General features: G+C 39.9%; 53 protein-coding genes, 1 other RNA gene and 2 pseudogenes (1 of these 56 running past the window's edge). 25 read left to right on the top strand and 31 right to left on the bottom strand.

Features of this window, described 5'->3' with window-relative positions; genetic code table 11:
• On the top strand, positions 1-641 hold the 3' portion of the coding sequence (locus tag FTV11_RS09585; protein ID WP_257222551.1) for an alpha/beta hydrolase-fold protein. Its footprint begins 514 nt before the window's first position; 641 of the gene's 1,155 nt are visible here — the last part of the coding sequence; its start codon lies beyond the left edge, outside the window; it ends in the stop codon at positions 639-641.
• A 64-nt stretch (positions 642-705) separates the two neighbouring features.
• Here FTV11_RS09585 and FTV11_RS09580 read toward each other — a convergent pair whose 3' ends face one another.
• The 5 genes from FTV11_RS09580 to FTV11_RS09560 form a co-directional block, all read right to left on the bottom strand.
• Entirely contained in the window at positions 706-1,752 is a 1,047-nt protein-coding gene (locus FTV11_RS09580) for a fatty acid desaturase (RefSeq protein WP_180073903.1), read from the bottom strand.
• A gap of 293 nt (positions 1,753-2,045) precedes the next feature.
• Positions 2,046-2,789 carry an SDR family oxidoreductase gene (locus FTV11_RS09575; RefSeq protein WP_078193819.1) on the bottom strand — a complete coding sequence of 248 codons (744 nt, stop codon included), beginning with the start codon at positions 2,787-2,789 and terminating at the stop codon, positions 2,046-2,048.
• A gap of 19 nt (positions 2,790-2,808) precedes the next feature.
• On the bottom strand, positions 2,809-3,507 hold the full coding sequence (locus FTV11_RS09570) for a histidine phosphatase family protein (RefSeq protein ID WP_180073902.1): 699 nt from the start codon (positions 3,505-3,507) through the stop codon (positions 2,809-2,811).
• Entirely contained in the window at positions 3,504-4,625 is a 1,122-nt protein-coding gene (locus FTV11_RS09565; protein ID WP_180073901.1) for a phosphotransferase family protein, read from the bottom strand. Before FTV11_RS09565 ends, FTV11_RS09570 begins: the two co-directional genes overlap by 4 nt.
• A 110-nt stretch (positions 4,626-4,735) precedes the next feature.
• Positions 4,736-5,977, bottom strand: a complete 1,242-nt coding sequence (locus tag FTV11_RS09560) for an acyl-CoA dehydrogenase family protein (protein WP_180073900.1) — start codon at positions 5,975-5,977, stop codon at positions 4,736-4,738.
• Positions 5,978-6,070: 93 nt separating this feature from the next.
• Here FTV11_RS09560 and FTV11_RS09555 point away from each other — a divergent pair, with 93 nt between their 5' ends.
• The 5 genes from FTV11_RS09555 (at position 6,071) to FTV11_RS09535 (ending at position 10,501) form a co-directional block, all read left to right on the top strand.
• Positions 6,071-6,988, top strand: coding sequence for a LysR family transcriptional regulator (locus FTV11_RS09555; protein WP_180073899.1), 918 nt, complete (start codon positions 6,071-6,073; stop codon positions 6,986-6,988).
• A 216-nt stretch (positions 6,989-7,204) separates the two neighbouring features.
• The gene (locus FTV11_RS09550) at positions 7,205-7,759 is read left to right on the top strand and encodes a thermonuclease family protein (RefSeq protein WP_078193824.1); all 555 of its coding nucleotides are present in this window, start codon (positions 7,205-7,207) and stop codon (positions 7,757-7,759) included.
• Positions 7,760-7,898: 139 nt separating this feature from the next.
• Complete coding sequence (locus FTV11_RS09545) at positions 7,899-8,681, top strand: DUF805 domain-containing protein (protein ID WP_180073898.1); 783 nt, start codon at positions 7,899-7,901, stop codon at positions 8,679-8,681.
• A 190-nt stretch (positions 8,682-8,871) separates the two neighbouring features.
• Positions 8,872-9,318: a MarR family winged helix-turn-helix transcriptional regulator gene (locus tag FTV11_RS09540; RefSeq protein WP_180073897.1), complete on the top strand. Its 447-nt coding sequence runs from the start codon at positions 8,872-8,874 to the stop codon at positions 9,316-9,318.
• Entirely contained in the window at positions 9,302-10,501 is a 1,200-nt protein-coding gene (locus FTV11_RS09535; protein WP_373685415.1) for an MFS transporter, read from the top strand. The genes FTV11_RS09540 and FTV11_RS09535 overlap by 17 nt, the downstream gene beginning before the upstream one ends.
• 7 nt (positions 10,502-10,508) lie before the next feature.
• On the opposite strand, the gene FTV11_RS09530 is transcribed toward FTV11_RS09535, so the two are convergent.
• Complete coding sequence (locus FTV11_RS09530) at positions 10,509-11,495, bottom strand: GlxA family transcriptional regulator (protein WP_180073895.1); 987 nt, start codon at positions 11,493-11,495, stop codon at positions 10,509-10,511.
• Positions 11,496-11,617: 122 nt separating this feature from the next.
• On the opposite strand from FTV11_RS09530, the gene FTV11_RS09525 reads away from it, so the two are divergent.
• Positions 11,618-13,405: an acyl-CoA dehydrogenase gene (locus FTV11_RS09525; RefSeq protein ID WP_180073894.1), complete on the top strand. Its 1,788-nt coding sequence runs from the start codon at positions 11,618-11,620 to the stop codon at positions 13,403-13,405.
• A gap of 153 nt (positions 13,406-13,558) precedes the next feature.
• On the opposite strand, the pseudogene FTV11_RS09520 reads toward FTV11_RS09525, so the two are convergent.
• The 6 genes and pseudogenes from FTV11_RS09520 to FTV11_RS09495 all read right to left on the bottom strand — a co-directional run.
• A pseudogene (locus FTV11_RS09520) lies at positions 13,559-13,993 on the bottom strand (nitroreductase family protein); the annotation flags it as partial.
• 42 nt (positions 13,994-14,035) lie between these two features.
• Positions 14,036-15,874, bottom strand: coding sequence for an ATP-binding protein (locus FTV11_RS09515; protein WP_257222166.1), 1,839 nt, complete (start codon positions 15,872-15,874; stop codon positions 14,036-14,038).
• A 53-nt stretch (positions 15,875-15,927) separates the two neighbouring features.
• Entirely contained in the window at positions 15,928-16,611 is a 684-nt protein-coding gene (locus FTV11_RS09510; RefSeq protein ID WP_078188703.1) for a response regulator transcription factor, read from the bottom strand.
• A gap of 226 nt (positions 16,612-16,837) precedes the next feature.
• On the bottom strand, positions 16,838-17,617 hold the full coding sequence (locus FTV11_RS09505) for a glutathione S-transferase N-terminal domain-containing protein (RefSeq protein ID WP_180073893.1): 780 nt from the start codon (positions 17,615-17,617) through the stop codon (positions 16,838-16,840).
• A gap of 143 nt (positions 17,618-17,760) precedes the next feature.
• Entirely contained in the window at positions 17,761-18,273 is a 513-nt protein-coding gene (gene rraA, locus FTV11_RS09500; protein WP_180034795.1) for a ribonuclease E activity regulator RraA, read from the bottom strand.
• Between the two features lie 10 nt (positions 18,274-18,283).
• Positions 18,284-18,949 carry an NAD(P)H-binding protein gene (locus tag FTV11_RS09495; RefSeq protein WP_180063658.1) on the bottom strand — a complete coding sequence of 222 codons (666 nt, stop codon included), beginning with the start codon at positions 18,947-18,949 and terminating at the stop codon, positions 18,284-18,286.
• Positions 18,950-19,164: 215 nt separating this feature from the next.
• Between FTV11_RS09495 and rpsT the strand changes: the two genes are divergently transcribed.
• Positions 19,165-19,431 (top strand): 30S ribosomal protein S20, encoded by a 267-nt coding sequence (gene rpsT / locus FTV11_RS09490; RefSeq protein ID WP_078188707.1) that lies wholly within the window; start codon positions 19,165-19,167, stop codon positions 19,429-19,431.
• A 104-nt stretch (positions 19,432-19,535) separates the two neighbouring features.
• Here rpsT and FTV11_RS09485 read toward each other — a convergent pair whose 3' ends face one another.
• Positions 19,536-22,130: a M66 family metalloprotease gene (locus FTV11_RS09485; protein WP_180073892.1), complete on the bottom strand. Its 2,595-nt coding sequence runs from the start codon at positions 22,128-22,130 to the stop codon at positions 19,536-19,538.
• A 444-nt stretch (positions 22,131-22,574) separates the two neighbouring features.
• Between FTV11_RS09485 and FTV11_RS09480 the strand changes: the two genes are divergently transcribed.
• Positions 22,575-23,018, top strand: a complete 444-nt coding sequence (locus FTV11_RS09480) for a hypothetical protein (RefSeq protein ID WP_180066534.1) — start codon at positions 22,575-22,577, stop codon at positions 23,016-23,018.
• A gap of 88 nt (positions 23,019-23,106) precedes the next feature.
• Here FTV11_RS09480 and FTV11_RS09475 read toward each other — a convergent pair whose 3' ends face one another.
• Both FTV11_RS09475 and FTV11_RS09470 read right to left on the bottom strand, forming a co-directional pair.
• On the bottom strand, positions 23,107-23,850 hold the full coding sequence (locus FTV11_RS09475; RefSeq protein WP_078188709.1) for a histidine phosphatase family protein: 744 nt from the start codon (positions 23,848-23,850) through the stop codon (positions 23,107-23,109).
• 69 nt (positions 23,851-23,919) lie between these two features.
• A complete protein-coding gene (locus FTV11_RS09470; protein ID WP_180073891.1) occupies positions 23,920-24,771 on the bottom strand; it encodes a 3'(2'),5'-bisphosphate nucleotidase CysQ in 852 nt (283 codons plus the stop codon).
• Positions 24,772-24,784: 13 nt separating this feature from the next.
• Here FTV11_RS09470 and FTV11_RS09465 point away from each other — a divergent pair, with 13 nt between their 5' ends.
• The 4 genes from FTV11_RS09465 to FTV11_RS09450 all read left to right on the top strand — a co-directional run bounded on the left by FTV11_RS09465 (position 24,785) and on the right by FTV11_RS09450 (position 27,833).
• Positions 24,785-25,486 carry an HAD-IA family hydrolase gene (locus FTV11_RS09465; protein ID WP_180073890.1) on the top strand — a complete coding sequence of 234 codons (702 nt, stop codon included), beginning with the start codon at positions 24,785-24,787 and terminating at the stop codon, positions 25,484-25,486.
• Complete coding sequence (locus FTV11_RS09460; RefSeq protein ID WP_168377604.1) at positions 25,479-25,919, top strand: RNA-binding S4 domain-containing protein; 441 nt, start codon at positions 25,479-25,481, stop codon at positions 25,917-25,919. The genes FTV11_RS09465 and FTV11_RS09460 overlap by 8 nt, the downstream gene beginning before the upstream one ends.
• A gap of 145 nt (positions 25,920-26,064) precedes the next feature.
• The gene (gene recA / locus FTV11_RS09455) at positions 26,065-27,108 is read left to right on the top strand and encodes a recombinase RecA (RefSeq protein ID WP_180054430.1); all 1,044 of its coding nucleotides are present in this window, start codon (positions 26,065-26,067) and stop codon (positions 27,106-27,108) included.
• 80 nt (positions 27,109-27,188) lie between these two features.
• The gene (locus tag FTV11_RS09450; protein ID WP_180004627.1) at positions 27,189-27,833 is read left to right on the top strand and encodes a regulatory protein RecX; all 645 of its coding nucleotides are present in this window, start codon (positions 27,189-27,191) and stop codon (positions 27,831-27,833) included.
• Positions 27,834-27,941: 108 nt separating this feature from the next.
• Here the strand turns inward: FTV11_RS09450 and ffs are convergent.
• An RNA gene (ffs, locus tag FTV11_RS09445) (signal recognition particle sRNA small type) lies at positions 27,942-28,038 on the bottom strand.
• A gap of 291 nt (positions 28,039-28,329) precedes the next feature.
• Between ffs and FTV11_RS09440 the strand changes: the two are divergent.
• Positions 28,330-29,203: pseudogene (locus tag FTV11_RS09440) on the top strand (YbgF trimerization domain-containing protein).
• A 48-nt stretch (positions 29,204-29,251) separates the two neighbouring features.
• Here the strand turns inward: FTV11_RS09440 and lpxA are convergent.
• The 12 genes from lpxA to rimO all read right to left on the bottom strand — a co-directional run bounded on the left by lpxA (position 29,252) and on the right by rimO (position 41,622).
• A complete protein-coding gene (lpxA, locus tag FTV11_RS09435) occupies positions 29,252-30,040 on the bottom strand; it encodes an acyl-ACP--UDP-N-acetylglucosamine O-acyltransferase (RefSeq protein ID WP_168377606.1) in 789 nt (262 codons plus the stop codon).
• A complete protein-coding gene (gene fabZ / locus FTV11_RS09430) occupies positions 30,037-30,522 on the bottom strand; it encodes a 3-hydroxyacyl-ACP dehydratase FabZ (RefSeq protein ID WP_171263789.1) in 486 nt (161 codons plus the stop codon). Before fabZ ends, lpxA begins: the two co-directional genes overlap by 4 nt.
• A 5-nt stretch (positions 30,523-30,527) precedes the next feature.
• On the bottom strand, positions 30,528-31,598 hold the full coding sequence (gene lpxD, locus FTV11_RS09425) for a UDP-3-O-(3-hydroxymyristoyl)glucosamine N-acyltransferase (protein WP_180007772.1): 1,071 nt from the start codon (positions 31,596-31,598) through the stop codon (positions 30,528-30,530).
• Between the two features lie 3 nt (positions 31,599-31,601).
• Positions 31,602-32,102, bottom strand: a complete 501-nt coding sequence (locus FTV11_RS09420) for an OmpH family outer membrane protein (RefSeq protein WP_180007771.1) — start codon at positions 32,100-32,102, stop codon at positions 31,602-31,604.
• A gap of 41 nt (positions 32,103-32,143) precedes the next feature.
• Positions 32,144-34,687 carry an outer membrane protein assembly factor BamA gene (gene bamA, locus FTV11_RS09415; protein WP_180007770.1) on the bottom strand — a complete coding sequence of 848 codons (2,544 nt, stop codon included), beginning with the start codon at positions 34,685-34,687 and terminating at the stop codon, positions 32,144-32,146.
• 40 nt (positions 34,688-34,727) lie between these two features.
• Positions 34,728-36,083, bottom strand: coding sequence for an RIP metalloprotease RseP (gene rseP, locus FTV11_RS09410; RefSeq protein WP_180073889.1), 1,356 nt, complete (start codon positions 36,081-36,083; stop codon positions 34,728-34,730).
• A gap of 3 nt (positions 36,084-36,086) precedes the next feature.
• Positions 36,087-37,283, bottom strand: a complete 1,197-nt coding sequence (gene ispC, locus FTV11_RS09405; protein ID WP_180027017.1) for a 1-deoxy-D-xylulose-5-phosphate reductoisomerase — start codon at positions 37,281-37,283, stop codon at positions 36,087-36,089.
• On the bottom strand, positions 37,284-38,108 hold the full coding sequence (locus FTV11_RS09400; RefSeq protein WP_078193533.1) for a CDP-archaeol synthase: 825 nt from the start codon (positions 38,106-38,108) through the stop codon (positions 37,284-37,286).
• Positions 38,109-38,864 (bottom strand): polyprenyl diphosphate synthase, encoded by a 756-nt coding sequence (gene uppS / locus FTV11_RS09395; protein WP_180041113.1) that lies wholly within the window; start codon positions 38,862-38,864, stop codon positions 38,109-38,111. It lies immediately after the preceding gene.
• A 6-nt stretch (positions 38,865-38,870) separates the two neighbouring features.
• Positions 38,871-39,425 (bottom strand): ribosome recycling factor, encoded by a 555-nt coding sequence (gene frr, locus FTV11_RS09390; protein ID WP_078188724.1) that lies wholly within the window; start codon positions 39,423-39,425, stop codon positions 38,871-38,873.
• 79 nt (positions 39,426-39,504) lie between these two features.
• Positions 39,505-40,233 (bottom strand): UMP kinase, encoded by a 729-nt coding sequence (pyrH, locus tag FTV11_RS09385; RefSeq protein ID WP_078193535.1) that lies wholly within the window; start codon positions 40,231-40,233, stop codon positions 39,505-39,507.
• Positions 40,234-40,278: 45 nt separating this feature from the next.
• A complete protein-coding gene (gene rimO, locus FTV11_RS09380; protein ID WP_111883759.1) occupies positions 40,279-41,622 on the bottom strand; it encodes a 30S ribosomal protein S12 methylthiotransferase RimO in 1,344 nt (447 codons plus the stop codon).
• Between the two features lie 352 nt (positions 41,623-41,974).
• Here rimO and glnL point away from each other — a divergent pair, with 352 nt between their 5' ends.
• Together glnL and glnG are read left to right on the top strand one after the other, a co-directional pair.
• The gene (gene glnL, locus FTV11_RS09375; RefSeq protein ID WP_078188727.1) at positions 41,975-43,081 is read left to right on the top strand and encodes a nitrogen regulation protein NR(II); all 1,107 of its coding nucleotides are present in this window, start codon (positions 41,975-41,977) and stop codon (positions 43,079-43,081) included.
• Entirely contained in the window at positions 43,071-44,546 is a 1,476-nt protein-coding gene (gene glnG, locus FTV11_RS09370; RefSeq protein ID WP_078188728.1) for a nitrogen regulation protein NR(I), read from the top strand. Before glnL ends, glnG begins: the two co-directional genes overlap by 11 nt.
• A 70-nt stretch (positions 44,547-44,616) precedes the next feature.
• Here glnG and FTV11_RS09365 read toward each other — a convergent pair whose 3' ends face one another.
• The 3 genes from FTV11_RS09365 to mnmG all read right to left on the bottom strand — a co-directional run bounded on the left by FTV11_RS09365 (position 44,617) and on the right by mnmG (position 48,486).
• Entirely contained in the window at positions 44,617-44,943 is a 327-nt protein-coding gene (locus tag FTV11_RS09365; protein ID WP_078193710.1) for a hypothetical protein, read from the bottom strand.
• 114 nt (positions 44,944-45,057) lie between these two features.
• Positions 45,058-46,263: a 3-(3-hydroxy-phenyl)propionate transporter MhpT gene (gene mhpT, locus FTV11_RS09360; protein WP_180010134.1), complete on the bottom strand. Its 1,206-nt coding sequence runs from the start codon at positions 46,261-46,263 to the stop codon at positions 45,058-45,060.
• A gap of 342 nt (positions 46,264-46,605) precedes the next feature.
• Positions 46,606-48,486, bottom strand: coding sequence for a tRNA uridine-5-carboxymethylaminomethyl(34) synthesis enzyme MnmG (gene mnmG / locus FTV11_RS09355; protein ID WP_180073888.1), 1,881 nt, complete (start codon positions 48,484-48,486; stop codon positions 46,606-46,608).
• 253 nt (positions 48,487-48,739) lie between these two features.
• Between mnmG and FTV11_RS09350 the strand changes: the two genes are divergently transcribed.
• From FTV11_RS09350 to FTV11_RS09310, 9 genes are all read left to right on the top strand, one after another.
• Entirely contained in the window at positions 48,740-49,090 is a 351-nt protein-coding gene (locus FTV11_RS09350) for a hypothetical protein (protein ID WP_078188731.1), read from the top strand.
• Between the two features lie 147 nt (positions 49,091-49,237).
• On the top strand, positions 49,238-50,116 hold the full coding sequence (locus tag FTV11_RS09345) for a bile acid:sodium symporter family protein (RefSeq protein WP_180003878.1): 879 nt from the start codon (positions 49,238-49,240) through the stop codon (positions 50,114-50,116).
• Positions 50,117-50,191: 75 nt separating this feature from the next.
• Positions 50,192-51,079, top strand: a complete 888-nt coding sequence (locus FTV11_RS09340) for a bile acid:sodium symporter family protein (protein ID WP_180003877.1) — start codon at positions 50,192-50,194, stop codon at positions 51,077-51,079.
• 126 nt (positions 51,080-51,205) lie between these two features.
• Complete coding sequence (gene prmA / locus FTV11_RS09335; protein WP_180073887.1) at positions 51,206-52,108, top strand: 50S ribosomal protein L11 methyltransferase; 903 nt, start codon at positions 51,206-51,208, stop codon at positions 52,106-52,108.
• 18 nt (positions 52,109-52,126) lie between these two features.
• Positions 52,127-53,011, top strand: a complete 885-nt coding sequence (locus FTV11_RS09330; RefSeq protein ID WP_180054446.1) for a DUF3426 domain-containing protein — start codon at positions 52,127-52,129, stop codon at positions 53,009-53,011.
• A 392-nt stretch (positions 53,012-53,403) separates the two neighbouring features.
• Entirely contained in the window at positions 53,404-53,673 is a 270-nt protein-coding gene (gene fis, locus FTV11_RS09325) for a DNA-binding transcriptional regulator Fis (protein ID WP_001086304.1), read from the top strand.
• Between the two features lie 95 nt (positions 53,674-53,768).
• Positions 53,769-55,343, top strand: coding sequence for a bifunctional phosphoribosylaminoimidazolecarboxamide formyltransferase/IMP cyclohydrolase (gene purH / locus FTV11_RS09320; protein WP_180027013.1), 1,575 nt, complete (start codon positions 53,769-53,771; stop codon positions 55,341-55,343).
• A 132-nt stretch (positions 55,344-55,475) separates the two neighbouring features.
• Positions 55,476-56,759: a phosphoribosylamine--glycine ligase gene (gene purD / locus FTV11_RS09315; protein ID WP_078193712.1), complete on the top strand. Its 1,284-nt coding sequence runs from the start codon at positions 55,476-55,478 to the stop codon at positions 56,757-56,759.
• An 86-nt stretch (positions 56,760-56,845) separates the two neighbouring features.
• The gene (locus tag FTV11_RS09310) at positions 56,846-57,637 is read left to right on the top strand and encodes a TIGR02391 family protein (RefSeq protein WP_180073886.1); all 792 of its coding nucleotides are present in this window, start codon (positions 56,846-56,848) and stop codon (positions 57,635-57,637) included.
• Positions 57,638-57,671: the final 34 nt, after the last annotated feature.

The raw sequence follows: 57,671 nt of genomic DNA, 5'->3' as shown, positions 1-57,671 counted from the left end.
AGAAAAATCAAAGCTATATCACCGCTATATTTTTTGATGCTCAGCAATATAACGAGTTGCTGAATGTGCCAAAGGCATTAGATATATTAGTTGAGCAAGGTCAGTTACCGCCAATTCAAGCCATTTTTGTTTCTCCACCGAACGATCAGGAACGACCTAAAGAATTAACACCAAATATAAAATTTTCAGCATTTTTTAGTGCTGAACTGATGCCTTGGATTCAAAAAAATGCACCTGCAAAAGTCGATTCGAAGAAAACGGTACTACTTGGGTCAAGTCTTGGCGGTTTAAGTTCAGCTTATTTAGCCTTAGAAAATCCAAATCAAATTAGTCATGTCGTACCGTTATCTGGGTCATTTTGGTGGCAAAATGCGCCGACAGACCTCCCAAATGGCATGAGTAAAATCATTCGTGATAAAACCTCACAACCTAAACAGCATTGGTTTATTACTGCCAATAGTTATGAAAGCTCACGCAATAATAATGAACTGAGTATTTTAGAGACTTCACCTATTGTTGCAGCCGATTTAAAAAATAAAGGTCATGATGTGCATTACCAATCATATATCGGCGGACATTCCTACGCGGTATGGCAAGTTGCCTTGCAAGATGCGCTCAAGCATTTTTTTGCACACAAGTAATTTATAAAAGTTTCGATCATAAAAAAGCCCTCAATTGAGGGCTTTTTTTGAAGCTAGTACTGATTTAATTCCAGCGATTTATGCGTTTAAAGGTTCCAAAATCATTGAAACGTACACCAACCTCACGCATGACTTGGTGTGCAGTTTTTGCGGTTAGATGACGAATATAAAACGGCTCTTTGACCACAAAATGGTGAATGGCATGGGTCGAACCGAAGTTAAAGCAAAACAATTGCATTGGGAACAACCACCACGGATTTAACACCTGAGTTTGTTTAATGACATCGCGTGGGTCAATATCACCATAATAATGCATATTTGAGCTGATAAATTGTAAGCAAAAAGAGCGTATAAAGTTCGGGATAATCCAAACCACAGCTAGAAAATTAATCGTTGGAATTAACTTCACTAAATTAACTGACCAACTAATACTTTGCCCTAACATTGGAGCAATACCATTCACCACATGATAAATGACAAATACATACCAAATGCCGTAATAAACAAAACTTAAAGGGAAAAATCCAGTCAGTTGAGAGAAGAATGCAGTTTTACGTTCTTTTTCAGGTTGTTTTTCAATGAATGTCCTAATCATCTTGAACATTTGAAATGGGCGCAAATACACCGTCATCAATTGATCGCTAATGACCAATATTCGGCGTAATCCCCAAGGCATGCCATTACTGATGCCCCGTTCTTCCAAGTCATATTCTGAACCTGAATACTTATGGTGGTTGAGGTGCAAACGACGACGTGCCCAAGGACTAATGGTATTGGGACGTGCTAACCAAACCAAGGCCAACATGAGATGGTGAGCCCACGGCGTCTTTTTAAAATACATATAATGAATCAGGTCATGTTCTAATTCATGTGTCAGTGACGCAAACATCGCCACCAAAATCACACAAGCCCATGCCGGTAAAATGCTAACAGCAAACGCCCAAGCTGAAACCAACATTCCCAGTAGCGCAAAAATAAGGATGGAAGCGCCTATAAAGTTTTGATGTTTTAAAATGGGATACTGCTGACGTAAGTCTTCACCAGCTTTCGTTACGACAGTTCTGACTTTGTTAATTCGCTGTTGATCTGTCATATCGGAAGACATAGACATAGTACAAACCTAAAAATTAAAGAACAGTTGTACATTAAAGCAAATTAAAAAAAAGGAAATCGCTATTTTGAGAACAAATCATCGTCTGTTCAAATATTCAACATTTTATTTATTTTCAATATCTTATTTATAAATAATCTGAGTAATTACTCCAATTTTTCTTTGCAAAATCGGCTGCTTTTAATGTCTTTTGATCACAGGTTTTATGTATTCCTTTTAACCTACAGAGGAAGGTGAAGATCATTTGAGAATAAAAAAGCCCCAAAATTGGAGCTTTATTATTGAATAAAGGTTTAACCCAATTTATTCACAATTTTCAACGGCAATACTTTCATTGCAAGACCTAAAGGCAACCAGGGCCATTGTGGTACATAAGCTTTAACCGGTGCTTTCTCAATGGCTTTTGCTAAAAGATGTGAACCAGTTTTTTCATCGACTTCAAATGGCAGTTTTTTCGCACCTTCATTGATCTCTGTACGAATATAACCAGGGAAAATAGTCGTCACTTTAATTGGGGTATCAATCAGTTCTGCACGAATACCTTCAGCTAGAGCAGCAACACCTGCTTTACTTGCACCATAAGCCGTTAAATGTTTAGGCATACCACGCATAGCACTCATCGACGAAATCACCACCAAATGCCCTGCATTTTGGCTACGGAAAATTTCAACCGCAGCTTCGCATTGCGCCAAAGCAGAGATAAAGTTAGTTTCAACTGTGGCGCGGTTAATTTCAAAATTACCTTTACCAATACGACGACCTTCACCGACACCTGCGTTGACAATAACACGGTCAATACTGCCAAAATCTGCTTTAAAGGCACGGAACACTTCAAACACTTGATCGTAATTTGTGACATCGAGGGTTTTCGCAATCACTTTGATGCCATATTGGCTTTCCAGTTCATTTTTTAGCGTTTCTAGACGCTCTAAACGACGTGCGCAAATGGCTAAGTTGTAGCCTTTTTGTGCAAACTCGCGTGCCATTCCTGCACCAATCCCTGAGCTTGCACCTGTAATTAAAATTGTTTTAGCCATGATAATTCCTTTGTTTATCTTAGATCCAAGTTAATAAATTTGGATCAACTGCTTTTATAAAATGATGTTCATTTAAACTGAGTAATTGCGGTTCATTTCCGACTAAACGCAGTGTTGTCATACTGGTATTGGCAATGGCCCAATTGAGTGCAAATGTTTTTTCTGGACTCAGCCCTAAAATTTTGCCCGCTGCAACAGAGATAACACCACCTGAACTAAACACAACAGCATAGCGCGGTTTGGTTTCAGCCAGTTGATTGCATAACTTTTCTAGAGCAGTTTCGACTCGACTTTTAAAATGTGGCCAAGATTCATCATATTCATGATGAAATTCTCCACCTGTCCAACGCTCAATGGCGCCTTCAAAAATTTTCGATAAATAAGCACGTGGGTTTTCATGCTTAGATACATCTTCTTTTAATAAATGCGGTTGGTTAAATCGAGGTTCATATTGAGCAAAAACTTGCTGATGATTAAATTCATTCCACGCGTTATCTGTATCAACTTGTGCTTCTGGAAAGCATTCAGCCAATGCAAGATTGGCTGTTTGTTGATGACGTTGCATGGAGCCTGCAACCACATAAGGACTTTCTTTTAAAATACGGTCGAAATACTGTCCCAGCACCTTAGCCTGTAGCTCACCATTGGGAGAAAGCTTGTCATAGCTTTCTGCACCAAAAGAAGCCTGACCGTGCCGAATTAAATATATCGTGGTCATTTCCCTAAAATATCCTTCATTTTTTCAATATATTTTTGTGCCACGTCATTGGCTTCAAGTTTTTGCAAACCGATGAGTTTCAAGGCACGAATATGTAAAGCATGGATCACAATCCAAAAATCTTTGAATGCCGGATTATTGGTTTGCTTGTGGTAAAAGCGGTAATAAATTTGCTGTGCAATTACAGCTAAACGGAAAATGCCGAACACTTCATAAAAGGTCCAATTGTCCGTTTGAAGACCAGTTTTATCCAAATAATATTCAACGACTTCTTTACGGCTAAACATGCCTTTTAGGTTGGTCGGCTGACGGCGTGTCGCTTTAAAAATTGCGTTATCGCCACTTTCAACCCAATACGCCAAAGCAGAACCTAAGTCCATCAATGGATCACCCAGTGTTGCCATTTCCCAATCCAATACGCCAATCACTTGGGTTGGGTCATTTGGATCTAATATCACGTTATCAAAACGCCAATCGTTATGAATTACACAGGTTTTAGAGTCAGCAGGAATATTGTCTTTGAGCCAATTACGGACATATTTAAACGAAGGAACATTTAAGGTTTTGGCTTTTTCATAGCGTGCGTCCCAACCTTCCACTTGACGACGACAGTACCCGTCGCCCTTGCCTATTTTTTCTAAAGCTGTGCCTTCATAAGGCACTTGATGCAGTTCAATTAACTTATCGATGACGTTGGTACACAACGCTCGAACTTGAGTTTCATCAAAATTGATTTCTTTGGGTAAGTTTGCACGTGGAATGATACCTTCTACGCGCTTCATCACGTAGAAATCACAGCCAATCACTGATTCATCCTGACATAGCGCCACCATTTCAGGGAGCACAGGATAAAATTCAGATAATGCCTTCTGTACATTATATTCACGTGCCATATCATGTGCAGACTTGGCTTTGGTGCCTTTCGGTGGACGACGTAAAATTAAATCAGCATTGTCGTATTTTAAGCGATAAGTCCAATTTGATGCACCGCCTGAATATTGAGTGACTTCTACAGGCCCTTCTATTTCAACGCCATGTTCAATCAACCAATTTCCTACAGCACGTACATCCAGTTCTTCACCCTCACGAACTGAACCGCCTACATCGATCACTGACATGCTTTTCTTCCTAAATTTGAATCTATCATGATGATAAAAATATAATTTTCTATAGTTTTATAGCATGGACAACTCGGGGTTGCCATGCCAAATATGTGACTACAACTTGTTTATTTTTTACGACGCCTGCTATAACCGCGCTTCGCCAATTCTAATTTTGCAATCATGCCTTTATGCACTTCATCAGGGCCATCAGCTAGACGCAGTGAACGTGCTTGCGCAAAGAAACCTGTGAGCGGTGTATCTCTAGAAACCCCAGCACCGCCGTGGATTTGAATCGCCATATCGACAACTTTTTCTAAGACACTTGGCGCAACCACTTTAATTGCCGAAATCTCGGTTAATGCAGCCATATTCCCTAGAGTATCCATTTTATATGCTGCATATAGGGTCAGTAAACGTGCTTGATCGATCGCAACACGTGCTTCTGCTACGCGTTCTAAATTGCCACCGAGTTTTAAAATTTCTTTACCAAACGCAGTTCGGCTCATACCGCGGTCAATCATCAGTTCTAGTGATTTCTCAGCAGCACCAATACAACGCATACAGTGATGAATACGGCCTGGGCCTAAACGACCTTGTGCAATTTCAAAACCTTGACCAGCGCCGCCAATAAAGTTTGCAACAGGAACACGAACATTTGTGAAGCTAATTTCACCATGTCCATGTGGTGCATCGTAGTCACCAAATACTGGAAGCATACGTTCGATTTTTACACCCGCCGTATCGACAGGAACTAAAACCATTGAATGCTGATGGTGACGGTCTTTGCTTTCATCAGGTGTATGCGCCATAAAGATAATGATTTTGGCATTTGGATCACCTAAACCTGAAGACCACCATTTACGGCCATTCAACACAATTTCGTCGCCTTCAACGACAGCCGTAGCTTCCATATTGGTGGCATCACTTGAAGCAACTGCAGGTTCCGTCATACAAAACACCGAACGGATTTTTCCGTCTAGTAATGGTGTTAACCACTGCTGCTTTTGTTGTTCCGTGCCATAGCGCCAAATCACTTCCATATTGCCGCTGTCAGGTGCATTGCAATTGAATACCGTAGGTGCAAGTAAGCTACGGCCTGAAAGTTCTGCGATGTGTGCATATTCTTGTACAGATAAGCCTTGCCCAAGTTCAGGACAAGGTAAAAACATATTCCATAAGCCCTCAGCTTTGGCTTTATCCTTTAAAACCTCTAACTGTGCCGGCCATTGCCATTTGGTCCAATCACCACCTTGGTTCAACTCATGAACTTCTGCCCAAAACTCAGTTTCTACAGGCTCAATTTCATCTTTAATAAATTTTTTTGTTCTTTCAATATAATCTTGTGCACGTGCTGAAAGTTCAAACATGACAATATCCTTTAAATATTATGTTCTTTACGCTTTACAACACCATAACCTGAAATCTAATATGAACAAAATGATTTAATTCAATAGATGAACATGAATAGTATTCATAAAAACACCGTCATTGATATGGGTGTTTTCCACCGTATGGATATCAATTTATATCCACTGTATATCGCAGTTTATGAACAAAAAAGCATTTCAAAAGCAGCACAAATTTTGTGTATTACTCAGTCTGCAGCGAGTCATGCACTTCAACGTTTAAGACAACATTTACAAGATGACTTATTTGTACGTGCTGGGGCAAAAATGCTCCCGACTCCATTTGCTGAACAGATTTATCCCGTAATTAAAAATGCGCTTATTGCGATTCAAAGTATTTCTATCCAAAAACAACAATTTACTCCTTCAATGGTACAGAGCTTAAAAATTGCCGTACATGATGAAATTGAACCGATTATTTTTCCTAAGTTAGTTGAACACTTTCAACAGCAACAGTTTCAGATCCAATTTTCCAGTATTAAATTAGACCGCAAAACCATTGTGGCTGACCTTGCTGCACAGCAAATCGATTTTGCGATTGATCTTGAGCAAAACTTTGGTGAAAAAATAAATTTTCAAACTTTAGTTGAAGACCAATTCGTGGTTTGTAGTCAACATTCCAAGATGGATGAATCTATTTATCTTTCTGCTCCTCACATTGGGGTTTCTTCCCGACGTGCAGGTGTATTAGTTGAAGATTTTTATTTAAATCGTAAAAAACACTCTAGAGAGATTTTTTTACGCTGTCAGCATTACTCTACTGCGCTACAAATTTTGGCACAGCAACCCAAGGCGATATTGACGATTCCGCAAAATATTTTGACGCATTTACAGGTTGCTCCCGAACTGAATATTTTTGATGTACCTGTAGACTTGCCGAAAATTAAATTAGGGATGTATTGGCATAATGATTTGGAATTAAATTCACGGCATGTTTTTTTGCGAAGCGAAATTTCTAAAATATTTGCTTAGGCTATTTTCAATAGGACACCACTTTACTTAGGCTATTTGCATGTATTTAGATAGAGTTTTGCGTGATGAAACTTGCTGTATATTTATAGATCAAATGCTGATTATTTAAGGTATTTTTAACTGACCGTCGGTTTGTTCGACAGCCATATATCATGAGTTCTTATAAAATCTAAACTCCTGTTTTTATGCGATATGACCTCGTTCATATCATTGTGTATGCTTTCAAATCTCTCCGCGAATTGGCTCATGGCTTTAGGTGCAGTACTGTGCCTGATCACAGTCTATGTTCTTTATAAAGTCACCATTTTCTTAAAGGATTTTTTCCAACCTTTTAAGAAAGGAAAATCTTACCTCTGTCGTGTATCTGATATTAGTGATGGCGACACCCTCACCTGCTATCGGATGAATCTAAGACGTTCTAAAACCAAACTTCGCTTTGCTTATGTGGATGCGCCAGAATCGACACAAGCCTACGGTAAAGAGTCCGCTCGACTGATCAAATCCATGGTTTACAAGAAATTTGTTCGCGTAAAAATCACTGATGTAGACCGTTATGGCCGCTGCGTTGGGGTTATTTATCGCTATCGTAAATGCATGAATGAAGAAATGGTAAAACGTGGTGCTGCGTGGGTTTACGAAGAATACATCCGTGACCAAAAGCATTTGCACTATATGATGAATTTACAAAGCAAAGCACGTAAACAAAAGAAAGGTTTGTGGAAAGCCAGTCGTCCAATGCGCCCTAAAGAGTATCGTAAATTACATAAATAACAGACCACATTACAGCATGGCTAAGGAATATTTGACGACTTAGCCATGTCTAATATTTGACCTTTTTTTACTTCGCTATACAATAATGCTGCCCTTTTGGGCATAGAAAATAAATTAGATAATTAAAATTGGAATAATAATGACTGAACTTACTTCAAGCGAATTGAATCCGTTTCAACAAGATCAAAATATTCAGCCTCAAATTCAAAAAGCCGATCATCCACTGTCTCCTGAAGGACGTTTTGGCCGCCTGTCCTATTTAGCGTGGTTATTTATCATTAGCATGATTTATACCTGCTTATTAGGGATCAGCGTCGCGCTGGGACTTTTTGCATTTTTCAATTCAACAGAACGTAGTATTGAAGCACTTTTTAATTCATTTTTAGGACTCAGTGCAATCGCACTGATTGTCGTTTCCATTATTGCAATGTTTGTCGCAATGATCTGCATTACGATTCGTCGTTTACATGATCTAAATAAAAGCGGTTGGCTCTGTTTAATTTTTCTAATCCCTCTGGTCGGTACCATCTTTAGCATTTATGTGATGGCTGCAAAAGGCACCGAAGGTGAAAATAAATATGGCATAAAACGTCCAACGGAACAAACAGAGAAAGTTATTGGGTCATTGTATCTAATCCTGATGATTGTTTATTTATTGGTCATGATCCCATTGATGTTCAATATGCAAAGTATGATGAACAATTTAGAACAAGCGCAATTACAAGAACAAGCGATGATGTCTGATAGTGAACCTGAATTAACGGATGAACAAATTGCGGCTTATTTAGAGCAAGCTGAATCAGAAGGTGAAGAACTTGCTTATGCAGATGGTGAAAGTGTAGAAATTTCAGAAAATGCAGAAAATGCAGACAGTTCAGCGGAAGATGCAGCAATTGCAGCTGCAGAAGCTTCTGTAGAATAAACACGTATTGTTTAAGGTATCAATTCAATGATATACATTGAACGATAAGCTTTAAATGAAATGTTATGCAAAAAAACCTGTGTGCGCACAGGTTTTTTTATACCTGTTTTTTATGCTTTGAGTTGTTCACTTGAATTCAAAATAAATAAGGCATAAAGTTGCGATAATTTAGTTACCCTAGTTAACTATCATGAATTCCACATTAGGTTTCCGCTCTTCACTTCTACGCTGTGCGCGTTTGATGAGTGATGAAATCAACACGATTTTATTGCCCTATCAATTGAACTATTCGCTTTGGCAAGTCATGTTTGTCATCCGTGAAAAAACCGCTTGTACATCTATTGAAATGGCGGAATATTTAAACGTATCCAAGCCATCTATCACAAAGCGAGTCAAAATTCTTGCACAGATGGATATTTTGAGTCATGTACAAACTGACGATAAACGTCAAAAGAAAATGATGCTCAGCGAGACTGGACGTGAGTTATTTCAGCAATGTGCAAAAGACATAGATGCCTTTGAGCAGCGCCTGATCGCGCCAGTAGCAAGCCAAGATATCCAACACTCCATTCAAATTTTACACCGTGTCATGCAAGAACTTGAACAAAACACTATAGGTGATGATCATGCAAGATAACGCACCACTTTGGACTCGAAATTTTATTTTAGTCAGCGCCATTAACTTCCAATTGGTTTTAACCTTTTATCTCTTGGTTGTGGTGATCGTGGGCTATGCGGTGGCTGAATTGGGTGCGACTACAGCCCAAGCAGGTTTAGTTTCAGGCTTGTTCATTGTCGGCACATTGGTCGGGCGTTTATTGGTAGGCAAGTTCCTAGAACGCTTTGGACGTAAAACGACACTGATCGTTGGTTTAATTGGCTTTTTAATTTTTTCTGGTTTTTACTTCATTCAGTCTGGCGTCGGCATGTTGCTCTTCATACGCTTTATGCATGGCTTTATGATGGGTATGGCATCAACAGTGCTGGGTACCTTAATTGCCCAAATCTTACCAGCGACACGTCGGGGTGAAGGCATTGGCTACTACAGCATGAGTAGTACGTTAGGTACGGCTATTGGGCCATTTCTTGCAATTTGGATGATGTTACACATTGGTTATCACGCGATTTTTATCGTTTCTACGATTATCGCATTGAGCTGCCTATTGGTTGCCTTACTGATTCAAGTGCCCGATTTACCCAAAATCAATAAACCTCTTGATACTGTTGAAGCCGTCAAAAAACCAAGTTGGATTGCTCAATTTGTAGAACCGAAAGCATTACCGATATCATTCATCATGCTTTTCGCTTCAATCTGCTATTCAGGTGTTTTATCTTTCATTAACTTCTACGCCAAAGAAATCGATTTGGTTGAAACAGCCTCGTTTTTCTTTTTGATGTATGCCATTGCGATTTTAATTTCTCGCCCATTTACAGGCCCGTTAATGGACCGTAAAGGTGAAAATGTAGTGATCTACCCTGCTTTTGTGATTATGGGCGTGGCATTGGTATTACTCAGCATCACTCAGAGTTCATGGATGCTTTTACTTTGTGCAGGCCTACTTGGACTCGGTTATGGCAATATTCAGTCGGTCTGCCAAACAGTTGCAGTAAAAAGTGCTCCGCTTGAACGTATGGGCTTTGCCACTTCGACTTTCTTTATCTTTTTGGATGCAGGCTTAGGCTTTGGACCATACTTTATCGGTAAATTGCTCGACCATATTGGCTATTCACAATTGTATTTGTATAGCGCATTTGCTGCCTTTGCATGTATTGGTGCCTACTACATTTTACATGGTCGTTATACCGTTCGAACCGCTTAAACTATAACTAAACATCAAATCGTCGGCTGAAACGTCGACGATATTCTAAGGGGCTCAGCCCCGTTTTTTTTTGAAATAACCGTCGAAATGAGCTTGGGTCACTATAGCCGACCTCTCGCATAATCAGATCTAAAGCATGTCCCGTTTCTTCTAAACGCTTTCGTGCAGCTTCAATCCGTATTGATTGTAAGTACTGATTCGGTGGAATATCCAAAGCCGTTTTAAAATGTCGAATCAATGTCCTCGTTGTGACATTAAACTGCGCCGCAAGTTCATCTAAGACAATATTTTCATGATAATGCTGTTCCAACCAATCTTGAACTTTTTGCACCAAACCATCCTGATGCGGTTTAGATATTTTCAATAAAGAATAGGACAACTGACTATCACGACGATAATCCAATACAAATGATTTTGCCGTATGGATTGCCGTTTCAAAACCATAAAAACGTTCTATTAGGTGTAGTCCCAAATCAAACCATGCTAAGCCGCCGCCTGCACAATAGATATTTTGGTCATGGCTAATGAGCTGATCTGCATTCAGTCTTACCAAAGGATAGCGTTCACGAAACATTTGCTGAAAGCCCCAATGCGTCGTTGCCTGCTTACCATCTAAAAGCCCTGCTTCTGCCAGAAAAAAGTTACCCGTACAATTTCCTGCGATCAGTCCGCTTTGCAATTGCCGAGTTTTTAATAATTCGATCAGTGCTGCGTTTTGCGCTAAAACATCTAAGATCGGCGCACCTATCGTTGGGACAATGATGACATCTGCATCTGTTATTTCAGAAAATGCTAAATCTGCAAAAAGCTTGATGCCATTGATACATTGTACTGCTTGACTATGTTGTGAGGCAATTTTGACCTGAAATAGCCGCTGCACATTTTGTTTTTGGATCCGGTTCCAACTGACTCCCGCCATTGCAAATAGATCAACAACCCCTGTAATCGCAGAAGCCAAAGCACCATCAAATGCTAAAATTATGATTTTCTTCATTTAAAGTTCAAATTATCAAAATGTCATTTTTAACTTATTAAGTGTCATTATTGACAATTCTATATCTAAAAATCAACTGCTAGGCTTAAGACATAAAATTCAACCCGATTAGAGATTGAGCAATGGCGCAGTTAATCAATGACAAAGATTTAAATTTTTTGCTATTTGACGTGTTTAAAGCGCAAGACTTAACGCATTACCCACGTTTTGCTGAGCATGATGCTGAAACCTTCAAAAGCATCCTAGAAACTGCACAAGGTATTGCTCAAGACTTTTTTGCACCACATAACGCAACAGCCGATCAAAACGAACCTACGTTTGATGGTCAACAGGTTAAAACCATTGCAGAAGTCAAAACGGCATGGAAGCAATTTGCAGATGCCGGCTTGCTTTGTGCGCAGCATGATTATGATGCAGGCGGTATGCAACTTCCGACTTTGATCAACATGGCTGCAAATGCTTATTTCATGTCAGCAAATCCTTCATCAGTGGCTTATTCATTTCTAACCGCTGCGGCTGCAAATGTGATTCAAGCTTTCGGTACGACTGAACAAAAAGATATGTTTGTACCGCATATGTTCAGTGGTCGCTTTGCAGGAACGATGGCTATGACTGAACCTGATGTGGGTTCATCTTTAGGTGATTTGACCACAAAAGCTATACCGCAAGCCGATGGTACCTACCTCATCAAAGGCCAAAAGATGTTTATTTCAGGGGGTGACCAAGACATCACTGAAAATATCGTGCATTTGGTCCTTGCTCGCATCCAAGACGCACCTCAGGGCGTAAAAGGTATATCTCTGTTTATTGTTCCGAAGTTTAAAACCCTGAGCGATGGTTCACTTGCAGGCGCCAATGACGTTCAACTGGCTGGCTTATTACATAAAATGGGCTACAGAGGTACAACATCGACAGTACTGAGCTTTGGTGAAAAAGACCAATGTACAGGCTATCTGATTGGTGAAGCAGGTGCTGGTCTTAAATATATGTTTAAGATGATGAATGAAGCACGAGTCGGTGTCGGCTTAGGTGCAGCCATGATTGGATACCGTGGCTATTTAGAGTCACTCGAATATGCCAAAAACCGTCCACAAGGTCGCTTAGTATCAGATAAAAATCCTGCCTCAAAACCTGTCAATATTATTCAACATACAGATGTTAAACGGATGCTTTTGGCACAAAAATCCTATGTGGAAGGCGCACTCGCATTATGCCTATTTGCTGCACGATTAATTGATGAACATCAAGCCGCTAACAATGAAGACAGCGCGTTGTTATTAGATTTGATTATCCCTGTCGTCAAATCATTCCCTTCCGCCTATGGACCAAAAGCCAATGATTTAGCCATTCAAGTTTTAGGTGGCGCTGGCTATACCCGCGAATATCCACTTGAACAATGCTATCGCGACAACCGCTTAAATCCGATCCATGAAGGTACATTTGGTATTCAATCTTTGGATTTGTTGGGTCGTAAGCTTTGGCAGCACAACAGCAGAGGTTTGATGCTGTTATTACAACGTATGCAAAATACGATTGATCAAGCTCAACATCCAAAAACGGAAGCGCTTGCAGCGATTTTTTCAGGGCATTTAAACACGGTGAAGAAAACCACACAAAGTTTGGGACAAGTCCTCGCACAAGGTCGTGTCGATCAGGTACTGGGTAATTCTGCCTTGTATCTAGACATGATGGGCAAAGTCATCATTTCATGGCTATGGCTTGAAATGGCTAATCAAGCTCTTGTGAAATTTGAACATTCAGATTTAGCTGAAGATCAACAATTCTTAGCCGGTAAATTACAAGCCGCGCAATATTTTATCCGCTGGGAATTACCTGAAATAGAGCACCAAGCCAAGTTATTGCTAGAACTTGATGATACTTGCCTCAACATGCAAGAAAGTTGGTTCTAGTCACCCGTTTAGCTCAGTCCTCAATGGGCTAATCTGGACAAGGTTTTCACGGATGAAAATCTTGTCCAACCCTATCTATTTCAATATAACTGCAATAAAAAAGGAACATAGTTTCGTTCCTTTTTTATCAAGATAGTGTGCTATACGCCGCAATTATTGGAAGACTTTAAAACGAGCGGCATCATCCATATAGCCTTTTTCTTTCGCTTCACCTTCCACTGAACCAAAAACCAATTGAGCACGAAGTTTCCAATGCGCAGGAATGTCCCATTCCGCATGCACTTGTTCATCCACAATTGGGTTGTAATGCTGTAGTGATGCGCCTAAACCTTCGGTGTGTAACGCAGTCCAAGTCGCAAATTGGGCAATGGCAGTTGAATGCTCTGCCCAAATCGGAAAGTTTTCTGCATAAGACGGAAACTGTGCTTGTAGAGCACTGACCACATCTAAATCTTCAAAGAACAAAACCGTACCTAAACCTGCTGCAAAACTTGCCATTTTACCCGTCGTCTTCGCAGCACTTTCTTCATCTTTTGCATAAGATTTTAATTTGTCAGCGACTAAGCCCCAAAATTTTTCACTTTCACCAGTAGAGTCTGTTGATATTTAATTATGCTCATTTAGAGATATTTATGCAGCTGATTTTAAATTAATTTCTGTATGAATAATCGTACAGCCTTGCTGAGAATGAATTTTGAAATTTCCGCCTATCCGTTCTACACGCATTTTCATACTTCGCATGCCGATACTCATGCCATGATTTGAAACACTCTCAACATCAAAACCTACGCCATCATCTTCAATGGTTAATAACAATGCGCCATTCTCGAACTGTGACAGCGTTACATTGACATGATTAGCTTGGCTATGTTTCACAATATTGGTCAGGCTTTCTTCAATTACTCGTATTAAAGTCAGGCACTGAATTGCCGTTGGTTTGATCGCCCACTGCGAAGGAATGCACCATTTGGCATTCATTTCCACTTCATCCATCAACTGGCTAAAGCGATGTCGAACTGGTGCGATCCAGAGCAAAGGTGAATCTGGCACTTTGCTGTCCAAAGATGATCCACTATCAATAATTTGCCTTAAATCATCGCGCAGTAATTTCAACATCGACAAGAACTGTCTGTTTGGAATATTACTTTCACATTGGTCAACCAAAATCATCGAGCGCACAATAGATGCGCCCAGACCATCATGCAGATCATGTGATAATTTAATCCGTTCCTGTAAGCGTACATTACTCAGTTCAAGCTGATGTTTATCATTCAAGCTACTGCATAATTCATCACTGACTTTCTGAACTTCAAATGCCAAATCATCATTATATTTTTCAATTTTCTGTATATTCCGATTGAGTCTCGCCCCCAAGATCACCACGATAAATAAGGTAATAATCGGTGAGGTAAATGGAGATAACGGTGTAAAACCATGTTTTGGAAAGAGGGCCAGTACTGTGATGTCTACAATGACCATCACAATAATCGCAGTCAAACAAAGTGCTAATAAAGTATAATCCCTTCTTCTTTCTTTAAAACTAATCCAGCAAAGATAAATGTAAGTGATAAAAAAGAGGCTGCAATATAATAAGAAAATGAGGCTCGAAATTTCCGCATTTCGCTCAAACGGCCAAATACACACTACACCAATCAGAGATGCTGTCAGCATGGTAAATGACAGCTCAATGCGAGGAAATTTACGCCCAAGAAAGCGCAAAATATAGATGCTAAAACATTGAAAGTACAGCATTGCAAATATCAAATTAGCTTTGGTGGAAAAAACCGAATTTGGATATGGAAAGGTTTCAGTGGTCAGGGCATTACTGAGAAATAAAATCCACAACACTGTTGAAAGCGCAAACCAGCCAAAACTGGTATCACGAGGACGCATCAACCAAATGATAAAGCAAATTAGACCCAAGACCCCAGAAAGAAAAATATTTAACTGTAATATGGTCCGACGTGTAAATGTTGTTTTTTCGGCTTGCTCTACCGTTGCCATTACATTGTTAAATACTACTGGGCCCAAGCCAGCATTTAAACTCGAGTAGCCATAAACATAGATCAAGGTTTCATTATGATCATGCTTGATTCCACTTATCGGTAAAATCCAATAGCGTGCAACATTCCAACTTTTAGAGACCGGTTCTTGAAGATTTTTATTGGTCCACAGCAAGTCGCCATTCAGAAAGACTGAACCCGTATTAATAATGTAATCAACATATAGTGCGATGGGTTCTGCCAAACGCGCATTATTTTTACAGTACCAAGACCAGTCTAATTTATACCAAGCACCACCTTGATAACCCTCCCAGTCTTTATCTTCTTTCCAACGGTCAGGTAATTGCGTGGTTTTCCATCCCGTTCTGGGTAATTCTTGATTGGATGGTGTCTTCACCCGTGAAATGCTATTCACAGTTACATTACATTGATCATTTACAGGGAAAACTTGCTCTGCATGACTCAAGCTCCCCCATACTAAACAGAGGATAAATAAGAAAAAATATCCTCCTTTACGCATTATAGAATACCCATAGATCTTGCTGTACTCACGGCTTTGGTACGTTTCGTTACGGCTAATTTGCGATAAATATGTTTAATATGGCTTTCTACCGTATAGCGTGAAACAAAAAGCTGTTCAGCAATCTCACGGTTACTCAAACCTTGAGCAACCAAACATAAAATTTCTTTTTCACGACTGGTCAAGAGGTTCAAGTCTGCTTCATCGGCGACTGTTTGTTCTGGACTTGGCGCTTCGGCTTCGGATATTTGTTTAAGGATTTCTCGTGCAATAAATGGGTCAATCGGCGCCCCACCACGTAAAATACTCCGAATAGATAAAAGTACTTCAGCATCATCACGTTCTTTTAATACATAGCCCGTTGCACCTGCTTTAATTGCGGCAAATAAGCTTTCTTGTGTACTCCATGCAGAGACAACCAAGATCATGGTATTACTTTCGAGGGAACGTATTTTTTCAATAATTTCGATACCACTACCATCAGGCAAACCTAAGTCAACTAAGGCTAAGGATATCGGTTGGGTCTCTACGGCTTGAATAGATTCTTTAACATTTTTGGTGAAGATAAGCTCTTCCCGCTTATAACCCAGCTCTGTCAAAATTTGACGTAAACGTAATTGAATAATTTCCTCATCTTCAACGACGAGCACCGGTACGGGTAGTATGACTTCTTGTGGTGACATGATTTACTTCCCCCGAAAAAATGAAATGTCTTTTACATTAATGAGTTTAATCCTTTTAGGATATCCCTATAATTAAGTAAATTTCTTATTTTTTAACAATTTATTCTAATTCAATTGATGCAGCTATGATGCATTTTTCTTCTAATTTTAAATCCATTTAACATTACAATATGTGTATAGCCATCAGTCTGACTATACACTGCACTTAGCTTAAACTTGAGTGTGATTAGCTCAAATATTGCTTCTTCAGATATTTTACAATTTTTTCAGATTCAAAAAGTTCTACACCAGTATTAGGATCTTTCAAATATGGCACTTGAATATTGTTCCCCATGATTTTTAACACTTGTTCACGCTTGCCACCTTTCAGGGGTACATATTTACCAGGTCTTAAGCGCATTACCGCTAATCCCTGATCTTGCCAACGTTCCTTAGCCACATTATGAAAGATATATGCCAATTCCATTTCAGACAATGCGCTACGTACGATACGTGTATATGGACTCGCTTCAAAACCCCATAGTTCTAAGAGTTGAGTTGGTGCATCACGATGAATGACTTTACGCTGCACCCACACGCCTTGAGCCCCATTAATTAAGGTTCCAACATAGGCAACATACGGAATTTTAGGATAACTGGCATATTTCTTAGGCGTTTGGCCAGTTTTACCATAATGTTTAAATAGATGATGAATAATTTGCTGAGATTCGTACAAACGATCCCCTGTATTGTCATCCACCAAGAAAGGAAATTGTTGTTTTCCACCTAATTTCTGCACGTCTAAACGGTATTTTTTAGCCCCTTTGGGACATGGGTAGACCTCATAATCCAAATTGAGTGTGGTTAGTACTTCTCGTACACGACGACAATACGGAGAACCTTCAAATTCGTAAAGTTTAAGGGCTTTTTCAGGTTGTTTCGGATAAGGCGTCCCATTTGTACCACGTCCGCCCTCTGCTACGCCTGAGAGCAACGCTTGCGCCACTTTTAATTGATGCAACAACATACACTTCTTCCTTTCTTCTTTTATTTCGTATTTTTATACAACAACCGAGAGTCCTCAGCTGATGTTTGTATTTACTTTTTCACATTTATATCGTCGTGAGCAAGAATCACGCTTTCATTTCACGACTAAAAATTCAAACACGCTTATAAAGCAACCAATTGCTCTTTTGAAACAACGATGCCGTTATTATCAGCATAGATGAAATCACCAGACTGAATGTTTACACCACCAAAACTTAATGGAATATCTGTTTCACCCACGCCTTTGCGGTTACTTTTTTGTGGAATCGCAGCCAAAGCATGCACACCTAAATCAAGTTCGGCAATCGCATCGACATCACGCACACAGCCGTAAATAATGACACCATTCCAATGATTATTGACTGCAGATTCAGCAATCATATCGCCCATCAAGGCACAGCGCATCGACGCACCACCATCCACAACCAATACTTTACCCGTACCATCGGTTGCCAATAATTCTTTAACACGAGAGTTATCTTCAAAACATTTAACCGTCACCACCTGACCGCCAAAACTTTTTCGTGCACCATAACTTTGAAAGAATTTACCATCCAAAGACGGGATCACCACTTGTAATTCTTTGTCTGGATGATCATCAAGTAAATCACAGGTGACGAATGGAACTGTAGACACGGTATTTCCCTCATTTAATTGTTAGTATGCGTAAATTATCATAAATCTCGAACTTTTCAGTCTGAGTTTGTGCCGCCTCGACCATAGTATTAGCCACTTGCTGTGCTGTCACTGGCTTAAATTTGAAACGATCAGGTACAAAATGCGAAAAGCGCATATAAAGTTTCTGTGTCGCATCTTCTAAACGTCGAGATTCATGACGCTCACCAAGTAACAGCGAAGGTTTTAAAATCGAAAGTTGATTTAACTTTAAGGTTTTTAAATAATATTCCAATTCACCTTTGACTCGATTATAAAAAAACGCGGAATTGGCTTTTGCGCCCATTGCACTGACAATGATCAGATGTGTGTCTGTATATTCTAATAATTCAGCAAAATGCGCATTGATGCTAAAATCAATTTGATAAAAATGATCTTTAGACCCTGCTTTTTTAATCGTCGAGCCTAAACAACTAAAGGCATGACTATAATCTCGCACATCATCCTGAGTCAGGGAAAGAAAGTCACTGATCACCATTTGTTGAACTTTTGCCAATCCATTCAGTTCATGGTCACGTTGACGTACCACAGCCGTAATATTCTTACATCCTGTATTTTGACTGAGCTGACGAACCAGTTCCCGCCCGACCAATCCTGTTGCCCCAATGACAATTGCATTCTCTATACTTTTAGTCATTTTTCATACAATCTCAATCACTTTAGACTAATCTAACGTTTTCTTTAAAATTTTTCTGCATCTAAAATGTTGTCAAAGCATGTCAAGACTTGACTTAAGCGCTTAGTTTAATCACAATATGGCACTTGTTTACGGGCTGGTGATAGTTCTTCTGATGTTGGTTTTCAGATGTAATTTCAGCCCGCCCAGACCAATCTATTTCAAGGAGTGCACGAGTGGCAAACTCTGCTCAAGCAAAAAAACGTGCTCGTCAAAACGTTAAAGCACGTCAACACAACGCAAGCTTACGTTCTATGGTTCGTACTTATCTTAAACGCACAGTAGCTGCTATTGCTGCTGGTGATTACGCTGTCGCTACAGAAGCTTACAAAAAAGCTGTTCCTGTAATCGACCGTATGGCTGATAAAGGCATCATCCATAAAAACAAAGCTGCTCGTCATAAGAGCCGTTTAAATGCACAAGTTAAAGCTTTAGCTAACTAATTTGTTGCGATGAAAAAAGCCCTTTTTAGGGCTTTTTTTGTGCCTATCGATTTTTAAAGGCAAAAAAATAAGGTCCTCGATGGACCTTATTTTCTATTTACAGATTATTTATTAATCAGTTTCATATTCGTCGCTGATAAATATGTCCATAATAAGTTTTGGCTTGCTGTCAAATTTGTCCAACGTTGATTGCCACCATTGGTACAGCTATATCGAATTAAATCCGCACGGTTATTTTGCAAACGTCCCGTATTTAAATCCATACATTGACCACTTTGACGAATCGTTGTAGTCGCAGGGTCCATGGTCCAAATTTGGTTGGTTTGGTTTAACACACAACGTTCTAGCGTCACTTTAGCTGAACCACCGTTGCCTGTAATGCATTGATCTGGATTTGACTTGCTGTGTACACGACCAATCGCATCATATACCCACTGTTCCGATTCGTCCGCAGTACATCCGCTTGGACCACTAATATATAAGTTTAATTTTCCATCGGTTAATGTTTCTGCTTTCAAACAGTTATTACCATTTTTGATCAATGTTGCCTGATCAAACAAACCTTCCTGAGATACTGAAAGCTTTGTCATAAATGCGTCGAGTTCGCTTTGTGCCTCAGGAACTTGATTGGTTAGGTCTTGTGCATACACATTCATCCAACGATTTAGTCGGTATGCTGTGTTTTGTTGCGACTCATAACGGGTTAATTGCTGACGCGCCACACTATTCATCAATGACTTGTCATTTTTATATGACTCATACAGCATTTTTTCAGTTGGATTAAGAGCAACAACAGCATTTACAGCTTGCGCTTCCAAAGCACTTTCTAATTGAGGAAGTTCGATAGCACGCAATGCACTATAACCATGCTGACGTCCAATTTTGACGGCCGGCTTGATCGCTGTGCTGTAAACTGGAATATCAATATTTGCTAATAACTTGGCTTCTTCACCTGCTTTTTTACAATACAAATCAACTTTCTGTGGTTGATCTACCAAAGCTAAATTGACATGCAATTTATTGGCATTACTACCTAATCGTGCAGGTGCTAAAGCAATATTGTTGACTTTATTCGTGTATTGCACATTCAACCAACATGCCGCTTGATCCAAAGCGGTATTGGCAGCATTTAAGTCATACACATTACCCCAGTTTGAACGTGCCGCAGGATATAACAAACCGACTTGATTGACAGGATCATAACCACCTAAAATGGTAATGACAGGCTGACCAAATACTCGTGGTCGTGGATAATTTTGATCTGCGTTATACCAAACCGGAGCCGTCGAATTTGGCATCTTCGGTTGAGCGACTTCCATTTCACGAGTGGTTTTATTCCACTTTTTGTAGCCGGTAGGTGATGTTTCATCCCAGACATAACGGTCAAAGTGCGGTTGAATTTTCAGGAATGTGCTGTAACCCGTATAGTGTGTGTAGCGTGATACATTACTATCAGGATACCCGCCGGACATGGCATCTTTTCCGTACGGGAACAAATTTTTAAAATTTGGGATACCATTCGCTCCATCCCACTTCCATGTCGCCGTCCATGATAGATTTCCGCGCATTATATTGCGATTGGCAATATAACCCCATCCACTGTCCGCATGATGTGCAGCCCAAAATAGATTGTCACCTACCTGACCAGGGTAATGTCCTAAACCATAGTGATGGCCAATTTCATGGCTAAATTCATTCCCTACAGAATCATAAAGCGTGAGCATGCCATTACCACCACTCAGTCCATGAGTATGCACACCATTGGCATAGTTCCCCTTCGTATGATGGACAACTACTGTTTGGGTTAATTGTGGCTGACTTTGATTGGCCATAGATGCACTGGTAATACCCCAGTTAGCAAGGTTTATACCAACACTAAAGGTTGATTTACCGACATCCTCACGCATGTCTCCTGCATAAACACCACCATCTCCGGCACTTTTACTGTCATAAATAACACCTGAGGAAACCATTGCACGTGTTAACTGCATATCATCATATTGTGCAACGGTCATTTCTGCTGCAGGAATGGTTTGGAAATAATCGGTACCCGCTTTTTCAGGCTCAAGCAGCATATAGTGACCGGTAGAATTTGGCTTATCTGCCAACATACCAACACGGATATTATTTAAAACCAATTCACCTGGTGCAGCAAAATCGATTTTATCTTCAGCCAATTCACCGCTGACTTTATTTGCATCGATAAATTTTAATCTTAGACCGGGTTTAACTTCATCCCAATTGAGTTTCGTGGTCCACGCGCGTTTACTGTACCAAACATCTGGACGACCTCTTTGCCCACTCTGGTCTGAAACAGGCATTTGCGTCGGATCATCCAATGTCGCGGTACGAATTAAGCGGTTGTTTTGATAGATTTCTACTTTGAGTTGCTTGATGTTTTGCATATCAAGTGTTGGCGTCACGATAAGCAGCGCTTCTTTTTCACTGGTTAACTGTGGCATTTTCTTGGCTTCGTTCGCATTCGGATCGACGACATGACTTTGACCAAATTGAACTTGCGCTGAAAAGTTGCCGACTAAATCATTTCGTATTTCACGAACAGCATCATTTGCATCGTAGTCATAAAAGCCAATACTGGTATCATCGACTATGTCTTGGGTCGGTTCTGGATAATTTGCAGTTGATGCAGAACCACTTGAGCTATCACCACCGCCTCCACCACCACAAGCAACTAACATGAATGACACAATACAAATTGATAATTTGTTATATGAAAAATCTATCACACTTTTCACTACTATTCCCCAATTAGCCACAAAAAAATCCAATAAAGAGACTTACATAAAATATATAAATCAATAAGTTACAACAAATATAATGCTATTTTCTTTTTATTAATCATTCAATTGCCGCGTTTTGTCACTTATTAACAATTCAAATTAAATCTAAATATTTAGTATTGGCTGAATCACGATTGCTGTGACAGGTACTTCACTTATCAACTAAAATTAAGGTGTAGTCCTTTAAATACAATCGTATATTCCCGACAAAAATTGTCAGGATATTTTTAGAAACTTTGTAAATAAAAATTTTTAGAAATGGTTTAATCCCATATATTTTTTATGGTATTTTAATTTTCATCCTAGGCAGCCATTGCTGTACAAATGAAAAGAGGGATAAAAATGTCGATTAACCAATTTTTGCCATCATTAGAAAAATTTGCAGAAGCAGAAAATCAATATATTGAATATTTTACATCGAAAGGTGAAAAAGACATTTTAGGTAAAGTCATTTCAAATATGAAATCGACCGCTGAGATTCAAGCCTCTCAAGGCGTAGACTCATGGTTAGCATATGGCGTGTACTTACCAGCTGTAGAACGTATTTTTGCACTGCATCAAGGGGAAACAGAAGCTGAATTTTTTGAACGCACACAATATCCAGTTGAAATCGTACAAGCGTATAGCATTAAAGATCATGACATTGCGACCTTGATTGCCGCAGACAAATACAGTCGAATCCACCAACAACATCTCCCTGTCAATACTAGCCGCTGGCCTTATAGTGACGACGGTTCAAGTATTGATTTAAATCAGTATCCTGCACGAATTAAAGCCAATATTTAATCTTTTATTTAATGAAATATTGAAGCAGATAAAAAAGGCATCCCGTACATGGATGCCTTTTTTAAATATTTTGTATGCGCAAAAATACTTAGAGTTGCTGCTCAGCCTGCTGAAATTCACGAATATTTAATTCATTTAGTTCTCCACGCCAAATCCATTTCAGTTTAGATTCAAGGAATACATCTCCTTCAAACCAAACAAATAAACCTTCCATCATTTTCGGCCAGTCTTCGCGTGTCACGATATTTTTACCTGAAATAATGGCAAGAATTGCAGCCAAAATCGTATCATGACTCACCGCTAGACTCAGACCATAATCATTGGTTGGATGAGTGTTGTAAATCAACTCCAAAACATCTACCACCCCATGAATGGGCTGTTTCATACCCGGCAAAGCATTATTCACAAAACTATTGATAAAGCCTAAAGCACCTTGCTTTTGAAAGTATGGTCCTGCTTTTTTAATATCGAGCACAAAACTTCCCGGCTCGACCAATAATCCTTGTTCAATGATCTCGATATGGTGGGTATTCGGTTCAATCGTGACATTATCTGCACCTTGAATCATCAATGCCGCCGTATCCACACAGCGCTGAATTGGACTCGAAATACAGTGCTGAATAACACGATCGGTATTTTCAACCAAATAGCTGCCCCACGCTTCGGCTAAATCACGTCCTTGATGGGTCAGTTGCAAGTCATAACCGGCCAAGCCTTGTCCTTGTACAACTTCACGAATGGAATGACGTGTAAACAATGTTACAGGCGTCTTTTCATCCGGCAATAAGTCTATTGCTTTCAGCATACTAGGAGGGAGCAAATCTAGGGCCATAATTGACAGTTCTTAAATGCAGGAGATTTAACGGAGTGTGCTGACACTATAGCATGAACCCGATTTAGCTCAAGTTTTGTCAGGCATGTTTGCCAAAGCATTTAAGGCCAATTCTTTCATTTCGGCATTTTTAAATGCAATAAATCCACCATTTAATAAAGTCGTGCGTTGGTTATATAGAAATGCGCGACCTTTAAAATCAACCAAACCACCACCAATACGCTCGATTAAACATTGTCCAGCGCTGGTATCCCATTCACAAGTCGGATGAAAACGCGGATAAATATCCACTCGATCTTCTAACATCATACAAAACTTATATGCACTACCAGCATGGTATGCCTGATAAGGACTAAGTTTTTCTAAAGCGTCTAGATAGTCCGTATAAATCGGCTTATTTTTGGCACTTTGACTCAAGCCAACGTGTACGACACTCTCTGCAGAGGTTTGAACATATTCATACCATGCAGTGGACTGGCTATCATATTTCAGCGGCAGTCCCGCAAAAGGACAAATATATACACTATATTCCCCCGGAATTGCCAATATGGCAAAGGTAGTATTAGCACCCTCAACCAAACTCAGATTAATGGTAAATTCAGGTCTTTTATGTAAAAACTCTTTGGTACCATCTAAAGGATCAAGCAGCCAAAATTTTTGCCATTGCATACGTTCAGACTTGTCACCTTCCTCTGACAATACAGGCAAGCAAGAAACTTTAGATAATGCTTGGGTAATATAGCTATTTGCACGATAGTCAGCTTGCGTTACAGGTGAATCATCACTTTTACGTTCCACATCAAAATCCGCACCTGAGCAATAACGCTGATATTCTTCTCGCAAAATTTCGCAAGCTTGTGTCACAATGGGAACCAACTGCAAAATCAGTGGGTCTTGCGGTGCTGTTGTTGTTTTAAACATAGAATACCTTTATATGCCAAATTACTCAGAAAAGCCGACGATCATTTTCGATATGGACGGTACTTTACTCGATCTTGCTTATGATGATTTCATTTGGAATGAGCTGCTGCCAATTCGTTATGCTGAACAGCATCAATGCTCACTCGAACAAAGCAAGCAAACGCTATTTAGTTTTTATCAACAGCATAATCATACCCTAAAATGGTACTCATCTCGCTTTTGGACGTCACAAGTTGGCGTTGATGTTTTGGCAATGCAAATAGAACAAAAAGCCAAAGTGGCTAAACGCGAAGGCTGCATTAAGCTGCTTACCTATCTTAAAGAAAATGGCTATCCTATTTGGCTTGCGACCAATGCCGACTTTGCAGGCTTACAATTCAAACTCGAAGAAACCGGTCTTCGTGATTATTTTGATGTTATCGTCAGTTCAGAAACGCTCGGTCATGCCAAAGAGTTTATTGAGTTTTGGCAAATATTAGCAAGCATACATCCGTTCGATGCAAAAAATTGTTACTTCATTGATGACACAGAAAAAGTGCTTAATGGTGCAAAACTTTTTGGGATTGAACAGCTCTATTCGATTCAGCAGCCTTCATCTGCCAAAGCGCCTCGCGAGACTTGCAATTACCCAATGCTGTCCGCATTAACAGATTTAATCCCTATTTTAGAAGCTCAAATGATTGAGCAAGCCGAGGAACAGAAAAAATATGCGTAAATCAAATCTAGCCGAAGATGCGGTTGGTATGCGTATAGACAAATGGTTGTGGGCTGCACGTTTTTTTAAAACACGCTCTATTGCCAAAAATGCGATTGAAGGCGGTAAAGTTCATCATAATGGCGAACGCGTTAAAGTCTCTCGTGAAGTTCGTGTAGGCATGGAATTAACCATTGCTCAAGGCCTTGAGAAAAAAACCGTGGTGGTAAAAGCACTGTCGGATGTTCGTGGGCCTGCCCCAACCGCTCAGCTGCTTTATGATGAAACTGAGGTCAGTATTGCAAAACGGGAATTGCTCGCATCACAAAGAAAGTTGCATAATCTAGCTCGGCCAGATCATCGACCAAGTAAAAAAGATCGTCGAGATATTGGTAAATTTAAAAGAGAAAATGATCAACAGTTTGACCAGCAATGGTCTTATAATGATGATTAAGTTAAAGCGTCACAACATGTCGCACCTGTTGTGATTTTCATAGAACAAAAGGATGATTTCTGTCACTATACCCTCGTGGAACAGATTTAAACTGAATACATCCACTTGAGTATATTGTTTCGTGACATCGTATTGAGGTTGTAAGATGGATGATAATAAAAGCAAGGCGTTAAATGCGGCCTTAAGCCAAATTGAAAAGCAGTTTGGTAAAAACACCGTTATGCGTCTTGGTGATAATACTGTACAGGCGGTTGAGGCTGTTTCTACGGGTTCTTTAACACTAGATATCGCACTAGGTATTGGTGGTTTACCTAAAGGTCGTATCGTAGAAATCTACGGTCCTGAATCTTCTGGTAAAACGACTATGACATTACAAGCCATTGCCCAATGTCAAAAAACTGGCGGTACTTGTGCATTCATCGATGCTGAACATGCATTAGACCCTCAATACGCACGTAAACTTGGCGTAGATATTGATAACTTACTTGTTTCACAGCCAGACAATGGTGAACAAGCACTTGAAATTGCAGACATGCTGGTACGTTCAGGTGCCATTGACCTGATCGTTGTCGACTCTGTAGCTGCACTGACCCCTCGCGCCGAAATTGAAGGCGAAATGGGTGACTCACACATGGGCTTACAAGCTCGCCTGATGAGCCAAGCACTGCGTAAAATTACCGGTAATGCGAAACGTTCGAACTGTATGGTGATCTTCATTAACCAAATCCGTATGAAGATTGGTGTAATGTTTGGTAGCCCAGAAACCACAACTGGTGGTAATGCACTTAAATTCTATGCATCTGTACGTTTAGATATCCGCCGTATTGGTCAAGTGAAAGAAGGCGACGAAATCATTGGTTCAGAAACCAAAGTGAAAGTTGTGAAAAACAAAATGGCTCCTCCATTCCGTGAAGCGATTTTCCAAATTCTTTATGGTAAAGGCGTGAACCATTTAGGTGAGCTTGTTGACCTCGCAGTACAACAAGAAATTGTTCAAAAAGCAGGTGCTTGGTATTCATACCAAGGTGACAAGATTGGGCAAGGTAAAAACAATACCATTCGCCACTTAGAAGAACACCCTGAACTTGTGCAAACTATCGAAAAACTGATTCGTGAACAACTTCTGACTACGGGTACAGCACCTGTAGAAGACAAAGACGAAGAAGAACCAGACTTTTTAGATGCTTAATTACAGCATACTTTAATAGTAGACGAAACGCCCTACGGGGCGTTTTGTTTTGCACTCAAAATTTGTATTAAAATGACCCCATGACTAAAGACCATTTTCCACTCTTGCTCGACTACGAAGCACTAAAACAACAGTTCGCAGAAGCTGAAGAACCTACCTGCGCAAATCATACTGCACAAACTGACATTTCACATGACAATACTTCGGTGACCGATCACTCTGCGTTGCATTTTGATGCCAATGGTAAAGATGTTCATGCTGAAAAAAAACCAGGACTGCGCGGCTCTCGTTTACGCTCCTACGCCTTTGCAGTACTCACACGTAAAGAATACTCAAAAGCGGATTTAATTGAAAAATTAGCACTGTATGCGGATAGTCGTGAAGAAGTCATACACTTGGTGGAAGAACTCGCACGTGAGAACTATCAAAGCGATCAACGTGTAGCAGAAATGCTGTTGTCGAGTCAAAAGCGTAAAGGTAAAGGTCCCAACCGTATAAAGCTCGCTTTAAAAAATAAAAAAGTAGACAGTGAATTAATTCAGGATGAATTAAAAGAAACAGATTGGGTCGCCGAAGCCTACCAGCTCAAGATCAAAAAATTTGGCAAAGCTGTTGAACGTGATCCAAAACAAAAAGCCAAACAAATACGTTTTTTACAATATCGAGGATTCGATCTCGATACGATTTTTAAAGTGATTGCACGTAAAGAATTTGATGCCGAATAACAAAGATATAGATCTAAATAAAGAATTAATAAAACTAAAATAAAGAAGAATCTAGGATTAAAAAAAATGAGAGGAAGTTTAATTTATTATGATTGAAACTGGTGGCAACCCTACCAGCAAGACTTCGGCACATCATATTTCTACTACCGTTGCTACCTTCCGGTCCTGGCGGGGTTTGTAGAGTACAATTGCGAAGTAACCGGCAGGGCTACCATTGCAAGAACAGAGTATAGAGATTTTTGATAAACATGCAAGACTAAAACCAAGAATTCCTGAGTAGAAAACACTGTTTGATTATTTATAAATCAATATGATGGTCGATGATGTAGAAAACGTGAAACATCATCACTATATTTTTACTTTAATACACAACAAGATTGTAAAAGCTTATTGCAATTCAGAACTTTGGCGTTTTTAATGTGCTTATCGTTTTATCTAAAGCAGTCTGTAATAAAACTATTCAATACGGACATGCTTGCAACTACATGGAATTTTTATGATGTTTAAACAGCATGTATTGTGTGCCCTTACATTGACTTGCTCAGGTACGCTATTTGCCAATATTCCAATTGAATCTCGCGGTTTGAGTGGCGCAGATAATGGCACTGTGTATACAGCAAATAATACAGCCATTCAAACAGGTGCTGGCTCTACCCCTACGCCAACAAATTTAAATTGGCAGCTCATGCAGAAGAACCAACAGCTCGAAAATGAATTGCGTAGCTTACGCGGTAAAATGGAAGAGCAAGACAATATTATCGAACAATTAAAAAGTGAACTTACAAACCGCTATGCAGATTTAGATCAACGTTTAGAGCTACTCCAACAAAAAGTAGATCCGAGTGAAGACACAGAGGCTGCGGAGGATAACCAACAAGGTACTGCACCCAGTAGCAGCTAATATAGCCCCTACACCAGCTAAACAACCTACGACCCAAGCAACATTAAGCTCATCTGCAAAACAACCTGTAAATGCAGGTGGTGACTCACTTGAGCTTGAGAAAGCAGCTTATACCGTTGCTTTAGATGCATATAAACAAGGTGGTGCGAAAAAAGCCATCGCACCGATGAAAAATTTTATTAAAAATAATCCTAACAGTGTTTATATTAGCAATGCATATTTTTGGCTAGCTGAATTCAACCTTGCTGTTGAACCGACTAACTACGCAGAAGCGAAAAAGAACTATGGTATTGTAGTAGATCAATACCCTGAGTCGACTCGTGCACCTAGAGCGTTATATCAACTGTATAGCATTGCAAAAGACGTAGATCGAAACAGCAGTTTAGCAACGCAGCTCAAAACCAAGCTTACCCAAAAGTACCCAAAATCTGAAGAAGCAGGCTTTGTTAAAAAATTGGACTTTTTTTAACGCAAAAAAAAAGACACCTTATAAGGTGTCTTTTTTTATTCGCAGCATTTAGCGTACGATACCGCGCTTAGACTGCTCAAGTGAGTCGATCAACAATTGCGCTTCTGCCACTTCAGGCAAAATTTCAGTACGAATACGTTCAATCGCTTCATTCGTCGTTAATCCATCTTTATAGATCAATTTAAAGGATTCACGTAAACCTTGAATCACATTTTTAGACCAACCTTTACGACGCATTCCTTCAATGTTCATGGCAAAAGCATGGGCTGGATTACCAGATACCATGACATAAGCAGGTACATCTTTCAAAATAAGAGATGCACCACCAATCATACTGTAAGAATCGATTTTACAGAATTGATGAATACCAGAGTTACCACCTACGATGACATAATCACCAATGTGGACATGACCTGCAACGCCGACGTTATTAGCAAAGATATTATGATCACCTACCACACAGTCATGTGCAATATGTGTATTCACCATCAATAAATTATGACTACCAACTTTAGTTAGACCCTGATCTTGAACAGTACCACGGTGTAAACTACAGTGTTCACGAATCGAGTTATGATCCCCGATTTCTAACCAAGTTTCTTCACCAGCATATTTCAAGTCTTGGCAGACTTCACCAACACTGGCAAATTGAAAAATTTCGTTATGTTGACCAATACGGGTATAACCACCCACCACAACATGTGAATGCAGTTTAGTACCCGCTCCAATTGTGACTTGAGGACCAATAATACAATATGGTCCAATTTGCACATCCGGAGCAATTACTGCTGATGAGTCAATAATGGCGGTAGGATGAATTAATTCGTTATTGCTCATGCTGTCTCTGTTTTCTGATGCGAAACCATAATTTCCGCGGTTGCTGCGACTACGCCATCTACAGTGGCAACACAATTATATTTGTAAATGCCACGCTTTTGCATCACTAATTCTGATTTTAATACAAGTTGATCGCCTGCAACGACTTGTTTTTTAAATCGGACCTTTTCTGCACCAGCAAATAAGAACAACGAACCAGCTGAAGGTTTCTCATTATTCATAATGAAACCTAAGATACCCGATACTTGCGCCAATGCCTCAACAATCAGCACGCCCGGCATAATTGGGTATTCAGGGAAATGGCCTTGTAAAAATTCTTCGTTAATCGTTACATTTTTATAGCCTACAATCCCGTTGTCAGTCACTTCAACAACACGATCAACCAATAAAAACGGATAACGATGTGGCAAATATTCACGAATAGTCTGAATAGTCATTGGTAATTCAGGTTTTGTGAAAGCTGGGGTATTCGACTCTGTCATCATAATTATTTACGCAATTTAAATGTTGATTCAAGGGACTCAATTTGAGACTGCATATGATCAAGTCGTTTGACCAATTGGGTCAATGGCACATCTGCTAATTGTTTAAAGCGGATTGCTGCCTTTTTCCAAGAACCACTTTCAAGCATTGGCGTGCCTGAAGAATAACTTCCAGCAACGGAAATACTTTTTGTGACCATTGACATACCGGTAATTGTCACATTATCTGCAATATTAATGTGACCTACGATACCAACAGCCCCTGCTAGCACACAATTTTTGCCAATAGTTGTACTACCAGCAATGCCACATTTCGCAGCCATTGCTGTATTTGCACCAACTTTGACGTTATGTGCGATTTGCACAAGGTTATCAATAATGACACCATCTTCCAAAATTGTGTCATCTAAAGCACCACGGTCGATACTACAATTTGAGCCAATACGCACATCATTCCCGATGCGTACAGAACCTAATTGAGCAATACGATGCCATTTCCCTTGATAAGGCGCAAAACCAAACCCTTCACCACCGATCACCGTATTTGCATGGATACGTACACGATCACCTAACTTAGCTTCACCAGTAATCGTCACATGCGAATCGATAAAACAATCTTTACCAATTTCAACACCATGATCAATCTTCACTTGTGATTCAATTCGAGTTCCTTCACCCACCACGCTATTCGCACCAATCACCACATAATGCCCAATATAAGCAGTATCAGAAATGATTGCTGAAGGATGAATTTGGGCAGTACTTTCAATTCCTGTTTCTACAGATTTTTTTTCAAAAACATGCGTCAGAATAGCGAAAGCCAGATACGGATTGGGTACGACAATGAAGTTTTGCTGTGAAGGGATTTGTGACTGCATCTCTGCAGTCACAATCAGCGCACCAGCCTGAGACTGTTGAGCTTCATTCAGATATTTATCTGCGTTTAAAAATGCAAGCTGATGCGGTTGAGCACTCTCTAAACTTGCCATTCCACTGAATAGCAAATCTAGCTGGCCAATACATTGACCTTGAACAAGTTGAGCAAGCTTTTCTAAACTGAATTTTTGAGAATTCATTGATTATTTAATTGCATTAACCTTTTGAATCATTTTATCAGTTAAATCAAACTTAGGGTCATACGCAAGTGCTGAATTTTTATTCAAAACAACATCTAACTTATTTTCTGTGCGCAATTGTTCTGCAACTTGCTTGATTCGTGTATCCATCGTGCGATTTAAAGACTGAATATTCCCTTGAACCGAAGCTTGAACTTTTTGCTGTAAATCAGTCAGCTCTTTAAGTTTAGTTTGATACTGTTGACCCATTTGCTGCTTTTGCGCAGCAGTCAACTTATCACCACCCTGCTGAGCTTTTTGCTGCATTGCTTCCAGCTCTTTAGCCAGTGATTCAATTTTAGTGGTTTGTGGTTTCAACTGCTGTTGAATTTGAGCATTTTGTTGTTTTAGATAAGTACTTTGATCCACCACCTTTTCTAAATCAACCACACCGTAACCTGCTGCATTTACCACAGCAGAACACGACATACCCAATACCGCCAAACTAGCAAATAATTTATTCATCTTATCAACCTGTAATTTTGTTATTCCCAGAAGGGTCGTACTTAGAACGTACGACCAATCTCGAATTGAATTTCTTTTGTTTCATCGCCAGCTTTATCATTAAGCGGGAATGCATAACTGAGTGAAATTGGACCAATCATCGTAATCCAAGTAAAGCCTGCACCAACGCTATAACGCATATTGTTCATATCAAAGCCGTAGTTATCTTTACAGTATTGACGGTCTTCACTAGATTTAGGAACGTCACATTGCGTATCAAATACTTGCGCACCTTCAGCAAATAAAACTGGACGGACTTGACGAGCCCAATCGCCTTTAAATGGCACAGGTAAAGCTAATTCAGTACCAAATTGAATTAAAGCATTACCACCCACTTCTTCTGGATCATAGTCAACCTTATTTTGCGCATCATAATACACACCAGGATATTTAGGCCCTAAAGTACTGTTATCATAGCCACGTACCGAACCAAAACCACCTGCATAGAAGTTTTTATAGAACGGCAAATCATTACCATAGCCTAACTTACCGTAACCACGTAATACAAAGTCTTTACCCAGTGGGAAATAGGCTTGTGCATCGTAAGTGATTTTTTGATATTCAACATCACTACCTGGTAATGCAATTTCGGCATTGACGCGGTGTGACATACCCGATGTAGGGAATACCGGGCGATTCAAGGTATTGTATGACCAACCCAAGTTAAGGTTATAAGTTAAGAAATCACCTTTAAACGCACTATCGTATGATTCTTCAGGTACTGCGCAAGTGTTGTGAGTAACAATTTTATTACCTTCACTATCTAGTACAAAATCTCCATTCGCATCAGTTTTGTATACAGGCACAGTTAATTGTGAGTTACCAGACGCATCCGTAGGACAGAATGATGTGGTATCCGTCGCCTTCCCACCATTTGCTAGTAAATAATCACGCACATAAGTAGAAACATATGGGCCTGTAGTTACTTCGGTATTATCAATATTCAAGCCCATACTGATACTTTGGTTTTCATCGATCGGATAACCAAAGTTGATACCACCACCAAAACTGTCAGTGACGTAGTTGTTAACGTTATAGTCGTCATCTAACTTGGTTTTACGGTAGTACATATTATAACCACGACGTACACCATCAATAGTGAAATACGGGTCAGTTACACTGAGGTTGTAGTAATCTTGAGTCTCAGAACGTGACAAATCGATAGAAACTGCATTACCTGTACCCAAGAAGTTGGTTTGACTCAAACCTGCTTGGAAAGTTACACCGCCACTTTGTGAGAAACCAACAGCCAAAGTACTTGTACCTGAATGCTGTTCTTCAACATTCACATTTAAATCAATTTGATCTGGCGTACCCGGAATACGTGCAGGTTTAACATCAACGGTTTTAAAGAAGCCTGTACGCTCTAAACGCACTTTAGACAAATCAATTTTTTCGTTACTTGCTAATGCGCCTTCCATTTGACGCATTTCACGACGTAGAACTTCATCAGCTGTTTTCGAGTTACCTGTAAAATTAATGCGGCGAACAGTGACTTGCTGACCCGGATTCACATAGTAATTTAAATCGACCAATTTGGTGTCTTTATTGATTTCAGGAACAATGTTCACTTCTGCAAAGTAGTAACCTGCGTTACCGTATTTACGAAGTAAAAGTTGTTTAACACCATTCACTTTTTCTTGTGAATATAAATCGCCATCTTTATAGAGTTTTAAAGCGTTTAAATCAGTTTGCGTATAAAGCGTATCACCTAAGAAATGAGTTTTACCAAACTTAAATTGTTCACCTTCATCCACCGAAACTTCGATAAAGACGTGTTTTTTATCTTCACTCAAATTCAGACTTGAATTGGTAATGTTAAAGTTGATGTAACCTTTGTTGAGATACATCGCACGTAAAGCTTCTAAACTCGCAGCCATCTTTTCACGTGCATAACGGTCATTACGAGAAATGATCGAGTTCCAACCACTTTCTTTTAATGCAAAAATTTGTTTAATTTCGCTTTCTTTAAAGACCGTATTACCAATGATATTGATATCAAATACTTTGGCAGATTGGCCTTCTTCAAACTCGATTAAGACATTAACACGGTTGTTTGGTTGAGCGGTTGTAATAACTTTGACATCAGCATCATAACGACCTTGCTGCATGTACTGTTGTTCTAATTCAGTTTCAACCGTTTGCAAAGATGATTTCTTTAAAACTTCACCTTCGGACAGACCCATTTTCTTTAAGCCTTCTTCCAAGGCTTCTTTAGGAATAAGTTTATTGCCTTTTAGCTCAACTTTAGAAATTACTGGGCGTTCAACCACTGTATATACAAGGGTATTACCGACTTGTGAAGACTTCACATCATCAAACAAACCCGACGCAAACATGCTACGAATTGAGTTTGAAATGATTTGATCATTGACACGATCACCAGCGGAGAATGGGATCATTCCGGCTACATTGTCAGGAGTTAAACGCACTAAGCCATCAACACGAATATCTTGTACTACAAAATCATCTGCTGCATATACTTGTTGTGCTACGGCCATAGCACTAACCAGTGCCAATGGCATAAATAAATGTTTGTGCTGCATGCCAGTCTTTTCCGCTGTTAATTTATTTCGTATAACGTTCTTATAAACGCATAATGTCATTGAATAGAGCCAGTAGCATCATGCTACCCAGCAATACCATACCAATTTTTAATCCAACCAATTGTATTTGTTCAGAAACAGGTTTACCACGAATTAATTCAATAAAATAGTAAATTAAATGACCGCCATCGAGCATAGGAATCGGTAGTAAATTTAAAATACCCAAACTTACACTCATCAGTGCCATAAATGAAATGAAGGTTTGCCACCCCATCTCAGCACTTTGTCCAGCCACTTTCGCAATAGTAATCGGACCAGATAAATTATCTAAACCAACCAAACCACGCACCATTTTTACAATAGAATTCAGGATCATACTAGATATCTGACCTGTTTTTTCTACCGCTTTGCCCATCGCCTCTACAGGCGTGTATTGAATGGTTTGTTTGTATTCGGCTGGAATATTGACTTTACCCGGATCACTTTGTACACCTAAAAGCCCTGTGACTTTACCCATTTGGTCACGCTTACCTTGCGGCATCACGCTTAAATGCACAATTTTATTTTGTCGTAAAACATCAATTTTAAGTAACTTTTCTGGAGAAGCTTGTACAACTTGTACAACATCAAACCAGTCTTTCATTTTTACGCCATCGATCGAAACAATTCGATCACCCACCTGCATCCCTTGGCGAATCGCTGCGCCATCTTCACTAAGCTTTGAAACCACTGCAGGAATTTCAGGACGATACGGTGTAAAACCTAGAACATCGAGTGGTGACTGAGTTTGATCACGTAAGAAACTTTGAATCGGTAAACTGAAGTTTTGAATTTGCCCTGCTCGTTCAGCTTGAATTTGAATATTGCCAGTTTCACCTACACGATCAACCAAGGCATAATTCAAGCGCTCCCAAGTGGATACTTGAGTACCATCTACGGCAGTAATTTTATCACCAGACTGCATTTGCGCAGTCGCTGCTGGTGTATTCGGTAAAATTTTACCTACGCGCGTATTGAGCTGTTCCTGAGCTGGTAAAAATAAAATCCAAAACAAAACCACTGCAAAAGCCAAGTTGATGAGTGGCCCTGCCGCAACAATTGCAATACGTTTCCAAGGGTGTTGTCGGTTAAATGCTTTTGGTAAGTCTTCTGCTGCGACATCACCTTCTCGTTCATCCAACATTTTGACATAACCACCCAGTGGCAATGCAGACAGTTGATATTGAATACCTGATTTCTTCGACGTCCACTTGAGCAGTGTTGGGCCAAAACCAATCGAATACACCAAAACCTTTACGCCCAGTTTACGTGCAACAAAATAATGCCCAAATTCATGAATCGCTATTAGCGGTCCAAGTAGCAATATTGCTGCAATAATCATAAACAAGGCATTCATGTCTTAACTTCCTGAATTCAATACTGCTTTTTCAGCAACCATACGTGCCGATTTATCTGCATGCAAAATAACATCAATATTATTTGCAGCTGAGTTTTCAACTTGCCCCAACACATGTTCCACAATTTGAGGGATTTGAGTAAAGCCAATTTTCTCATGCAAAAATGCTGCCACGGCGATTTCATTGGCTGCATTTAAAATCGTAGGAGCTAAGCCTCCAGCCTTCATGGCTTGACGTGCTAATTTTAGCGCTGGGAATCGCTGTATATCAGGCTGTTCAAAATTTAACTGAGAATGAATAAATAAATCTAATGGAGGCACATGTGTTTGAATACGCTTCGGCCATGCTAATGCATGAGCAATAGGCGTACACATATCAGGATTACCCATTTGCGCCAAAGTCGAACCATCTACATATTGAACCATTGAATGAATGATACTCTGTGGATGGACAACAACTGTTACAAATTGTTCTTCAACTGCAAAAAGATGACAGGCTTCGATCAATTCCAAGCCTTTATTCATCAGCGTTGCAGAATCAACAGAAATTTTTTGCCCCATCGACCAGTTTGGATGCTTACAGGCTTGAGCAGGCGTTACACTTTGTAATTGTTCTAAACTATGATGTAAAAATGGACCACCAGATGCGGTGAGTAAAATCTGTTTGACACCCAATTTTGGCTGACCATGACGCTCACCTTGTAGATAAGTTTCAGGCAAGCACTGGAAGATTGCATTATGTTCAGAATCGACCGGCAGTAACAAAGCATTATTTTCACGTGCGGTCTGAATCATGATGTCACCCGACATCACCAGCGCTTCTTTATTTGCAAGTAAGACACGTTTACCCGCTTTCGCAGCAGCCAATGTCGGTAACAACCCTGCTGCACCCACAATAGCGGCCATGACCACATTAACTTGTGGATGTTCTGCTACTGCGATTAATCCGGCTTCATCATGTAAGATTTCAATATCAGTTAATTTTTCAGCTACGAGTAATTGGCGCAGTTCATCCACTTTATTGAATGGAACAACTGCGATTTTCGGTCGATATTGTTTGCATATTTCGACAAGTTCTACAATTCGGCTATGTGCAGTGACTGCAAAAACTGAATACTCTTCGGGGTGCTGTTGCAGAATCTTTAAAGTACTTTGACCAATGGATCCTGTTACACCCAATATACAAACAGATTGTGACATCTATAAATCTACGCCAATTAATTTTAAAACATACATACCTGCTGCAAAGATAGGTGCTGCAGCAAGCAACGAGTCGATACGGTCCAGCACACCACCATGTCCGGGAAGAATACGACCAGAATCTTTGATCCCTGCACGACGCTTGATCATCGATTCAAATAAATCACCAAGTACTGAACTAAATACTGTTATTACTGAAAGTATTAAAAATAAAATATGTTCAGCGATGCTTAAATCAAGATAAATAATTTCAACAACAATAACAATTAGCATTGCAGTGAATAGACCGCCATATAAACCTTCGATCGATTTATTTGGGCTCACATCTGGTGCAAGTTTTTTCTTACCAAATTTACGTCCCACGAAGTATGCACCACTGTCTGCACCCCATACCAACAGGAACAGATACATGAGCCACCACGGTGAGTTCATCCACACAGAAAAAATAGCAGTTACCGCAGCAGGAACTAAGACTAAACCAATACCACTCAGACTCGGGTTATACCAGTTATCGTAATCAGGATAAGACTTCACCCAATAGACACTTAAGATCCAAGTAAAGATCGAAGCCGCCCAAAGCAGTAATGCAACATCTGTAAAATGCAATGCTAGTGCTGAAAGAATAGCAGTGACTAGACCATAGCCCCAAGCGAAAGGTTTAATCACATTTTGTGTATTCCGCGGCATGAGTTTGAACCACTCATAACCCGCGACAGCTGATGCAATAATCATCAGCACAAGCATTGGGTATTTAGACTCGGTTGCAAACATGCAACTCAGTACAACTGAAACCAGTACCAATGCGGTTATTATCCGCTCTAACATTTATTTATTCTCAAACTGCTCTTGTTGAATCTGCTCTGAAGTCTTACCAAAACGACGTTCACGACCACCAAATACCGCTAGTGCGTCGTCAAATTCTTCAATGGTAAATTCAGGCCATAATGTCTGGGTAAAATAAAGTTCTGCATACGCAGCTTGCCAAAGCAAGAAGTTCGAGAGACGGAAATCACCACCTGTACGAATTAACAAATCTACCGGAGGTAGATCACTTAAACTGACATATTGACCAAAGACTTCAGCATCCACTGCTTCAAGATTTATTTTGTTAGTTAAAACATCTGCTGCGATTTTTTTTGCAGCCTGTGTCATATCCCACATACCACCGTAACTAATTGCAATAGTTAAAGTCATGCTATCGAAATTAGCAGTCCTTTGTTCAGCTTGCAACATTAAGTCACGTAAGTTAGGAGATAAGCGAGAACGATCACCAATAAAACGTAGGGAAATGTTAAATTTTTCCATGCGTGGCAACTGTTCATGAATGGTTTCTTCAAGAAGAGCCATCAACAAATCAACCTCAAACTGAGGACGATTCCAATTTTCACTCGAAAAAGCAAAAACCGTCAGTGCTTGGATATTTCTTTTACGACAATGTTCAACGATGGGATCTAGGATGTCCTTTCCAGAACGATGCCCTTCACCTTTTTGCATTTGATTCTTTTTGGCAAAACGATTGTTGCCATCCATAATGATGGCAACATGTTTTGGAAGACGGGAAGTTTCTTCAGATGAGGTCATTAAAACTTAGACCTTCATCAATTCAGCTTCTTTTGCAGCCAGACGTTTTTCAACTTCAGCAACGAATTTGTCTGTGATTTTTTGAATGTCATCACCCGCGCGACGCTCATCATCTTCAGAAATTTCTTTTTCTTTTAACAATGCTTTGATATCACCCAAAACATCACGACGGATGTTACGGATCGCAACTTTTGCATTTTCAGCTTCGTTACGTGCAACTTTCTGCATGTCTTTACGTGTTTCTTCTGTTAATGCAGCCATAGGAACACGAATAGCATCAGCAGTAATCGGGTTTAAGCCCAAGTCAGATTCACGGATTGCTTTATCAATTGCAGCAACCATTGAACGTTCAAAAGGCTGAACAAGTAAAGTACGAGAGTCTTCTACACCCACGTTCGCTACTTGGTTTAATGGCACATCAGAGCCATAGTAAGGAACCATAACACCATTTAAAATTGATGGGTGCGCGCGCCCTGTACGAACTTTAGCAAAACCATGCTCTAGAGAATCTAGAGATTTGTTCATACGGTCTTCTGCGTCTTTTTTAAGATCGTTAATCATGTGATCTTCCTTACTTAATTCGAAAAGATGTAAATTCTAAAATAGCTTGTAGTATAAAGAGCTTTAAGGCCCACGTACATTAGTTAGTAACGTGAGTACCCTCTTTTTCACCCATTACCACTGAAAGTAATGAACCTGATTTGTTCATATCAAATACTTGAAGTGGAACGTTGTGGTCACGGCATAAGCAGATCGCAGTTAAATCCATCACACCCAGTTTTTCATCTAAAACTTGGTCAAATGTTAATGCATCGTATTTCACTGCATCTTCATATTTACTTGGATCTTTGTTGTATACGCCATCAACCTTCGTCGCTTTAAGGATAAGATTGGCTTCAATCTCGATACCGCGTAAGCATGCCGCTGTATCTGTCGTAAAGAATGGGTTACCCGTACCTGCGACAAATACACACACTTCGCCACGAGTTAAATGACGAATAGCATCACGGCTAGAGTATGATTCAACTACTGCACCAATGGGTAAAGCTGACATTAGACGAGTTTTGATATTACGTCGTACCAAAGCATCACGAAGTGCCAAACCGTTCATCACAGTGGCCAACATACCCATTTGGTCACCTGTTACACGGCCAACCAAACCATCTTTTTGTAATTGGCTACCACGGTAAAGGTTACCACCACCGACAACGATACCCACTTGAACACCCAAACCAACAAGGTGCGCAATTGCGAGTGACATTTGATCGAGCACTTGTGCATCGATACCCATCTCTTTATTGCCCGCTAAAGCTTCACCTGAAAGCTTAAGCAGGATGCGACCAAAACGTGGTTTTTTAGAATCAAGCATCATCAACTCCGAATTATTTAATTTCAATTATTTTTAATGAATCGTTTAAGCAGACTTAACCGAGATTAGTTTTGCAAATAAGTCATATTCATCTGCATCTGTGATTTCTACTTCAAGTAAATCACCTGCTTTAATCACTGACTTATCGATATCTTCAACAAAAACATTACCGTCAATTTCAGGTGCATCTGCATAAGAACGTGCAACAGCAACTGGGAACTCTTCTTCAAGATCATCCACCAGTACTGTCATTTTCTGACCGATACGACTTTGCAATTTCGCAGCAGAGATTTCTTGCTGAACTTGCATGAAACGTTCATAACGCTCTTGTTTGATTTCTTCAGGCACATGATCTGGCAAATCATTTGCAGTCGCGCCTTCAACTGGTGAGTAAGTAAAACAACCCACACGATCAAGCTGCGCTTCTTTTAACCAATCAAGCAACATTTGGAAGTCTTCTTCAGTTTCACCCGGGAAGCCCACAACAAATGTAGAACGAATCACAAGATCAGGACATTTCTCACGCCAAACTTTTAAACGCTCCAGTGTATTTTCACTGTGTGCAGGACGTTTCATGAGTTTTAGAATCTTAGGACTTGCATGTTGGAATGGAATATCCAAATACGGCAGGATTTTGCCTTGTGCCATTAAGTCAATCACAGCATCTACATGTGGATATGGATATACATAGTGCAGACGCACCCAGATACCCAATTGACCCAATGCTTCACACATGTCATAGAATTTGGTTTTAACGGGCTGACCGTTCCAGAAGTCCAATTTGTATTTGGTGTCTACGCCATAAGCCGATGTATCTTGAGAAATCACAAGGACTTCTTTTACGCCTGCTTTTTTCAGCGCTTGAGCTTCAGTCAATACTGAACCTACTGGACGAGAAACCAAATCACCACGCATGCTCGGAATAATGCAGAATGTGCAACGATGGTTACAACCTTCTGAAATCTTCAAATAAGCATAATGTTTTGGTGTTAATCGAATACCTTGTTCAGGTACTAGATCAATAAACGGATTGTGTTTCGGTGGCTCAGGCACGTATTCGTGCACAGCTTCCATCACTTCTTGATATGCCGCAGCACCTGTCACTTTTAAGACATTTGGGTGCATTTGGCGAATTTTGTCTTCGTCTTTACCTAAACAACCAGTCACAATTACGCGACCGTTTGAACTCATCGCTTCACCAATGGCATCTAGCGACTCTTGTACTGCAGATTCAATAAAACCACAGGTATTTACAACTACTAAATCGGCACCATCATAATCTGATGCTACATCATAACCTTCAGTCTTTAACTGAGTTAAAATTCGTTCGGAATCTACCAATGCCTTAGGACAACCTAAAGAAACAAAACCGACTTTGGGGGATTTCATGAATCTGCGCTCCACTATAATCCGCGTATTGTATGTCTTTTCAAAACATAAAAACAGGTGAAAAGGTCACTCTTTATATCACGCACCAAAATAATGCTATAAATTCATCCATATAATTTCATTTGCACCATTTTAATGCATTTTAGATTTACAGCCTGTTTTTAATCAGCTATACACTTTATTTAAAGTCTTAAATAAGCGCATTTATTCAAATAAGCATCAAAACTTAGCGTATTTCTGAAATAGTTGGCTTATATCTTGCATAACTTGCATCAATTCGAACCTTATTAGATTGAACGATTTGCTTTATGAAGATGCCATTGCGCCATTTTAAGACAGGAACCTCTCGCTAATGGATCAGACTATGACGATTGATTACCGGCTTTTAGTGGATAATTTAACCACTGCCATTTTATTGGTCGATAGCAACCTGAATATTTTTTATTTAAATTCATCTTGTGAAGCGCTTTTTGACATCAGCTTACTTCGTGCATCAGGTCAGCCTGTATTAAATTTACTTCATATGCCCGATGATGAATTCAATACGCATGATGCATTAATGAATACATTAACTTCTGGTCAACACTATACGCGCCGAGAAGCAACGATTAATGTCAACTTTAAAGACATTCATGTCGATTACACCGTGTCACAACTCAACTCTGGTAAACCCTACCATCCTTTGCTATTGATTGAGCTGAATCAAATCGACCGGATGTTGAAAATCTCTAAAGAAGAAAACCTGATTCAACAGCATCAAGTCGCACGACAACTGATTCGTGGTGTTGCCCATGAAATTAAAAATCCACTCGGTGGTATCCGTGGGGCGACACAACTTTTAGCGCGTAGCTTAAATGATCCGAAGTACAGCGAATTCACCGACATTATTATTAGTGAAGTAGACCGATTACGTAATCTTGCTGACACTATGCTTGGTTCAAGACAATTACCAAGTTACGAACCAGTCAATGTCCATGAACCCCTTGAACGTGTTCGTTCACTGATCGTCAACCAAACCAAAAAGAAAATTAAGATCACTCGTGATTACGACCTTTCTTTACCGGATGTTCTGGCAGATCGTGATCAATTAATTCAGGTCATGCTGAATATCAGTGTTAATGCTGTTCAGGCGATGACTGAAAATAAAGAGTTCTTTGTTGAGCATCAACCAGAACTAACCTTGCGCACACGTATTCAACGCTTAGTCACCATCAATGGTGTATTAAAACGTTCTGCGGTACGCATTGACATTGAGGACAATGGACCGGGTGTCCCACAAGAAATATTAGAATCCGTATTTTATCCTTTAGTGACAGGACGAGCGAAAGGCACAGGTCTCGGCCTTAGCATTGCACAAAATATTATGCATCAACATAACGGAATGATTGAATGCCAATCAGTTCCTGGAAAAACAGTATTTAGCCTATATTTACCTTGGGAGTCAGATCATGTCGCGTAATAAGATTTGGGTCATCGATGATGATCGCGCCATGCGTTGGGTGCTGGAAAAAACATTCAAAGAAGAAGGTTTTGATGTTACCAGTTTTGAAGAAGCACAATCCGCTTTAGATCAGTTAAGTGTCGATGCGCCAGATGTTATTTTGACAGACATCCGTATGCCGGGTATTGATGGACTGACCTTTTTAGGTAAAGTCAAAGGCAACTACCCTGACTTACCTGTGATCATTATGACTGCACATTCAGATTTAGAATCTGCTGTGTCGAGCTATCAAACGGGTGCATTTGAATATCTACCAAAACCTTTTGATATTGATGAAGCCTTAGCGCTTGTAAACCGTGCAATTTTACATATCGCCAAATTACAACAACAAGAATCTGCTAAAACCGTTCAACCGATTCAATCTACAGAGATTATTGGTGAATCTCCTGCTATGCAGGAAGTCTTCCGTGCCATTGGTCGTCTTTCTCAATCACACATTACTGTATTAATTAATGGTGAATCAGGCACAGGGAAAGAATTGGTTGCGCATGCGCTGCATAAGCATTCACCACGTGGCAACAAGCCTTTTATTGCGCTCAATATGGCAGCAATTCCAAAAGATTTGATCGAAACTGAATTATTTGGTCATGAAAAAGGCGCATTCACCGGTGCTAACACACAGCGTCAAGGGCGTTTCGAACAAGCCAATGGCGGGACTCTTTTCCTTGATGAAATTGGCGACATGCCATTTGAAACTCAAACACGTTTACTGCGTGTTTTAGCGGATGGCGAATTCTACCGTGTCGGTGGTCACATCCCAGTCAAGGTGGATGTCCGTATCGTTGCTGCAACGCACCAAGACTTAGAAAAGTTAGTACATGAAGGTCGCTTCCGTGAAGACTTGTACCACCGTCTAAACGTGATTCGTATTCATATTCCAAAACTTGCACATCGTAGTGAAGATATTCCGATGCTTGCACAGCATTTCCTTGCAAGTGCAGGTAAAGAACTTGGGGTAAGTCCGAAGATTCTGCGTCCTGAAACGCAAGAATACATGCAAAAACTGCCATGGCAAGGTAATGTGCGTCAGCTTGAAAATACCTGTCGTTGGTTAACGGTTATGATCACAGGCCGTGAAGTTTATCCAGAAGATTTACCGTCTGAATTAAAACAGATTCCAATTCAAGGCACAGATGGCAATCCTGCTACTCAAGGGATTGATCGTATTGGTGTGCATCACTGGGATGAGTTACTTGGTCAATGGGCCGTACAAAAACTTAAAAATGGTGAGATGAAAATTCTCGACATTGCCACACCAATGTTTGAACGCACCCTCATCAATGCTGCACTACAGCAAACACGTGGGCGTAAGCGCCATGCAGCAGAACTTTTAGGTTGGGGTCGTAATACCTTAACCCGTAAACTTAAAGAACTCGGTATGGACAGTGCCGAAGATGATGTCGAAGAAGAATTAGAAAGTTAATTTTCTGATTTTCATTAAAAAAGCCAGTCACTTAACTGGCTTTTTTATTTTGAGATTTTTTAGCAATATTTTATGCCGTAAAGCCGACATAACGTGAATAACCTTCCACCCCTAAATCAGACTTATATATCAGAAACTCAGGGAAACTTGAGGCGGTAATTTCAGTAAACATATGATATTGATCATCATTGGCATGCAAGTCATCGACTGTATGCTGCATAGTTTGCTCAAATTCATCGGTAATAAACTCAAAACCAATATCCATTGCAATAAACAGCACATGCTCACATGGCTGTACATACTGCTCTTCTGACCAATCAATCACTTGCTGCTGACAATGTGGACACTGAATGTTATCTGAAGGAGAAATATCAAGTTCGATCAATTGATAAGACATAGAAGTAAATTTATTCATGAATATTAGATTTATTCTAACAAAACTTAGTTTCAGCTAAAGATATTTATTCAATAAAAAAGGAGCCGTAGCTCCTTTAAATATGACTGATTTCGATTATTTCTTGAGGGATGATTTATAGGCAGATAATGCAGCCACCGCGATAGCCGACAAAGCAATACCCGGCGCACTTGCAATTAAAATACCTGTCGTTCCTAGACCTAGCGCCAAAATCTTGCCTGTAAGTAATGGACCTGTCATTGCACCCAAACGTCCCCATGAAATTGCACTTCCCACACCTGTCACTTTCCCAGCTGGTGTATAGAAAATTGGAGAGATCCCATACAAAATCGATTGACCACCTGTAGAGAAAATTCCGCCCATGATGCCTGCAGCAATGAGTACAGGAATGGAATTTGTTGTAAACAGCACAAACAATGCCACAAACAAACCTGAATAGATAATCACTGCCATTTGCCATAATTTTAGGCGATCCAGCAAGTAGCCTAAACCCAGCGTACCAATCACTGCGCCCACTTGGAACATCAACATGATCATAAAAGCTTGTTGCTTTTCCAACCCTTGTTCCATAAGCAAGTTAGGCAACCAACTGATCAGAATATAGTTCACCATTAAGGTAAAGAAGAAACTCAGCCAGAGCGGCAATGTATACTTATAACGCTGTTCAGCAAAAAGGATTTGCCCCATCGGTGGAACCGTTTCCTTGGTTTCTGCCTGAACTTTTTCTGTACGCTTATCTTTTAAGATAATCGCCATGAATGGAATCAAGATTAAAGGCGTTAAACCACCAATTAAAAATAGTGTATGCCATGAGATATCTTTAAAGACAATACCCAAGCCAGCAACAAAGATTGCACCTACGGGTAAGCCACAGTACATCAAACTATTTAAGCGCCCACGGTTAGCATCCGTCGCTTCATCACCCACCACCGAGATCATCGTTGGCATCGCAGCACCCAAACCTAAACCTGTAAAGAATCGTGCGATATATAAAATTTCAATGCTTGGTGCAACTGCCGTGATAGACATAAATACACCGAAGATAAAAATCGACAACATCAGGACTTTCTTCTGTCCCAAATAGTCAGCGACACGCCCCCCAAAGAACGCGCCAAATAACATACCAAACACACCTAAGCTAAACACATAGCCCATTTGTACCTGATCTAAGGAAAATGTCGCTGCGATTCCCTTTGCTGCGATACCGGGTGCTTGTAGGTCAAAACCTTCAAAAAATGCCACCCAGAAACACAAAAATACCGTTAGAAATTTTTGCATTTTTCCCGATTGTTGATTTGCCATAATCGAACTCCATTCATGTAGCGTAAACCCACTTGTACGCCATGCCCTGAAGTTTCGGCTTTATTGGGTAGAATAAATACCACTACAAAGGTCGGAATTCACACGACCAAAAGCCCACCATTAAGACTTAAAACTTTGTATATCAATAGTTTTAGATCTTATTTTTTGCATTTATAATTCATTATCAATCACTTAAGTTTATGAAAGATTTTAATAATCAAACCATAGCTAAAACTAATGATGATCAAAATATTCATTTAATCCGATCAAATACCAATAGCCAATAATTTATTGGCAATAAAAAACCCGCAACTGAGCGGGTTTTTTATTTAACTCAAAATCTTATGCAGATTTTTTCGCTTGGTTATTCTTACGAATCGTAATCATCACCAATTGAACAGCTGCAGGTGTTACACCTGGAATACGACTTGCTTGTGCCAATGTTTCAGGCAATACATTCTTCAGCTTCATGGTAATTTCACGTGAAAGACCAGAAACGACATCGTAATCAAAATCAGCTGGAATACGTGTATCTTCCAAACGCTTCATTTGCGCAACGTCTTCTTGCTGACGGTTAATATAACCTGCATATTTCACAGCAATTTCAATTTGCTCACCCACAAATGCTGAAACTTCAGAACCCGTCAATTCAGCAATTTGCGCAAAGTTGATATTTGGACGTTTGAGCAAATCAATTGCATTGGTTTCTTTTGACAGGTCATCGCCAGTCATTTCAACGAATTTTTTGCCTAGTGGATTGTTTGGCGCTGCCCAAAGGTGTTGTAAACGACCTTTTTCAGTTTCTACAGCTTCCATTTTTTGGCAGAACGAATCCCAACGCGCATCATCCACAAGACCCATTTCACGGCCAATTGCTGTTAAACGCTGATCCGCATTATCTTCACGTAACATCAATCGGTATTCCGCACGTGAAGTGAACATACGGTACGGTTCTTTAGTACCAAGAGTAATCAAGTCATCAACCAATACACCCATGTACGCTTCATCGCGTTTTGGTGTCCATTGATCTTGATCCCATGCACGACGTGCTGCGTTTAAGCCTGCAAGCAAACCTTGCGCACCCGCTTCTTCATAACCCGTTGTACCGTTAATTTGACCAGCAAAATACAGGTTATTAATCGATTTGGTTTCTAAAGAGAATTTCAATGATTGTGGGTTGAAATAATCGTACTCAATCGCATAACCCGGACGCAAAATGTGCGCATTTTCCATACCACGAATCGAGCGAACCAATTCAAACTGAACGTCGAATGGTAAAGAAGTCGAAATACCATTTGGATAAAGCTCATGTGTGTCCAAACCTTCAGGTTCCAAGAACACTTGATGCGAATCTTTATCGGCAAATTTATGAATTTTATCTTCAATCGATGGGCAGTAACGTGGACCCACACCCTCAATCACACCAGTATACATTGGTGAACGGTCTAAGCCGCCACGAATGATATCGTGAGTTTTCTCGTTGGTATGTGTGATATAGCAATTGATTTGCTCAGGATGCATCGACGCATCACCCATGAATGACATAGTCGGAGATGGGAAATCACCCGGCTGTGGCGTCATCACAGAGAAATCAACTGATCGCGCATCGATACGTGGCGGTGTACCTGTTTTTAAACGACCTACAGGTAAGTTCAATTCACGAAGGCGCGCAGCCAATGAAATTGAAGGAGGATCGCCCGCACGACCGCCTGAAGCATTATTTAGACCTACGTGGATCACTCCACCCAAGAATGTACCTGTAGTTAATACAACAGTTTTCGCATCAAAGCGAATACCCATCTGAGTAACCACACCTTTTACAGTATCGCCTTCAACGATTAAATCGTCAGCTGCTTGTTGGAAAATATCCAAGTTCGCTTGATTTTCTAAGGTTTCACGAATCGCAGCTTTATAACGAATACGGTCAGCCTGTGCGCGAGTCGCACGAACAGCCGCGCCTTTACGTGAGTTTAAAATACGGAATTGAATACCACCTTTGTCAGCAGCCAATGCCATTGCACCGCCAAGCGCATCAATTTCACGTACTAAATGTGATTTACCAATACCACCAATGGCTGGGTTACAGCTCATCTGCCCTAAAGTCTCAATATTATGAGTTAAGAGTAAAGTCTGTCGACCCATACGTGCCGCAGCAAGAGCTGCCTCAGTACCCGCGTGACCGCCGCCGATAACAATGACATCGTAAACTTTAGGATAATGCATAGTGGTAAAGGAGATTAAAAAAGGATGACGGAAGATTATAGCAAAAATTCACCGATAAGTTGACTGATTAACTCGATTTTATTGTTATTGACTACTGTTTTATGCCTATATATTTCTTTATGAACATACATACTTTGCATATTCCATATAAAAATATACATTTCTCAAGCAAATGTTACTCGAAGATTGTTGTTTTATTCTGATGATTTTTTATTCTGTTATAGATCCCATGAGAATCATAAGGACTATAAGCATGAATAAGAATATTTTGCTATCCACGGTTTTATGCGGTTTATGTTTATCACCACTTGCTGCCTCAGCCAATGATAAAGTTGAGAAAGTGTATGATGCACAGCGATATCAACAAGTCTGTAAAGGTAAAAGCCAAGGCGCTCAAGTTTCATTTGCCTATCGCGGTATTATCTGGAATGGTACTTGCGAACCACAATTTTTTAGTTCTTCCAAAAATGCAAATCTTCATGGCGAAGAAGCCGAATTATTAAGCACATGTAGTGCAGATGCAAAAGCCACTACTGCAACGATTAATGGACAAGAAATTAAAGGAAAATGTGCTTTAGGGTTCACTCCTCCTCGTCCTAAATAAACAGTTGTCGATAAAAATATCGACCAATTAACAGATCAAAAATAAAGCGGGTAAAACATCAGTTTTTACTCGCTTTTATTTATTGCTTATTTATCAAACTGAGATAAACTCAAAAACACTATAAGGATAAAAATATCAGGAAATTCCATGGATTCGGGATTATTTGCATTTTTTCTACCCATTGCTTTAGCCATTATGATGATGGGTTTGGGACTTGAACTTTCAGTCAAAGACTTTTTACGCGTTGGACGCTATCCAAAAGTTATTTTCATCGCTTTATTTACTCAGCTTATTCTACTGACCAGCATTGCGTTTTTCCTGTGTAAGTTGCTTGAGTTACCCCCTTTACTCGCGGTCGGGCTCATGTTGCTTGCGGCTTCACCCGGTGGCCCCACAGCAAACCTTTATAGCTACCTATATAAAGGTGATGTTGCATTAAATATTAGCTTAACGGCCATTAACTCAGTTGTTTCGTGCTTTACATTGCCTTTTATTGTCAACCTTTCCATTTTGCATTTTGTTGGTGAAAGTACCAGTATTGGCATGCCTATCGATAAGATCACCCATGTATTTCTGATTATTTTGATACCGGTATGTTTCGGTATGTTTATTCGTAACTCCTTTCCGACCATTGCATATCACATCAACAAACCGATGCGAATGTTATCTATTTTTTTATTAATTCTTATCTTTACACTCGCAGTTTTGCGCGAACAATCCAACATTATTACGTATTTTGCCAGCGTCGGCATTGCAACCTGTTTACTCTGTTTCAGTGGACTATTTTTGGGTTACTTAATTCCATTCCTCTCGGGTGTGCCTGAAAAACAGGCTCGTGCGTGTACCTTTGAGATTGGTATTCATAACACCAGTATCGCCCTAACCATCGCACTGAGTGTGCTTGAAAACACCACAGTGGCGATACCTGCCGGTGTTTATTCTATTTTTATGTATTTATTGGCGACCTTATTTGGTTTTATTTTGACGCGCCGTGGCAGTCACTTGATTCAACAAGTGAAAACCTAAACTATTTTTTCTAACGCAATCACCATAAGGACTTTGGTGAAAAACCATTAAATATGCTCAAGGAGAATAAATAAGATGGATTCTGGAATTATTACGGTTCTTTTGCCATTAGCACTGGCCTTTATTATGATCGGGCTTGGGTTAGAACTTACCCCCAAAGATTTCGCACGTGTCACCAAGCACCCTAAAGCCGTGTTGATCGCATTATTTTGCCAGCTCGTGTTGCTTGTTGGTATCGCCTTTCTACTATGTAAACTGCTAGCATTACCACCACTGCTTGCTGTCGGATTGATGCTACTCGCAGCCTCACCCGGTGGTAGCACAGCTAACTTATTTAGCTATCTATTTAAAGGTGACTTGGCTTTAAATATTACCCTGACCGCCATCAACTCAGTCATTGCAGCATTAACCCTTCCATTGATCGTGAATTTTTCGATCATGCACTTCATGCAAGAAGGGCAACAAATCAGTCTGCAGTTTGGAAAAATCCTCCAAGTTTTCGGCATCATTATCATCCCCGTCTGTATAGGCATGCTGCTTCGTCACTATGCACCTAAACTGACTGAGAAACTGCATAAACCACTCCGCATCTTTGCTGTGGTCTTTCTCATCTTAATTATTATCGGTGCTATTTACTCTGAACGACATAATATTGCGGCTTATCTAACCCAAGTTGGCTTAGCTACGGTTCTATTCTGTATTTTCAGCTTATGTATCGGTTATTTTGTTCCAAGACTGTTCGGCATCAATAGTGCTCAGGCACGTGCTTGTGCATTTGAAATCGGTATTCATAACAGTACGTTAGCCATGACCATCGCCTTAACGGTGATGGCAAGCTCTGCTGTAGCAATGCCTGCGGCGGTATATTCAATCTTTATGTACATCTTTGCCGCTGTATTTGGCTTCCTAATTACGCGTTTTGCACCAATCTCGACAACTACAACCGAAACAATTAAAAGTTAAGTCATTGAAAAATTAAAAGGATGCTACGTGCATCCTTTTATTTTTTGTCAATTTTGATAATCGCTAGCTGCAAGTTGCCGAGTTCCGTTACAATAGCTTTTTATAAAACTCATTTAGGTTATGTCCGTGAAGTGGTTACAAATTCATATTACTGTTGAAAAAGCTCAAGTTGATTACACTGAAACGCTGCTCAGTTCTTTAGGTGCAGTCAGTGTCACGCTAGATGATGCAGAAAATCAGGATTTACTTGAACCACTTCCAGGTGAAACACCACTTTGGAATAAAGTGATCGTTACTGGTATCTATGCACAAGAAGATGATGAAGAAATTGATGTTGCTGCATTAAAAACATTTATTAAAGCTCAACTTCCTGAAGCACTAATGCGTAGCGAATTCATTGAAGACCAAGAATGGGAACGCACATGGATGGATGCTTATGAGCCTATTCAAATTGGTGAGAAATATTGGATTGTCCCAGAATGGATGGAAGCGCCAGAAGCAGATGCCGTTAACATCAAACTAGACCCAGGTCTTGCTTTTGGTACTGGTAACCATGCATCTACATTCCTATGCCTACAATGGTTAGGTAAAGTTGATCTTAAGGATAAAATCGTCATCGACTACGGTTGTGGTTCTGGTATTTTAGGTGTTGCCGCTTTACTTTTGGGTGCAAAAAAAGTTTATGCCACTGATATTGACCCACAAGCCGTTTTAGCAACACAACAAAATGCCGAATTAAATGGTGTACTGGAAAATTTGTATGTAGGCCTACCTGAAGAGTTCAACCAAGAACTCGCTGGACAAAAAGCCGATGTGTTTGTTGCTAATATTCTTGCAGGCCCTCTAATGGCCTTGGCTGCAGAATTCTCAACTTTAATTAAATCTGAGGGCGAGTTCGCACTTGCAGGTGTAATTGAAGAGCAAGTTTCTGATGTTTCTAGTGTTTATTCTGAATTTTTTGATATATTAGACGTAGAAAAACGTGACGAAACATGGTGCCGAATTTCGGGTAAACGCCAACAGTATTAAAATTTAAAATGTGTACTTATGAGCGACAAATTAACTAACTGCCCAACTTGTTTTACAACATATAAAGTAACTGTTCCGCAGCTTACTGTCGCTCAGGGCATGGTTTGTTGCCCAAAGTGCTCTACATCTTTTAATGCACTGTCTCATTTGGTGGTAGATAAAGCGTTGTCTTTTTCTACCCCTGAGCAAGAAAATGCACCGCAAAAAAACTCCAATACTATTATTAATGTCAGCGAATTTAATAATACGCTTACACCAGTGACTGTTGAAGAAACACCAACCCACCATTTATTAAAACTATTTGATCAAAAAGTCGAAAACTCTAATATCGATCTAAAAACTTATTTAAATAACTTAAATTATTTCAGCACCGAACCGATCGGCAACCTTCCTGCTGTAAATTGGGCAGAACAGGCTGAAAAAGATAAAAAACGTACACCACTGAATTATTTTATGTGGTTCTGTATTAATGCTTTCTTATTTGGTGCACTTATATTCCAGTTTTTCTGGTTCAATCCACAATATTTAAAAAACAGTCCAGTGATGGGTGCTGCATTTACTGCAGTCTGTGATGTATTCAATTGTTCACGCCTAGAGGAACATTACAGCTTAATTAGTACCAAAAAAGTCAAAATTCGTAGCATTGGAAATAATGAAACACGTTTTACAGGTGAAATGATCAATTTTCATGACCGTAGTCTAGCCTTACCCAATATGAAAATTTCACTAAAAGAAAATGGTGCTGAAATAGCAAACTATACGCTTTTACCTGAAGAGTATTTGGATAAAAGTCTGCATGGTATCCAACGGATCCCAAAAAGTAGTCCTTTTAAATTCCAATTTAGCCTACCAATTGCACGCAAAAGCTTCGATAATTATTCAATTGAGTTGATTCGCCCCTAATATTGAAAAAAACTATTAAAAAAGTAAAAAAAACATAAAAAAAATGCAGTTTTCTTGCTCACTTTTTCCTAGACAATGGTATGATACGCGCCACGAAAGCTTTGTGCTGCAAACTCCTCGCTAATTTTTCACAACAAATACAATCCCAACCGTGCGCTTTATTACTTATTGCGTATTGAGTAGATTTTTTGTTTGTTTTTTAGGCTGTAACAATTATTAATCTATTGTTACGCTTATTTTTCGAACAATTTTGCGAGTTGTGTCAAGCTACAAGTAATGTACAAGTTTTAGAACTCCGCATTAGGAACTAAAACGGAGTTCATTCAAGTTTATAGACCACTTTTAACAAATCACTTTACCCAAGTGATATTTGATTTTTCGGATTAATTCGCATGAATAGCAAATCTCCTATTTTTACTGCACAATCTGATGTCGCTCTTCGTATTCACGTAGATCGCGCAGTTCGCCATTACTTTGCACAATTGCAAGGCGAGCAACCATCTCAGGTATACGATATGGTGCTGGCGGAAATGGAGAAGCCTCTTCTATCTGTAGTTCTTGAATATACACGTGGTAATCAAACCCGCGCTGCTGAGATTCTCGGCTTAAACCGTGGTACTTTACGTAAAAAGTTGAAAGCTCACGGTTTAATGAGTGAATAAATGATAAAATGCTTGCGGCTTCCGCAGGCATTTTTTTTAACCTGCATTTTGCTAATTTTGTTTTAATCTGTTCCTTGAAAACTGTGACGAAGATCATGACTATTAAACGCGCTTTAATCTCTGTGTCTGACAAGACTGGAATTGTTGAATTTGCACAAGAACTTACTGCTCTAGGGGTAGAAATTTTATCTACTGGCGGAACATACAAATTGTTGAAAGACAATAATGTTGCCGTAGTTGAAGTTTCAGAGCACACAGGTTTCCCAGAGATGATGGACGGCCGTGTAAAAACGCTACATCCGAAAATTCATGGTGGTATCTTAGCTCGTCGCGGTCTAGACGAAGCTGTGATGGCTGAACACAACATCGATGCAATCGATTTAGTTGTTGTTAACCTTTATCCTTTCGCTGCGACTGTGGCTAAACCGAACTGCTCACTTGCTGATGCGATTGAAAATATCGACATCGGTGGTCCGACTATGGTTCGTGCTGCTGCGAAAAACCATGCATCTGTAGGTATCGTAGTAAATGCATCTGACTATGGAACTGTTGTTGAAGAGTTAAAAGCTGAAGGCGCATTATCACATGCAACTCGTTTTGACCTTGCGGTTAAAGCATTTGAACATACTGCACAGTATGACGGCATGATTGCATCTTACTTAGGCGCTCGCGTAGGTAAGGAAGAAGGTCAAGCAGATAAATTTGCGCGTACTTTCAATACACAATTAAATAAAGTTCAAGACTTACGTTACGGTGAAAACCCGCATCAATCTGCTGCTTTCTATGTAGAAGACACAGCAACTGAAGCATCTGTTTCTACTGCGAAACAACTTCAAGGTAAAGAATTATCTTATAACAATATCGCAGACACTGACGCTGCACTTGAATGTGTAAAATCATTTGCTAAGCCTGCATGTGTCATCGTAAAACACGCAAACCCATGTGGCGTAGCAGTATCTTTAGACGGCATCCAAGCGGCTTATGACCTTGCTTATGCAACTGACCCTGAATCTGCATTCGGCGGCATCATTGCATTTAACCGCGAATTAGATGTTGCAACTGCGCAAGCCATTGTTGACCGTCAATTTGTTGAAGTGATCATTGCTCCAAGCGTTGCTGAAGGCGTGCTTGAAGTGACTGGCGCGAAGAAAAACGTACGTGTACTGGTATGCGGCGAGCTTCCTGCAATTACTGAACGTAAAGCTCAGTTAGATTACAAACGTGTGAATGGCGGTTTGTTGGTTCAAGACCAAGACTTAGGCATGATCACGAAAGATGACCTTAAAGTTGTGACTAAACGTGCGCCAACTGAAGCAGAAATTGATGACTTGATCTTTGCTTGGAAAGTTGCGAAATACGTTAAGTCTAACGCTATTGTTTATGCAAAAGGTCGTCAAACCATTGGTGTTGGCGCAGGTCAAATGAGCCGCGTTAACTCTGCTCGTATTGCTGCAATTAAAGCTGAACATGCTGGTTTAGTGGTTGAAGGTGCGGTAATGGCATCTGACGCATTCTTCCCATTCCGTGATGGCATTGATAACGCTGCAAAAGCGGGCATCAAATGCATTATCCAACCGGGTGGTTCTATGCGTGATGACGAAACGATTGCTGCAGCTGATGAAGCTGGTATTGCAATGGTCTTCACTGGCATGCGTCATTTCCGTCACTAAGTTGGCAACTTGATCATGACAATTAAGCACAGTCTTTTGCTTAATACACTAGATTTCTAATCTTGCATAAAGTCCTCTCCTGCTTTCAGGTTGAGGACTTTATGTCATTTTCGATTCATGGAGTATGAACCGATGAATATTTTAGTTTTGGGTAATGGCGGTCGTGAACATGCATTGGCATGGAAAATCGCACAAGATGACAAAGTTGCAAAAGTATTTGTAGCACCGGGCAATGCGGGTTCTGCAACTGAAAATAAATGCGAAAATGTTGCCTTAAATATTTTAGACAATGCTGCGATTATCGACTTTGCTAAAAACAATGCGGTGGATTTAATCGTGGTTGGCCCTGAAGCACCGCTTGTAAATGGTGTTGTGGATGCTTGCCGTGAAGCGGGTGTAAAAATTTGGGGCCCAACTCAATTTGCTGCACAGCTTGAAGGCTCTAAAGCATTTGCGAAGCACTTCTTAAAACGCCATAACATCCCAACTGCTTTCTATGATGTATTTACAGAAGTAGATGCAGCAAAAGCATTTGTTGAAAAAAATGGTGCACCAATCGTAATCAAGGCAGATGGTCTTGCTGCGGGTAAAGGCGTAATTGTTGCCATGACCAATCAAGAAGCATTTGATGCGATTGATGACATGCTTGCAGGCAACAAATTTGGCGATGCTGGCTCACGCGTTGTCATCGAAGAGTTCTTGGCAGGTGAAGAAGCATCTTTCATTTGCATGATTGATGGCGACAACATTTTGCCAATGGCAACGTCTCAAGATCACAAACGTATCTTTGAAGGTGACCAAGGTCCAAACACTGGCGGTATGGGTGCTTACTCTCCTGCGCCTGTTGTGACTGCTGACGTATTTGAAAAAACCATGAATGAAGTGATGCGTCCTACCGTTGAAGGTATGAAAAAAGACGGTCATGTTTATACAGGTTTCTTATACGCAGGCTTAATGATTGATGAACAAGGTCAACCAAAAGTGATCGAGTTCAACTGTCGTTTTGGCGACCCTGAAACTCAACCAATTATGATGCGTTTAAAATCATCTTTAGTTGATTTGGTTGAAGCTGGTATCGCTGGTAACTTACCTGCGGAAGCTGAATGGGATGAGCGTAAGACTGTAGGTATCGTACTTGCATCTAAAGGCTACCCAGAAACTTCTAGCAATGGTGATGTGATTTCTGGTTTAGACACAGAAATGGCTGATGCAAAAGTATTCCATGCAGGTACAAAAGCGCTTGAGAATGGTGACATTGTGACTGCTGGTGGTCGTGTACTTTGTGTGACTGCTCTAGGCAACACGATTGGTGAAGCACAAGCCAAAGCGCTTGAACTATGCGAAAAAGTGACTTTTGATGGTGTTCAATACCGTAAAGATATTGGTTACCGCGCAATTGCGCGTGAAAATGCTTAATCTTAATTTAAATTAAATAAACAACCCGCCGAGTGCGGGTTTTTTTTGATATATTCAATTAAATATCAAACAAATACTTTATTAAAATGATCTTTAATTTATTTAATCGACCATCTGAAGAAATACAATATTTAGGGACACCTTATACTCAAGATTGTTTAGACGCTATTGGTGTCATTCTCCAAACTCAAACATATATTGAAAAAGCATTACTTTTATCTTGCAATCAAATACATGCATATTTAATCAAATCTAATAGAAATACTTACATTATCAGATCAGGCTTTAGTTCAGGCTATTCTGGTGAAGGACCTAAAGGATTAGCATCATCACTGCAACTTCTTTTAAAGCACAATATAGAAGTTGAAGAAATTAATATTTCTGAAAAATTAATGAAGAAAGTAAATCATAGTTCATTATCAGATGCAGATCTTGAAACAATGTTCACAGCTAGAGTTGTAAGGCCAATTAACATATACGAATACATCTATGCAATTTATAAAACTACGGAATACCAAATCAATAATGACCGTTTCTATCCAACAGAATTACCTTTCCACTTGGTTGATTCTCGAATTTTCGATCTTGCTCTTAAATTTAATTATGATCCCAATTACTCAATCTTAACGGCATATACAAGATTAGAAGATATTGTCAAAGATAAAATTAATGATCATAGTCTGTTTTCTAACAGTCTTTTAAAAACCGCATTCATTTCAGATAAACAACGCAAATCAATTTATTCATGGGATACAAACAATGAAAAGGTTTCAAATGCCCTAGGTTTGATGTGTGCTGAATTAGCAGGAGACTTTCACTTGGGAGATTCTAGGCAGCTAACCGATAAAAGTCTTCTGCCATTTGATTTGGTGTCTTAAAATCCAAGCCTTTTTGAATTCTTCGCTGATTATA

It is taken from the genome of Acinetobacter sp. YH12231, assembly GCF_013417755.1.
Classification (GTDB): Bacteria; Pseudomonadota; Gammaproteobacteria; order Pseudomonadales; family Moraxellaceae; genus Acinetobacter; species Acinetobacter amyesii.
This window is presented reverse-complemented; position numbering and strand designations above follow the sequence as displayed.

Excerpts from the sequence above, each read along its gene's own strand:
- FTV11_RS09580 (WP_180073903.1), bottom strand. The coding sequence starts at position 1,752 with ATGTCTATGTCTTCCGATATGACAGATCAACAGCGAATTAACAAAGTC.
- FTV11_RS09575 (WP_078193819.1), bottom strand. The coding sequence starts at position 2,789 with ATGGCTAAAACAATTTTAATTACAGGTGCAAGCTCAGGGATTGGTGCA.
- FTV11_RS09570 (WP_180073902.1), bottom strand. The coding sequence starts at position 3,507 with ATGACCACGATATATTTAATTCGGCACGGTCAGGCTTCTTTTGGTGCA.
- FTV11_RS09565 (WP_180073901.1), bottom strand. The coding sequence starts at position 4,625 with ATGTCAGTGATCGATGTAGGCGGTTCAGTTCGTGAGGGTGAAGAACTG.
- FTV11_RS09560 (WP_180073900.1), bottom strand. The coding sequence starts at position 5,977 with ATGTTTGAACTTTCAGCACGTGCACAAGATTATATTGAAAGAACAAAA.
- FTV11_RS09555 (WP_180073899.1), top strand. The coding sequence starts at position 6,071 with ATGAATAGTATTCATAAAAACACCGTCATTGATATGGGTGTTTTCCAC.
- FTV11_RS09550 (WP_078193824.1), top strand. The coding sequence starts at position 7,205 with ATGCTTTCAAATCTCTCCGCGAATTGGCTCATGGCTTTAGGTGCAGTA.
- FTV11_RS09545 (WP_180073898.1), top strand. The coding sequence starts at position 7,899 with ATGACTGAACTTACTTCAAGCGAATTGAATCCGTTTCAACAAGATCAA.
- FTV11_RS09540 (WP_180073897.1), top strand. The coding sequence starts at position 8,872 with ATGAATTCCACATTAGGTTTCCGCTCTTCACTTCTACGCTGTGCGCGT.
- FTV11_RS09535 (WP_373685415.1), top strand. The coding sequence starts at position 9,302 with ATGATCATGCAAGATAACGCACCACTTTGGACTCGAAATTTTATTTTA.
- FTV11_RS09530 (WP_180073895.1), bottom strand. The coding sequence starts at position 11,495 with ATGAAGAAAATCATAATTTTAGCATTTGATGGTGCTTTGGCTTCTGCG.
- FTV11_RS09525 (WP_180073894.1), top strand. The coding sequence starts at position 11,618 with ATGGCGCAGTTAATCAATGACAAAGATTTAAATTTTTTGCTATTTGAC.
- FTV11_RS09510 (WP_078188703.1), bottom strand. The coding sequence starts at position 16,611 with ATGTCACCACAAGAAGTCATACTACCCGTACCGGTGCTCGTCGTTGAA.
- FTV11_RS09505 (WP_180073893.1), bottom strand. The coding sequence starts at position 17,617 with ATGTTGTTGCATCAATTAAAAGTGGCGCAAGCGTTGCTCTCAGGCGTA.
- FTV11_RS09495 (WP_180063658.1), bottom strand. The coding sequence starts at position 18,949 with ATGACTAAAAGTATAGAGAATGCAATTGTCATTGGGGCAACAGGATTG.
- FTV11_RS09485 (WP_180073892.1), bottom strand. The coding sequence starts at position 22,130 with ATGTTAGTTGCTTGTGGTGGTGGAGGCGGTGGTGATAGCTCAAGTGGT.
- FTV11_RS09480 (WP_180066534.1), top strand. The coding sequence starts at position 22,575 with ATGTCGATTAACCAATTTTTGCCATCATTAGAAAAATTTGCAGAAGCA.
- FTV11_RS09475 (WP_078188709.1), bottom strand. The coding sequence starts at position 23,850 with ATGGCCCTAGATTTGCTCCCTCCTAGTATGCTGAAAGCAATAGACTTA.
- FTV11_RS09470 (WP_180073891.1), bottom strand. The coding sequence starts at position 24,771 with ATGTTTAAAACAACAACAGCACCGCAAGACCCACTGATTTTGCAGTTG.
- FTV11_RS09465 (WP_180073890.1), top strand. The coding sequence starts at position 24,785 with ATGCCAAATTACTCAGAAAAGCCGACGATCATTTTCGATATGGACGGT.
- FTV11_RS09460 (WP_168377604.1), top strand. The coding sequence starts at position 25,479 with ATGCGTAAATCAAATCTAGCCGAAGATGCGGTTGGTATGCGTATAGAC.
- recA (WP_180054430.1), top strand. The coding sequence starts at position 26,065 with ATGGATGATAATAAAAGCAAGGCGTTAAATGCGGCCTTAAGCCAAATT.
- FTV11_RS09450 (WP_180004627.1), top strand. The coding sequence starts at position 27,189 with ATGACTAAAGACCATTTTCCACTCTTGCTCGACTACGAAGCACTAAAA.
- lpxA (WP_168377606.1), bottom strand. The coding sequence starts at position 30,040 with ATGAGCAATAACGAATTAATTCATCCTACCGCCATTATTGACTCATCA.
- fabZ (WP_171263789.1), bottom strand. The coding sequence starts at position 30,522 with ATGACAGAGTCGAATACCCCAGCTTTCACAAAACCTGAATTACCAATG.
- lpxD (WP_180007772.1), bottom strand. The coding sequence starts at position 31,598 with ATGAATTCTCAAAAATTCAGTTTAGAAAAGCTTGCTCAACTTGTTCAA.
- FTV11_RS09420 (WP_180007771.1), bottom strand. The coding sequence starts at position 32,102 with ATGAATAAATTATTTGCTAGTTTGGCGGTATTGGGTATGTCGTGTTCT.
- bamA (WP_180007770.1), bottom strand. The coding sequence starts at position 34,687 with ATGCAGCACAAACATTTATTTATGCCATTGGCACTGGTTAGTGCTATG.
- rseP (WP_180073889.1), bottom strand. The coding sequence starts at position 36,083 with ATGAATGCCTTGTTTATGATTATTGCAGCAATATTGCTACTTGGACCG.
- ispC (WP_180027017.1), bottom strand. The coding sequence starts at position 37,283 with ATGTCACAATCTGTTTGTATATTGGGTGTAACAGGATCCATTGGTCAA.
- FTV11_RS09400 (WP_078193533.1), bottom strand. The coding sequence starts at position 38,108 with ATGTTAGAGCGGATAATAACCGCATTGGTACTGGTTTCAGTTGTACTG.
- uppS (WP_180041113.1), bottom strand. The coding sequence starts at position 38,864 with ATGACCTCATCTGAAGAAACTTCCCGTCTTCCAAAACATGTTGCCATC.
- frr (WP_078188724.1), bottom strand. The coding sequence starts at position 39,425 with ATGATTAACGATCTTAAAAAAGACGCAGAAGACCGTATGAACAAATCT.
- pyrH (WP_078193535.1), bottom strand. The coding sequence starts at position 40,233 with ATGCTTGATTCTAAAAAACCACGTTTTGGTCGCATCCTGCTTAAGCTT.
- rimO (WP_111883759.1), bottom strand. The coding sequence starts at position 41,622 with ATGAAATCCCCCAAAGTCGGTTTTGTTTCTTTAGGTTGTCCTAAGGCA.
- glnL (WP_078188727.1), top strand. The coding sequence starts at position 41,975 with ATGGATCAGACTATGACGATTGATTACCGGCTTTTAGTGGATAATTTA.
- glnG (WP_078188728.1), top strand. The coding sequence starts at position 43,071 with ATGTCGCGTAATAAGATTTGGGTCATCGATGATGATCGCGCCATGCGT.
- FTV11_RS09365 (WP_078193710.1), bottom strand. The coding sequence starts at position 44,943 with ATGTCTTATCAATTGATCGAACTTGATATTTCTCCTTCAGATAACATT.
- mhpT (WP_180010134.1), bottom strand. The coding sequence starts at position 46,263 with ATGGCAAATCAACAATCGGGAAAAATGCAAAAATTTCTAACGGTATTT.
- mnmG (WP_180073888.1), bottom strand. The coding sequence starts at position 48,486 with ATGCATTATCCTAAAGTTTACGATGTCATTGTTATCGGCGGCGGTCAC.
- FTV11_RS09350 (WP_078188731.1), top strand. The coding sequence starts at position 48,740 with ATGAATAAGAATATTTTGCTATCCACGGTTTTATGCGGTTTATGTTTA.
- FTV11_RS09345 (WP_180003878.1), top strand. The coding sequence starts at position 49,238 with ATGGATTCGGGATTATTTGCATTTTTTCTACCCATTGCTTTAGCCATT.
- FTV11_RS09340 (WP_180003877.1), top strand. The coding sequence starts at position 50,192 with ATGGATTCTGGAATTATTACGGTTCTTTTGCCATTAGCACTGGCCTTT.
- FTV11_RS09330 (WP_180054446.1), top strand. The coding sequence starts at position 52,127 with ATGAGCGACAAATTAACTAACTGCCCAACTTGTTTTACAACATATAAA.
- fis (WP_001086304.1), top strand. The coding sequence starts at position 53,404 with ATGAATAGCAAATCTCCTATTTTTACTGCACAATCTGATGTCGCTCTT.
- purH (WP_180027013.1), top strand. The coding sequence starts at position 53,769 with ATGACTATTAAACGCGCTTTAATCTCTGTGTCTGACAAGACTGGAATT.
- purD (WP_078193712.1), top strand. The coding sequence starts at position 55,476 with ATGAATATTTTAGTTTTGGGTAATGGCGGTCGTGAACATGCATTGGCA.
- FTV11_RS09310 (WP_180073886.1), top strand. The coding sequence starts at position 56,846 with ATGATCTTTAATTTATTTAATCGACCATCTGAAGAAATACAATATTTA.